The sequence below is a fragment of the Brevibacterium sanguinis genome (assembly GCF_003315415.1).
Lineage (GTDB): Bacteria > Actinomycetota > Actinomycetes > Actinomycetales > Brevibacteriaceae > Brevibacterium > Brevibacterium celere_A.
This window is the reverse complement of record NZ_QNSB01000007.1, coordinates 173,015-224,061: the sequence shown is the minus strand read 5'-3', so window position 1 is coordinate 224,061 and position 51,047 is coordinate 173,015. Positions and strand designations below refer to the sequence as shown.

Here is a 51,047-nt window from a genome sequence, read left to right as displayed (position 1 = left end):
TGCCGGGTCTGTCAATGATGTCGCGACTCATCGGTCAATGATCACGGAGAAAAGTCCTTGTCGGGGCTGTCAACGATGTACTGACTCTGGACACCACATCCGGTACTTGAGTCGGCGAAGGCCGGTGGGTCTCCCACCGGCCTTCGTCGTGTTCGCACTGTGAGCTTCTCGAGCGGGCGACGGGAATCGAACCCGCCTCTCGACCTTGGGAAGGTCACGTTCTACCGATGAACTACGCCCGCGTACCGAACACCATCTGAATATACCCCACCTGCCCCGCCCGGAGGGAACCCGCGGCGGGCGTGTCCGAGAGTCTGCGACGGCGCGCCACCCATGACAACTGTCATCTCCGACCAGTGACCGATGGCAGTTCCGTCCGGGTCCGGAGGCGGCCAGTCTTGAGTCATGTCCACGAAACTCGCAGCCACATCCGCCCCTGACCACGCCACCGACGCACCCGCGCTCGAGGCCGTCGGAGTCCACCGCCGCTTCGGATCCGTGCGCGCCGTCGACGGCGTCGACCTGCGCATCGAGCGCGGCGAGGTCGTCGCCCTCCTCGGTCCCAACGGCGCCGGGAAGACGACGTTCCTCGACATGGCCCTCGGCTTCACGACCCCGTCCTCGGGGCGCATCCGCACCCTGGGCGAGGACCCGGCCCAGGCGGTGCGCCGGGGACGGGCCTCGGCCGTCCTCCAGGTCGGCGGTCTCCTCGACGACCTCACTGTCGCCGAGACCGTGACCATGGTCGCCGCCTGCCATCTGGCTCCCCTGCCCGTCGAGGCGGTGCTCGCCCGCGCCGGCCTCGAGGCCCTGGCCAAGCGCAAGGTCGTCAAGTGCTCCGGCGGTGAGCGCCAGAGGCTGCGCTTCGCCCTGGCGATCCTCACCGAGCCCGACCTGCTGTTCCTCGACGAGCCCACCGCCGGCATGGACGTCCGCGCCCGGGCCGAGTTCTGGGCGACGATGCACGCCGAGGCCGAGCGCGGCCGGACGATCGTCTTCGCCACCCACTACCTCGCCGAGGCGTCCGACTTCGCCGACCGCATCGTGCTCATGCGCTCGGGCCGGATCCACGCCGAGGGCACCGTCGCCGAACTCACCGCCTCCCGCACCCGCACGCTCACCTGCACGTGGACCGGACGACCCGAGCGCACCGGCACCGAGGCGACCTCCGGCTCCCAGCCCACCGGCACTGGCGTGACCGCCGGCACCGAGGCTGCCAGCGGCACCGAGGTGACCGCCGAGGCCTTCGCCCGCGCGCACGGGGCACGACTGCTCGGCGCGAAAGGCAGCGAGCTCACCTTCACGACCGACGACTCGGACGGGCTCGCCCGGGCGATCCTCGCCACCGGAGTCGGACACGACCTGCGCATCACGCGGGCCAGCCTCGACGACGTCTTCCTCGAACTCACCGAACAGGAGCTGTCATGACCACGACGACCACCCCAGCACCGGCATCCGACGCCACCGGAACCCGCTCGGGCGCCGCCCGACTGCTCGGATTCACCGCCTGGGACTTCCTGCGCACCGTGCGGATGTTCTCCGCGACGTTCTTCATCGTCGTCCTGCCGATGGGGATGTACCTCATCTTCGGCGCGAGCGCCGGCCTCGGCGACGAGACCCTGGGCCACGGCAACGGCAGCGCCTACATCATGACCTCGATGGCGGCCTACGGCGCGATCACCGCGATGACGGCGATCGCCGGTTCGGCCGCGGTCGAGCGGCAGCAGGGCTGGGGTCGGCAGCTGGGACTGACCGCCCTGGGCAACGGGATGTACATGACCGGCAAGACGATCGTCGGCCTGCTCATGGCCATCACCCCGGTCATCGGCGTCTTCGTCATCGGTGCGGCGACCGGTGCGGAGTTCGCCGCCGGATGGATCTGGCCCGCGACCGGCGCGCTCGTGCTCCTGGGATCACTGCCCTTCGCCCTCTACGGTCTCGCCGCGGCGCTGCTGTTCCGGTCCGAGGCCGCCGTCTCGGTCGCGAGCGGGCTGCTCGTCCTGCTCGCGTTCTTCGGCAATCTGTTCATGCCCCTGGACGGCACGATGCTCGAGATCGCCCGCTTCACCCCCGTCTACGGGGCGACCTCCCTGGCCAGGTGGCCGCAGATGGAGGGCCAGCCCATTCCCATGGGCGCCGAGGTGCCCGCCGCCGACTCGCTCGCCGCGGTTATCATGAACGTAGTCATCTGGACCGTGATCTTCGCCGCAGTCTGCTGGATGGCGAGCAGGCGCCGGACCTCACGGTGAGCAACGGCATCGCGGCCGGCGGCGAACGCGCTCGGCCGGGGCGCGACCAGCGAGCGGAGGGGCCGCCGATGAAGGATCACACTGCCGCTCCTCGCCTGCGCGCGAATGCGGAGCGCCTGCCGCACGACCGCTCGCCCAGGCCGCGACCCAGCGGCGTCGGCGACTGCTATCCGGATGTGCTCCCGCCCGAGCAGCGCCTCGAGACCCTCCTCATGGCCGGCATCTGGCTGGTTTTCCTGGCCATTCCCGCGTGGTCCCTCGTGGCCGAGCCCGAGCTCACCGTGGCGGCGAAGGCGCTCGGACTCGCGGCTCTCCTCGTCTTCTGCCTCATCTACCTCACCGCCTTCGTCCGCACCCGCCCGGTGACTGCCCTGCCCCGCTGGGCGAACACCCTGCTCTACCAGGTGCTGCTGCTGACCGTCGTCATCGCCGGCGTTCCGTCCATCGGCACCGATGTGGTCCTCACCACTCCGTTCCTCTGCGCCATGTGGCTGTTCTGCCATCCGTGGCCCGTGGGACTGGCGGGTACCGCGGCCGTCGTGCTCGTCAACCTCACCATCGTCTGGTTCTTCGCATCCGCCGAGGACAGGACCTGGTCGCTCATCCCCATCGTCATCTCGGTCGGCTTCATCGTCGCCGTCCGCTACGCCACCGGACGGGAGGAGCGGACCCGCACTCTCAAGGAGCGGCTGGCCCTGGCGGCGCAGCGGGAGGCCTTCGGCCGTGAGGTCCACGACGCCCTCGGCCATTCGCTCACCCTGATGAGCGTCAAGGTCCAGCTGGCCCGGCGGCACATCGCCACCGACCCGGACCGGGCCGAGACCGAGCTCGACGAGGTCCGCGACCTCATCACCGCCGCGATCGCCGAGGCCCGGACCGTCGTGACGAGGGTCGGCGCGGAGGCCGATCAGCTGTCGCTGACCGAGCAGATCTCCGCCGCCGTCCGGGCACTCGGCGCCGCCGGCGTCTCCACCGACGCTCCGGCGCCGGAAGTCCTCGGATCCCTGCCGCCCGCCCAGGACGCGCTCTTCGCCGCGTGCCTGCGCGAGGCGGTGACGAACATCATCCGCCACTCCCGGGCAGAGCACGTGAGCATCGCGGTCGAGCCGGACCGGCTCGTCGTCGTCGACGACGGGGTCGGCGGTGCGGCTGCGGCCCGGGCACGGGCGGCAGCCGCGGACCGAGAGCCGGCCGGACACGGGCTGCCGGGGATGGCCGCGCGGGCGCGGGCCGCCTCGGCGAGGCTGCGCGTGACCGACGCCCGTCCCGGTCATCACCGACCCGGCACCCGCGTGGAGGTCGACTGTGCGCACTGAGGCGATCCGTGTCCTCCTCGCCGACGACCAGGCGCTCATCCGCGGTGGGCTCGCCGCGCTCCTCGACCTCGAGGCCGACATCTCGGTCGTCGCCCAGCTCGACTCGGGCGCCGGCGTCGCCGAGGCGGTGCGCGAGCACGCGATCGACGTCGCGGTCCTCGACATCGAGATGCCCGAGGTCGACGGGCTCACCGCGGCGGAGGAGCTGCGCGCGGCCCGTCCCGACTGCGCCGTGCTCATCGTCACGACCTTCGGCCGGGCGGGCTACCTGAGGCGCGCACTCGAAGCCGGGGTACGCGGCTTCGTCGTCAAGGACACCCCCGCCGAGGAGCTCGCCGAGGCGGTCCGCCGCGTCGCCTCCGGGGCCTCCGCCTTCGATCCCGACCTGCTCGCCGAGTCGCTGTCCGCGGGCCGCAACCCGCTCACCGACCGGGAGCGGCAGGTCCTGCGGGCCGCTCTCGACGGTTCGCCGGTGCGGCAGATCGCGAAGGCGCTGTTCCTCTCCCCCGGCACCGTGCGCAACCATCTGTCGGCGGCGATCGGGAAGGTGCACGCCTCGACCCGCGCCGAAGCCGCGGCCATCGCCCGCGACCGCGGCTGGCTGTGAGGGCCGTCGTCCGCAGCGCCGGCCTTGGGGCCCAGCGGTGAGCGCGAGGCCGAAGCGACGGCGGACTCCGGCGCACCCCGGGAATGGACGAAGGACCGCCCGAGGTCGGCGGTCCTTCGTCGCGACTCCGCCTGCCGGCGGTGCCGCACTCAGCGGGTCGGCTCAGCGCGCCGCACTCAGCGGGTCGGCTGGCGCACGTCCGAGTCGTCCGGGACCCGGGCCGCATCGTCCGCGTCAACCGCGACCGCCTCGGCGGATCCCGGCTCCTCGACCGGGACGTAGCCGTCGATGCGGCGGGCGTGGTAGCGCTCGACGTCGAGGATGCCGTGGCGCTTGGCGACGATCGCCGGCACCAGCGCCTGACCGGAGACGTTGAGGGCGGTGCGTCCCATGTCGACGATCGGCTCGATGGCCAGCAGCAGGCCGACGCCCTCGAGCGGCAGACCCAGGGTCGACAGCGTGAGCGTGAGCATGACTGTCGCACCGGTCGTTCCGGCAGTCGCGGCCGAGCCGATGACCGAGACGAACACGATGAGGAAGTACTGCACGGGTCCGAGGTCGATGCCGAAGAACTGGGCGACGAACACCGCGGCGATGGCCGGGTAGATCGCGGCGCAGCCGTCCATCTTCGTCGTCGCACCGAACGGCACGGCGAACGCGGCGTATCCGGACGGGACCCCGAAGTTGTCGGTGGTGACCTTCTGCGTCACCGGCATCGTCCCGATCGAGGACCGGGAGACGAATCCGAGCTGCGCTGCCGGCCAGATGCCGGAGAAGTACTGCCTGACCGAGAGACCGTTGAGCTTGGCCAGGGTCGGGTAGACGACGAAGAAGACGATCGCGAGGCCGACATAGACGGCGACGACGAACCACATGAGCGATCCCATCGTCGACCAGCCGTAGGAGTTGACGGCGTTGCCGATGAGGCCGAGGGTGCCGATCGGGGCGATCCGCACGATCCACCACACGACCTTCTGCACGACGGCCAGCGCCGCCTCGACGAACTCGAGGAAGGGCTCCGCGGCCTTGCCCACCTTGACGGCGGCGATGCCGATGGCACCGGAGACGATGATGAGCTGGAGGACGTTGAAGTCCACCTCGGAGACGAGGCCGCCGGCCTCATCGGGGCTCGTCGAGACCTCGAGGCCGAGCACGTTCGCGGGGATCAGCCCGGTGAGGAAGGCGATCCAGCTGCCCTCCTGCGACGGCGCCTGCCCGGTCAGGGACGCGGCGTCGGCGTGGGCGCCCGGCTGCATGACGACGCCGAGGATGAGCCCGATGATCACGGCGATGAGCGCCGTGAGGGCGAACCACAGCAGGGTCGAGACCGCCAGCCTGGCGGCATTGGTCACTCGGCGGAGGTTGCCGATGCTCGCGATGATCGCGGTGATGATGAGCGGGACGACCGCGGCCTTGAGCAGGGTGACGTACGACGAGCCGATCGTGTCGAGGGTCTGACCGAGCCAGTTGTCGGTGTCCTCGCTGATCGGGCCCATCGTGCGGGCGATGAGCCCGAGCACGACGCCGGCGATGAGTGCGAGCGTGACCTGCACTCCGAATGACTTGATCCATGTGGGTAGACGCATGAAGTTCCTTTCCTCAACCTCCACAACTGTTGAGCAATCCGAGGAATTCCGCAAGTCGGAGTGAGGAAGATCGCATTCCCGACGACACCGGCGACCGCCTGATTGACGGTCGCCGGTGAGGGGATCGTTCGGCACGGGCCGAGGGTCCGACGGCAGGACGCTCTCAGCGATCCGCTCCGAGTGTTGAGCAGTCGGCGAGCTCGGCCCGCGTGCACCCGAGGTTCAGGCCCGGGGCTCCTCCCTGACGATCGGCACGTCGGAGGTGTCGGGCGATTCGGGGACGATGCCGTATCCGGCCAGGGGATCCTCGTCGTTGTCCGAGTCGTCCTCGTAGGCCGCGGCCACGCCCTTCGCGGCGTCGCCCATCGTGTGGATGCGCAGGGCGTTCGTCGACCCCGGGATCCCGGGAGGCGAACCGGCGACGATGATGCTCTGATCGCCCTCGCGGGCCGTGCCGTCGGCCAGGAGGACGGCGTCGACCTGGCGGGCCATCTGGTCCGTGTGGCGCACCGTCTTGACGAGGTACGGGTGCACTCCCCAGGTCAGGGCCAGCTGGTGGCGGACCTGGGCGTCCGGGGTGAAGCCGAGGATCGGCCACACCGGGCGCAGCCGGGCCATCCTCCGCACCGAGTCACCGGTCTGGGAGAAGGTGCACAGGAGGTCGATGTCGAGCTGTTCGGCGATCCGCACGGCCGCGGCGGTGACGGCGCCGCCCTTGGTGTGGGGGACGGTGCCCAGCGGCGGGATCCGGTCGAGGCCGTGGACCTCGGTCGACTCGATGATCCGGCTCATCGTCCGGATCGCCTCGATCCAGTACTGGCCGACCGAGGTCTCACCGGAGAGCATGAGCGCATCCGCACCGTCGAGGACGGCGTTGGCGCAGTCGCTCGCCTCGGCGCGGGTGGGCCGGGCGGCGTCGATCATCGTCTCGAGCATCTGGGTGGCGACGATGACCGGCTTGGCCTGCCTGCGCGCGAGCTCGACCGCGCGCTTCTGGACGATCGGGACCTGCTCGAGCGGCAGCTCGACGCCGAGGTCGCCGCGGGCGACCATGATCCCGTCGAAGGCGTCGATGATCTCGGCGAGCGCCTCGACCGCCTGCGGCTTCTCGAGCTTGGCGATGACGGGGGCGCTGATGCCGACCTCCCGCATCACGCGATGGACGTCCTCGGCGTCGTCGGGACTGCGGACGAACGACAGCGCCACCCAGTCGAACCCGAGGCGCAGACCCCACTTGAGGTCCTCGACGTCCTTGTCCGACAGGGCGGGCACGGACACGGGGACGCCGGGGAGGTTGATTCCCTTGTTGTTCGAGATCGGTCCGCCGATCTCGACCTCGGTGACGACGTCGGTCTCGGTGACCGCGGTCGCCCGCAGCCGCAGCCGCCCGTCGTCGATGAGCAGCGGATCGCCCACGGAGACGTCGTTCGGCAGGGTCGTCAGGGTCGTGCTGACGATCTCGGACGTGCCCTCGACGTCGCGGCTCGTGATCGTGAACGTCGCACCCTCGACGAGCTCCTCCCGACCGTTGGCGAACCGGCCGACCCGGATCTTCGGGCCCTGGAGGTCGAGGAGGACCGCGACGGCCCGGCCGGTGTCGGCCGCGGCGCGACGGACCCAGGCCAGCTTCTCCTCGTGCTGCTCACGATCGCCGTGGCTGAGGTTGAACCGGGCGACATCCACCCCCTCGTCGACAAGGGCTCGGATCTCCTCGTAGGAGCTCTGGTTCGGACCTAAAGTTGCCACTATCTTCGCACGCCTCATGCACACCACCCTACCTGGACCGCAACTCGGGAGTCAGCGCCGAGAGCGGTCGAACGAAACAGAACTGTCATCCATTATGCGGAAAAGCGTTTCCGCACTGCGATATCTCTGAGTCTAGCACTCGAATGCCGTCGCGGTCGGCTCGACCGGCCGGGGCAGGCGCGTCGACCCCATGAGGTACTCGTCGACCTCCGCGGCCGCGGCTCGGCCCTCGGCGATCGCCCAGACGATGAGCGACTGGCCCCGCCCGGCGTCGCCGGCGACGAACACGCCGGGGGCCGAGGCCGAGTAGTCGGCGGAGCGGACGAACCGGCCGCGGTCGGTGGCGAGCGCGAAGCCCTCGGTCTCCGGGCCGGCGAAGCCCAGGGCCAGCAGGACGAGATCCGCCGGCAGCGTGTGCTCGGTCCCCGGAGTGGGGACGCGCCTGCCGTCGACGAACCGGGTCCGCGCCAGGCGCAGCCCCGTCACCCGGCCCGCGGCGTCGGATTCGAAGCCGATCGTCGAGGACAGGTAGCGCCTCGTCCCGCCCTCCTCGTGGGAGGTCTGGACCTCGAAGATGCGCGGGACCGTCGGCCACGGCTGGTCGGCCGGTCGCTCGGCCGGGGGCTTCGCCCCGATCGCCAGGGTCGTCACGCTCGCGGCCTGCTGCCGCAGGGCCGTGCCCAGGCAGTCGGCTCCGGTGTCCCCGCCGCCGATGATGATGACGTGCTTGCCCGCGGCGGAGATGACGTCGACCTCGTCCCCGGCCTGGGCCCGGTTCGAGGGGACGAGGTAGTCCATGGCGAACTCGATCCCCTGCGCCTGCCTGCCCGGCAGCTCCATGTCCCTGGGCCTCGTCGCACCCGTGCAGAGCAGGACCGCGTCGAAGCGCGCGCTGAGCTCGTCGAGGGTGAGGTCCGCGCCGATGGACACCGAGGTCTCGAACCGCGTCCCCTCGGCCCGCATCTGGGCGAGCCTGCGGTCGATGTGGTGCTTCTCGAGCTTGAAGTCGGGGATCCCGTAGCGCAGCAGCCCGCCGATCCGATCGTCGCGTTCGAACACGACGACGGTGTGCCCGGCCCGGGTGAGCTGCTGGGCGGCGGCGAGCCCGGCCGGTCCGGAGCCGACGACGGCCACGGTGTGGCCGGTGATCCGGTCCGGGATCACCGGCTGGATGAGACCGGCCTCGAACCCCTGGTCGACGATGCTCACCTCGACCTGCTTGATCGTCACGGCCGGCTGATTGATGCCGAGCACGCATGCGTTCTCGCACGGGGCCGGGCAGGCCCGGCCGGTGAACTCGGGGAAGTTGTTCGTCGCGTGGAGCAGTTCGACGGCGCGGGCGAGCTCCCCGCGGTACATCGCATCGTTGAACTCCGGGATGAGGTTGCCCAGCGGGCAGCCCTGATGGCAGAACGGGATGCCGCAGTCCATGCACCGCGAGGCCTGCCGGCGCAGCTGCTCGCCGTCGCCGGCCTCGGAGACCTCGCGGTAGTCGAGGAGGCGGATGGGGACGGGACGCCTGGCGGGAAGCTCCCGCTTCGTCACCTTGAGGAAGCCCTGCGGATCAGCCACGGGTCACCTCCAGGATCCTCGCCCAGGCCTCGTCCCCGTCGGGGGCGCCCCCGGCCGCGGTCGTCTCGGCCTGGATGCCGACCACCTGCGAGTAGGCGACGGGAATGATCGTCGTGAACCGCGACAGGACGTCGTCACCGCGCCGCAGCTCGGCGAGCAGCTCCGCGGCCAGGGGCGAGCCGGTCCGCCGGGCGTGCTCGTCGAGGAGGCGGGTGAGGACGCTCATGTCCTCCCCCGAGACCCCGGTGAACCGGAACACCCCGGCGGCGCGCTCGTCGGGATTGAGGCGGCTGGGATTGAAGTCGAGGACGTAGGCGACGCCTCCGGACATCCCGGCGGCGAAGTTGCGGCCGGTGGGTCCGAGGATGACGGCGACTCCCCCGGTCATGTACTCGAGCCCGTGGTCGCCGATGCCCTCGACGACGGCTTCGGCCCCGGAGTTGCGCACGAGGAAGCGCTCGCCGACCTGGCCGGAGACGAAGAGCCGCCCGGCCGTGGCCCCGTAGCCGAGGACGTTGCCGGCGATGACGCCCAGCTCGGGCCGTCCCCGATTCTCCGGGTGCGGCCGGAGGGTGACGATGCCTCCCGACAGGCCCTTGCCGACGTAGTCGTTGGCGTCGCCGGTCAGGCTCAGGGTGATCCCGGCCGGCAGGAAGGCGCCAAGGGACTGGCCCGCCGTGCCCGCGAGGTCGACGGTGATCGTGTCGTCGGGCAGGCCCGCGTCGGCGTGGGCGAGGGTGAGCCGGTGGCCGAGCAGCGTGCCGACGCTGCGATCGGTGTTGACGATCGCGGCACTCGTGCGCACCGGCATCCCGGCGGCGATGGACTCGCCCACCTCGGTGAGCAGCCGGGCGTCGAGCTCGGCGCTGAAGTCCCTCGGGGGCCGCTCGCCGCTGCGGCGCAGGCCGACGGCGTCGGAGGCGGCCGGACGGGGCGCAGCGAGGATCGGTGAGAGATCGAGCTCGGGGGCCAGCGACCGGGCCCGCTCGGGATCGATCGCGAGGTGCTCGACGGCTCCGATCGCCTCGTCGAGGCTGCGGAAGCCGAGTGCCGCGAGGTGCTCGCGGACCTCGGTGGCGAGGAACGTGAAGTAGGTGACGAGATGCTCGGCCTTGCCGTGGAAGCGCTCCCGCAGGACCGGGTTCTGCGTCGCGACACCGACGGGGCACGTGTCCTTGTGGCACACCCGCATGAGGACACAGCCGGCGACGACGAGCGCCGAGGTGGCGAACCCGTACTCCTCGGCGCCGAGGAGGGCGGCGATGACGATGTCTCGGCCCGTCCGCAGCTGACCGTCGACCTGGACGCTGACCCGGTGGCGGAGCCCGTTGAGGACGAGCGTCTGCTGGGTCTCGGCCAGCCCCAGCTCCCAGGGGGTGCCGGCGTGCTTGAGCGAGTTGAGGGGGCTTGCGCCCGTGCCGCCGTCATGGCCGGACACGAGAACGACGTCGGCGCCCGCCTTGGTCACTCCCGCCGCCACCGTCCCGATCCCGATGCCGGAGACGAGCTTGACGTGGATCCGGGCGGAGGCGTTGGCCCGCCCGAGGTCGTGGATGAGCTGGGCGAGATCCTCGATCGAGTAGATGTCGTGGTGCGGCGGCGGCGAGATGAGGCCGACGCCCGGGGTCGCGTGCCTCGTCCGCGCGATCCAGGGGTAGACCTTCTCCCCCGGCAGCTGACCGCCCTCCCCGGGCTTGGCGCCCTGGGCCATCTTGATCTGGATGTCGTCGGCCGCGGTGAGGTAGTGGCTGGTGACCCCGAAGCGGCCGCTGGCGACCTGCTTGATCGCCGAGCGGCGCTCGGGGTCGAGCAGCCGCTCGGTGTCCTCACCGCCCTCCCCGGTGTTCGACTTGCCCCCGATCCGGTTCATCGCGATCGCCAGGGTCTCGTGCGCCTCCTGGGACAGGGAGCCGTAGCTCATCGCCCCGGTCGAGAACCGCCGCATGATCGCCGAGACGTCCTCGACCTCGTCGAGCGGGATCGGCCCCGAGGACCTGGGGACGAAGCGGAAGAGCCCGCGCAGGGTCATCAGCTCCCGGGACTGCTCGTCGACGGCGCGGGTGTAGCGCTTGAAGATGTCGTAGCGCGCCGAGGCGGTCGCATGCTGGAGGCGGAACACGGTCTCGGGATCGAAGAGGTGGCCCGGCCCCTCCCGACGCCATTGGTACTCCCCGCCGACCTCGAGTTCGCGGTGGGCGGGTCTCGGCCGGTCGTCGCGGTAGGCCGCGGCGTGCCGAGCGAGGACGTCGGCGGCGATCCGCTCGGTGCCGTGGCCGCCGAGCTGGTGCGGGGTGCCGGTGAAGTACCGGTCGATGAAGGCGTCGGACAGACCGAGCACCTCGAACGTCTGCGCGCCCTTGTACGAGCGCACCGTCGAGATGCCCATCTTCGACATGATCTTCATCAGGCCCTTGTTGAGCGCGGCGAGCACGTTGGCGACGGCCTGCTCCTGATCGACGGCCGTGAGGCGTCCGGACCGCGCCAGCGCCTCGGCGGACTCCATCGCCAGGTACGGGTTGATCGCGGATGCGCCGAAGCCGAGCAGGGTCGCGACATGATGGACCTCGCGGACGTCGCCGGCCTCGACGATGATGCTCGCCCGGGTCCGGCAGCGGCGGCGCACGAGGTGGTGGTGGAGGGCGGAGGTGAGCAGCAGCGACGGGATGGGGGCGCGCTCCGAGCTCGAATCGCGGTCGCTGATGACGAGGAACATCGCGCCCGCCTCGAGCGCCGCGTGCGCCTCGGCGCAGATCTCCTCGATGCGCTCCTCCATCGCGGCCTCGCCGCCGCGCACCGGGAAGAGCCCGGAGAGCACCGTCGTGGGACGGTCGATGCCGACGCCGAGGTGGCTGCCCTTGAGGTGGACGATCGCGGCGAGCTCGTCGTTGTCGATGACGGGCCGATCGAGGCGGATGTGCATCGAATCGGGGCGGGTGTGCTCGAGGAGGTTGCCCTCCCGCCCGATCGCCGCGGACATCGAGGTGACCACGGATTCGCGGATCGAGTCGAGCGGCGGGTTCGTCACCTGGGCGAAGTTCTGGGAGAAGTAGTCGAAGAGCAGCCGCGGCCGGGAGCTCAGGGCGGCGATCGGCGTGTCGGTGCCCATCGCGCCCAGGGGTTCGGCACCGGTCTCGGCCATCGGGGAGATGAGCAGGCGCAGCTCCTCCTCGGTGTAGCCGAAGGTCCGCTGCCGCCGGCGCACCGAGGACTGGGGGTGGGTGATGTGCACGCGGGTGGGCAGTTCCCCGAGCTCCTTCGAGGCCTGCTCGACCCATTCGCCGTAGGGGTGCTCGGCGGCGAGCTGGTTCTTGATCTCGGTGTCGGAGACGATCCGCTCCTCGACGGTGTCGACGAGGAACATCCGCCCCGGGGTGAGGCGGCCGCGGGAGACGACCTGCGCCTCGTCGAGGTCGACGACGCCGGACTCGCTGGCGAGCACCACGGTGTCCTCGGTCATCGTGTAGCGGGCCGGGCGCAGTCCGTTGCGGTCGAGCACGGCGCCGGCGATGCGCCCGTCGGTGAAGGCCACGCACGCGGGTCCGTCCCACGGCTCCATGAGCTGGGCGTGGTACTCGTAGAAGGCGCGCCGCTCCTCGCCCATGCCGGGGTTGTTCTCCCAGGCCTCGGGGATCATCATGAGCATCGCCTGCGGCAGGGACCGGCCGGCGGCGACCATGAGCTCGAGCACGGTGTCGAACGACCCGGAGTCCGAGGTGTCGGGCGGGATGATCGGGCTGATCCGCTCGAGGCCGGGGTCGGGCAGGGCGTGGGCGCCGGCCGGCTGGAGCAGTGCGGAGCCGAGTGCGGACTCACGCGCCCGCATCCAGTTGCGGTTGCCGCGGACGGTGTTGATCTCGCCGTTGTGCGCGATGAGGCGGAACGGCTGGGCGAGCTTCCAGGACGGGAACGTGTTCGTCGAGAAGCGGGAGTGGACGAGCGCGATCCGCGAGCAGAATCCCGGGTCGCCGAGGTCGGGGTAGAACGCGCCGAGCTGGGCGGTCGAGAGCATGCCCTTGTACGTCAGGGTCCGGCTCGACAGCGAGGGGAAGTAGAGGCCGTGGTTGCCGATCCGCTTGCGGGCGAGGAAGGCGCGCCGCTCGAGGTCGTCGTCGTCGGTCAGGGGCGACTCGGGGTCCGCACCGAGGAAGATCTGCCGCAGCAGGGGCTGGGTGTCGCGGGCGATCCGTCCGAGGATCGAGGAGTCATGGGGGACGTCGCGCCGGGCGATGATCTCCAGTCCCTCCTCGGCGGCGATGCGGGCGAAGAGGTCCTCCTGCGCCTCGGCGCTGTCGGGGTCGAGGAACGCCGTGCCCACCGCGTAGGCGCCGGCCGCGGGCAGGAGGTGGCCGAGCTCGCGGCGGAAGAAGGAGTCGGGGATCTGGACGGTGATTCCGGCTCCGTCGCCGGTGCCCTCGTCGGAGCCGATGCCCCCGCGGTGCTCGAGCTTGCGCAGCGCCTCGAGGGCCTGGGCGACGATCTCATGGTCGGGTCCGCCGCGGTAGCGCACGATGAGTGCGAGCCCGCAGGCGTCGTGCTCGAGAGCGGGATCGTAGAGTCCCGTGCGGGACGGGGCCACGGGACGCTGGGTCGGAGGTTTCGGGGTCGATGGGTTCACGGACATCGGCTGCCTTCGCGTAGGTGTTCTTCCAGAAGACGTCGTTGTCCTTGACCTGGCTGGAGAGGCGCCGTGAGGAGATCGTCCGACGGCGCAGGAGTGACGTGGTTCTCACTGTCGACTCCTCAACCTACACTGCCGACCCGCCTCTCACCCAGACGGAAAAGGACCGTTTTGCGGACCAAACCGTCTCGGTGGGTGGGAGGAATCAGCCCTGGTTCCGCCGGTCGTCACGGTTCCTCCTCCCGACGTCGGGGATGATCGAGATCGCCGAGGTGACGGCTCCGAAGAAGCCGAAGCCGGGCCTGCGGTCCTCGTCCGGCCTGCCGTCGCCCGTGGGAGTCGCGGGGGTGGGGCCATGCGACTCGGGCCCCGGTGCGGCACCCGACGAGTCCGTCGCGCGCGGGCCGGCACCGGGCGAGTCGCCGGGGCGCTGGTCGTCGTCGCGGTCGCGCAGGGCCCGTGCGCCGGGGAGGTAGATCTCGGTCTCGGGCTCGCGGTGCCTGAGGCGGGAGACGACGAACCAGATGAGACCGGCGGCGAACACGAGGATCGAGGTCCAGATGTTGAGCCGGAGTCCGAGGACGAGCTCCGCGTCGTCGATGCGCAGGGCCTCGATCCACACCCGTCCGAGCGTGTAGTAGCAGATGTAGAGCGCGAACACCTGGCCGTGGCCGAGCCGGAACCGGCGGGCGGCGACGACGAGGATGACGCAGCCGAGGAGGTTCCACAGCGACTCGTAGAGGAACGTCGGGTGGAACAGGGTCGTCGCGGGCAGGTCGGGGTCCGGCCAGTTGGGGTTGAGCACCCCGTTGACGTGCTTGTCGATCTCCAGGCCCCACGGCAGCGTGGTCGGGGCGCCGAAGAGCTCCTGGTTGAACCAGTTCCCCCAGCGCCCGACGGCCTGGGCGAGGATGAGACCGGGGGCGGCGGCGTCGAGGAAGGGCAGGATCCTGATCCCCTGGTGGCGGGCGACGGCCCAGGCCGCGAGCATGCCCAGTGCCACGGCGCCCCAGATGCCGAGTCCCCCGTTCCAGATCTTCAGGGCGTCGATCGGGTTGCCGTCGGGCCCGAAGTAGGGGTCAGGGGTGGAGAAGATGTGGTAGAGGCGCCCGCCGATGATCCCGGCCGGCACCGTGATGATCGCGATGGTCCACAGGTCGTCCTCGTGCCCGCCGCGGGCCTGCCACCGCCGCGACGTCAGCCACAGCGCGAGGACGATCCCGGTGAGGATGCACAGCGCGTAGGCGTGGATGGTCAGCGGTCCGATGTGGAATCCGCTCCAGGACGGAGAGGGGATGGCGGCGAGGAGGTCGCTCATGCACAGCCCTCGGCGAGCTCCTCGGTCAGCGCCGCGAGTTCGGCGACGCCGGTGTCGAGTGCCCGCACGAGCGCGGAGCCGACGATGACCCCGTCGGAGTAGGCGGCGACCTCGGCGGCCTGGTCGCGGGTGGACACGCCGAGTCCGACGCAGGCCCGCCCGGCTCCGGCCTCCTTGAGGCGGGAGACGAGGTCGCGGGCGTGGTCGTCGACCTCCGAGCGGATCCCGGTCACCCCCATCGTCGAGGCGGCGTAGACGAACCCGCGGCTCGCGCCGACGATCCGCGCGATCCGCTCCGGCGTCGAGGAGGGCGCGGCGAGGAAGATCCGGTCGAGGTCGTGGGCGTCGGAGGCCGCGATCCACTCGTCGGCCTCGTCGGGGATGAGGTCGGGGGTGATGATCCCGGCGCCCCCGGCGGAGTCGAGGTCACGGGCGAAGGCCTCGACCCCGTACTGGAGGACGAGGTTCCAATAGCTCATGACGACGGCGGTGCCGCCCGCCTCGGCGATGGCCGAGACCGCCGTGAACACGTCCTTCGTCCGCACTCCCGCCTCGAGCCCGCGCTCGACGGCGCGCTGGATGACCGGGCCGTCCATCCCCGGATCGGAGTAGGGCATGCCGACCTCGACGATGTCCGCGCCGGATCGGACGAGTTCGACCATCGCCTCGATCGAGCCCTCGACGGAGGGGAATCCGACGGGCAGGTAGCCGATCAGCGCGGCCTTGGCCCCGCGCTGTTCGACGGCGTCGAGGGTGGCGCCCGTCCGGGCTCCGCGCGTTGTCATACCTGTACCGCTCCTTCGTCGAAGTAGTCGAACCATTTGGCCGCCGTGGTCATGTCCTTGTCGCCGCGGCCGGAGAGATTGACGAGCAGCACGGCGTCGGGGCCGAGCTCGCGGCCCACACGCATGGCGCCGGCCAGGGCGTGGGCGGACTCGATCGCGGGGATGATGCCCTCGGTGCGGGAGAGCAGCCGGAGGGCCTCCATCGCCTCGTCGTCGACGACGGGTTCGTAGACGACGCGGGCGGTGTCGTGGAGGTGGGAGTGCTCGGGGCCCACGGAGGGGTAGTCGAGGCCCGCGGAGATCGAGTGCGAGGCGCGCGTCTGCCCGTCGGAGTCCTGGAGGATGTACGTCGCCGAGCCGTGGAGGACTCCCGGGCGCCCGCCCGAGAAGCGGGCGGCGTGGCGGCCGGAGTCGACGCCCTCCCCGCCGGCCTCGAAGCCGTAGATCTTCACGTCGGCGTCGCCGAGGAAAGCCGCGAAGATGCCCATCGCGTTCGACCCCCCGCCCACGCAGGCGCACACGGCGTCGGGCAGGCGTCCGACGGCGTCGAGGACCTGGGTCCTGGCCTCGTCGCCGATGACGCGCTGGAAGGATCGGACCATGGCGGGGAACGGATGCGGCCCCGCCACGGTGCCGATGACGTAGTGGGTGCGGGCGACATTGGCGACCCAGTCGCGCATCGCCTCGTTCATCGCGTCCTTGAGCGTGCGGGTGCCGTTCGTCACGGCGTTGACCTTCGCACCGAGCAGGCGCATGCGGGCGACGTTGAGCGCCTGGCGCTGCGTGTCCTCCTCGCCCATGTAGACCTCGCACTCCATGTCGAGGAGGGCCGCGGCGGTGGCGGTGGCGACGCCGTGCTGGCCGGCGCCGGTCTCGGCGATGAGCCGGGACTTGCCCATGCGCTTGGCGAGCAGGGCCTGGGCCAGGGCGTTGTTGATCTTGTGGCTGCCGGTGTGGTTGAGGTCCTCCCGCTTGAGGAACACCCGGGCGCCGCCGCAGTGGGCGGAGAACCGGGTCGCCTCGGTGAGCAGGCTGGGCCGGCCGATGTAGCTGCGCTGGAGCTCGAGCAGCTCCTCGGTGAATCCGGGGTCGACCTGGGATTTGCGCCAGGTCTCCTCGATCTCGTCGAGGGCGGGGATGAGCGCCTCGGGGATGAACCTGCCGCCGAAGGCGCCGAAGTACGGGCCCTGGTCCTGACTGGGGTCGGTCATTGCTGTCCTTCGTTGACGTGGATGGGGCTCACGCGGTGGCCCGGGTGCGGATGTCCGCTCCCGCCGAGGTGAACCGGGCGACCGCGGACTGCGGGTCCCCGTCCCTGACCAGGGCCTCGCCGACGAGCACCGCGTGGGCCCCGGCGTGGGCGTAGGACTCGACGTCGGCGAGTCCGGCCACTCCCGACTCCGCGACGAGGGTGCATCCGGGTGGGGCGAGCTCCGCCAGCGGCGCGAACCGTGAGGTGTCGACGCTGAGGTCCTTGAGGTTGCGGGTGTTGATCCCGATGAGGCGCGCGTCGAGGTCGGCGGCGATCTCGAGCTCCGCCGCGTCATGGGTCTCGACCAGGGCGGTCATGCCGAGTTCGGCGGACAGCGCGAGGTAGTCGCGCAGCTGGACCGGGTCGAGGGCGGCGACGATGAGCAGGACGAGGTCCGCGCCGTGGGCCCGGGCCTCGTGGAACTGGTACTCGTCGACCATGAAGTCCTTGCGCAGCAGGGGGACGTCGACGGCCGCGCGGACCTCGTCGAAGTCGTCGAGGCTGCCGGAGAAGCGCCGGGATTCGGTGAGCACGCTGATCGCCCTGGCCCCGCCTACCGCGTAGAGGCCGGCGAGGCGGCCGGGTTCGGAGATGGGGGCGAGATCGCCGCGCGACGGGGACCGGCGCTTGACCTCGGCGATGACGGAGAAGTCGGCGTCGAGGTCGAAGGCGCGCACCGGCGCGGCCGCCTGGGCCCGCTCGACCATCTCGGTCAGCGGGACCCGGCGCCTGCGGTCCTCGAGGTCCTCGCGGACTCCTGCGACGATGTCGTCGAGAACCGTCATCTCGTCCGCGGGTTGGGCCTGCGCTCGGACGGCTTGCTGCCGAGCCCCATGGCGCGCAGGACGAGTCCGACGATGAGGCCGAGGACGACGATGCCGACGCCGATGTAGGTGATCATCGGCGTGTGGATCGTGAAGCCGACACAGCCGACGGTGATGCCGATGAGCATGATGACCACACCCGTCCAGGCGGCGACCGAGTTGCCATGGCCGGGGTCGGCGATGACGGAGTAGTCGATCGTCGATTTGTCGAGATCGGTGGCGCCGTTGCGGGCGACGGATTGCGACATGGTGCTCCTTCTCAAGCTGTGCCTGTTGTCTTCCCTCTTATTGTGACACGCTTCGATCACGGGTGCCGTATCGACCCGGCCGAGCGCCTCAGGAGTCCCGGTCCCGGTCCGGGCCCGGGTCCCGGCCGCCGTCCCGGTCGTCATCGTCGCCGTCGGCGTCGGGAGCCTCGGGGTCCTTGCCGGGCGTCTCGGGGTCCCCGCCGGGGGCCTCGGGGTCCTCGCCGCGCGAGAGCGCGTCCCAGGTCGCCGTCGAGTCGAACCCGGTCGTGCCCGCGCCGCGGGCGCTGCGGTCGTAGCGGGTCGAGTTCGCCCAGGACGCCGAGGCGACGGCCACCCAGGCGATCACGGCTGCGCTCAGCGCCCCGGCGGCGACGCCCGCGATCGGCCACCGGGTGGCCGCGGGCCCGAGCAGGGCCGCCAGCGCGGTTCCGGCGTAGCCGAGGGCGGCGAGAGCGGAGAGGCCGAGGACGACGAACCGGCCCATGCGGCCGAGCATCGCGGCGAGCAGTCCGCAGACGGCGATGACCGCCACGCAGGCGGTCGCGACCGGGGAGGCCCCGGCGGCGGTCTCGGTGCGGGGCACGGCGACGCCGGTGGGCCCGAGCGTGTCCGGCCCGACCGCGGTCTGCCAGGAGGCGAGGCTGATCGCCCACAGCGCCCCGGCGAGGACGAGGACGAGGAGGACGCCGCGCGAGCGCGTCATCGCTGCTCCTGGCCGAGGTCCTCGACCTGCGCGGTGCCGAGGTCCTCGAGCGCCGCGGCGGCCGCGGCGGCCGCGAGCACGGCCTGGGCCTTGTTCCGCGACTCCTGGTACTCGAGTTCGGGCACCGAGTCCGCGACGATGCCGCCGCCGGCGTAGACGCTCATCACGCCGTCGCGGAGGACTCCGGTGCGGATCGCGATCGCGAGGTCGAGGTCGCCGTTGAACGACATGTAGCCGACGACCCCGCCGTAGAGCCCCCGGCCGACGACCTCGAGCTCGTCGATGATCTGCAGGGCGCGCGGCTTCGGGGCGCCCGACAGGGTGCCGGCGGGGAACGTCGCCCTGAGGACGTCGACGGCCCCGTGTCCAGGGGCCAGCTCACCGCGCACGGTCGAGGAGATGTGCATGATGTGGCTGAAGCGTTCGATCTCCATGAACTCGCTGACGTCGATCGTGCCGGCCCGGCACACCTTCGCGAGGTCGTTGCGGGCGAGGTCGACGAGCATGAGGTGCTCGGCGCGCTCCTTCTCATCGGCGAGCAGCTCGCGGGCGAGCCGGGCATCCTCCTCGGCGCTGCCCCCGCGCGGGCGGGAGCCGGCGATGGGGTGGGTGAGGACGGTGCCCGAGCGGACGGTGACGAGCGCCTCGGGCGAGGAGCCGACGATGCTCACCGGGGCCCCGGTGTCGTCGCGGAGGTTGAGCAGGTACATGAACGGGCTGGGGTTGGTGTGGCGCAGCATCCGGTAGACGGTGAGCGGATCCGCCGCGCAGGCGGCGTCGAAGCGCTGGCCGAGCACGACCTGGAAGATCTCCCCGTCGACGATGTCCTGCTGGGCCCGGCGCACGGCCGCGAGGTAGGAGTCGGGGTCGGTCCGGGTCGCAACCTCGGGGGCGACGGCGCGCGGGGTCGCGATCGCCGGCTGCGCGGTGCGGGTCAGCCTCTCGAGCATCGCCTCGACGCGGGCGGTGCCCGCGGCATGGGCCTCGTCGATCCCGGTGTCCTCGCCGTTGACGTTGAAGACGTTGGCGACGAGGGTGACCATTCCCGTGTAGTGGTCGTAGACGGCGATGTCGCCGGGGATCATCAGCTGCACGGTCGGCAGATGGTGCTCGTCGGGGTTCGCCGCCGCCAGCCGCTCGAACTCGCGCACGATGTCCCAGCCGAAGTAGCCGACGAGGCTGGAGACCATGGGCGGCAGCGACTGCTCGGCGTCGTCGACGGCAAGGAGGTCCAGCGTCGCGCTGACCGCGTCGAGGACGCTGCCGGTGCTCGGCAGGCCCACCGGCGGGGTGCCCTCCCAGCGGAATCCGTCCCCGTCGGAGATCAGCGTCGCCACGGGAGCCGACCCGATGAACGAGTACCGGGCCCAGGCGCCGGAGACGGCGGATTCGAAGAGGAAGCTGCCGGGGCCGCCGTCGGTGAGCTTGCGGTAGAGGCTCAGGGGGGTCTCGGCGTCGGCGAGGACGCTGCGGTGGACGGGCACGAGCCGGTGCTCGGCGCCGAGGGTGCGGAACTCCTCGAGGGAGGGGTGGATGGTGTCGGGGAGGTCAGTCGTCACAGCTCGTCCTTGTCGTCTCCCGGCGCGGCGCTGATCCGCCTGCCGGTGAAGCAGGTGGGGGTCTGGGTGTGGCACGCGGGTCCGGTCTGCTCGACCTCGAGGAGGAGCGCGTCGGCGTCGCAGTCGAGGCTGAGCGCGACGACGGTCTGGATGTGGCCCGACGTCTCGCCCTTGACCCAGTGCTCGGCCCGGGACCGCGACCAGTAGACGGCGCGACCGCTGCTCAGCGTGCGTTCGACGGCCTCGCGGTCCATCCACGCGAGCATGAGCACCTCACGCGTCGTCGTCTCCTGGACGACGGCGGGGATGAGGCCCGCGTCGTTGAACCTGATGAGCTCGCGCCAGTTCTCGGGCGTGGCGTCGATGTCGGTCACCGGACCTCGATCCCCTCTGCGCGCAGCGCGGCCTTGACCTCGGGGATGGTCAGGGTGCCGAAGTGGAACACGCTCGCGGCGAGCAGCGCATCGGCGCCCGCGGCGACCGCCGGGGCGAAGTGCTCGACCCTGCCCGCTCCCCCGGAGGCGATGAGCGGGACGTCGACGGCCTGCCGGGCCGCGGCGATGAGGTCGAGGTCGAAGCCGTCGCGGGTGCCGTCGGCGTCGATTGAGTTGAGCAGGACCTCGCCGACGCCCCGTTCGGCGGCCTCCCGGATCCAGTCGATCGCGCACCGGCCGGTGCCGTCCCGGCCTCCTCGGGTGGTCACCTCGAAGCCGGAGGCGGTGTCCGGGGAGCGTCTCGCGTCGAGGGACAGGACGAGCACCTGGTTGCCGAAGTGGCGGGAGATGTCGCTGATGAGCCTCGGGTCGGCCACCGCCGAGGTGTTGACGGAGACCTTGTCGGCGCCGTCGCGCAGGAGCCGGTCGACGTCGGCGACGCTGCGGACTCCCCCGCCGACCGTCAGCGGGATGAACACCTGCTCGGCGCAGGCGCGGACGATGTCGTGGACGGTCTCACGGTTGCCGCTGCTGGCCGTGACGTCGAGGAAGGTGAGTTCGTCGGCGCCGGACTCACCGTAGGCGGCGGCCAGCGCCACGGGGTCCCCGGCGTCCCGCAGGCCGGTGAAGTTGACGCCCTTGACGACGCGGCCGTCGTCGACGTCGAGGCAGGGGATGATGCGCACGGCGACCATTCAGCTCTCCTTGGCCAGTCCGAGCCCCCGGTACCGATCCATCCGCCGCGCCAGGCGCCGGGCGGAGGGTTCGCGCATGAGGGCGATGAGTTCGTATTCGAGGGTGGCGCCGACCCGGGCGACGAAGTCGAGCGGCTCGTCGCTGGCATCGGGGTGCTCGGCGATGACGCGGTCGACGACGCCGGTGTGGGCGAGCATGGGCGCGTGCACGCCCTGCTGCTGGGCCATCTCGGCGGCCCGGTCGGTGGTCCGGTGGACGATCGCCGAGGCGCCCTCGGGCGGCAGCGGGGACAGCCAGCCGTTCTCCGCGCTGAGCACCCGGTCGGTGGGGATGAGGGCCAGCGCCCCACCGCCGGAGCCCTCGCCCATGATCAGGGACACCGAGGGGGCGTCGAGGTTCGCGAGGTCGGCGAGGCTGCGGGCGATCTCACCGGCCATCCCGCCCTCCTCGGCGGACTTCGACAGGGCGGCGCCGGGGGTGTCGATGATGGTGACGAGCGGCAGGTCGAGTTCGGCGGCCAGTCTCATGCCGCGGCGCGCCTCGCGCAGGGCCGCCGGGCCCAGGGGGGCGCGGGAGTCCTGCCGGAAGCGGTCCTGGCCGAGGACGATGCAGGGGGCGGAGCCGAACTTCGCGAGCGCCAGCAGCAGCCCGGGGTCCTTCTCCCCCTCGCCGGTGCCGTTGAGCGGCAGCACGGTGTTCGCCGCGGTCCGCAGCAGGTCGCGCACGCCGGGACGCTCGGGCCGGCGGGAGCGGGTGATCGCGGCCCAGGCGTCCGAGTCCGGGTCGAGCACCGCCGGCCGGGTGTCGGGGTCGGGCACCTGGCCGGGCACCTCCTTGGCGCCCATGAGGACGTCGAGGACGCGGGCGACGGTGGTGTGGATGCGCTCGGGTCCGATGACGGCGTCGATGATGCCGTGGCGGTGGAGGTTCTCACCGGTCTGGACGTTGTCGGGGAACTTCTCCCCGTAGAGCGCCTCGAACACGCGGGGGCCGAGGAAGCCGATGAGGGATCCCGTCTCCGCGACCGTGACGTGCCCCAGCGACCCCCAGGAGGCGAAGACGCCGCCGGTGGTGGGGTGGCGCAGGTAGACGAGGTAGGGCAGGCCCGCACGCCGGTGGGCGACGACGGCGTTGGTGATCTTGACCATCGAGAGGAACGCGACCGTGCCCTCCTGCATCCGGGTGCCCCCGGAGGCGGGACCGGCGAGCAGCGGCAGCCCTTCGAGGGTGGCGCGTTCGATCGCGTCGACGAGGCGCTGCGCGGCGGCCACGCCGATCGATCCGGCGAGGAACCGGAACTCCCCGACGACGACGGCGACCCGGCGTCCGTGGACGGTGCCCTCACCGGTGATGATCGATTCGTCGACGCCGGACTTCTCCCGGGCGGCGGCGAGCTCGGCCGCGTACTCCGGGGACAGTCCCCCGGCGGGGGTGATCGGGGTCGTGTCCCAGGACCGGAACGATCCCTCGTCGACGACGATGTCGATGAGCTCGTGTGCGTTCAGTCGTGCTGCCACTGCTGTCTCCTCTCGTGCCCTCGCGCGGTCTCAGCTCTCGGAGCCGAGCCAGGCGAGGATGGCGTCGCCGTCCTCGTCGAGCAGCGGCGGGGCGTCGTGGGCGGTCCTCGTCGTCTCGACCTCCGCCTCGCCGTGGGCGTCGAAGAACCGCAGCGGCGGTCCGGGCAGGTCGATGTCGCCGAGGATCGGGTGGTCGACGGAGACCTTGAGGCCCTGTGACAGGGCCTGGTCCCAGGAGTAGACCTCGGCCAGGGTGCGCACGGTCCCGGCGGGGATGCCGGCCTCCTGCAGCTTCTCGAGCAGGGCCGGGGCCTCGTAGGCGGCGAACTTCGACTCGATGAGCTCGATGACGGCCGCTCGGTTGGCGACCCGTCCGGCGTTGTCGGCCATGCCCGGGGTCTGCGGGTCGATGTCGAAGGCGGCGCAGAACCGCTGCCACAGGCTCTCGTTGCCCACGGAGATCTGCACCGCGCCGCCATGGCACTTGAAGAGGCCGTACGGGGACAGCGAGGGATGGTGGTTGCCGCCGGGGAGCGGGTCCTCGCCGGCGACGGTGGCGCGGGTGCCCTGGAAGGCGTGGACGCCGACCATGCCGGCGATGAGCGAGGTGCGCACGACCTTGCCGTGCCCGGTGCGCTCTCGTTCGAGGAGGGCGGCGAGCACTCCGTAGGAGCCGTAGATGCCGGCCAGCAGGTCGGCGATCGGCACGCCCACCCGCTGCATGTCCTCGGGGCCGGAGCCGGTCAGGGACATCAGCCCGGCTTCGCCCTGTGCGATCTGGTCGTAGCCGGCCCGCGCGGCCTCGGGTCCGTCGTGGCCGAATCCGGTGATCGAGAGGATGACGAGCCGGGGGTTGATCTCCATGCACGCGGTGGTGGAGAAGCCGAGCCGGTCGAGGACCCCAGTGCGGAAGTTCTCGATGAGGATGTCGGAGCGTCGGATCAGCTCGCGCAGGGTCGTGCTCCCGGCCTCGGACTTGAGGTCGAGGGCGATCGACTCCTTGTTGCGGTTGCAGGAGAAGAAGTAGGTCGCCTGCTCCTGGCCCTCGGGTCCGACGAACGGGGGTCCCCAGGAGCGGGAGTCATCGCCCTTGGCGGGGTTCTCGACCTTGATCACCCGGGCTCCGAGGTCACCGAGCATCATTCCGGCGTGGGGTCCGGCCAGTGCCCGCGAGAGGTCGATGACCGTGTACCCGGTCAGCGGCCCTGCTGCTGTGTCGTCCGACATTCCTAATCCTCCTTGGAAGGGGTCCATTCATCGATGAGCATGCGCAGTCGCCGGCATTCCTCGTGGGCGCGCGGTCCGTCCGCGTGCTGGATCGCCATCACCGCCCACGTCGTGCCGTCGGCGAGGTCGAGCAGCGGCCAGGGGTCGTCCCCGTCGGGGGCGAAAGAGACCCCGAGGATCTCCCCCCACGCGAAGAACCGGGTGCGCGCCATGTTCCTCACGACCAGCCCCGTCTCGCTCGGCCTGGCCTGGATGTCGGCCAGTCGCCACAGCGCCGCGGCGAAGACGATGCCCAGACCGTTCATCCATATCATGTCGACGGGCTTCCAGGGTTCCCAGTCCACGACCAGCAGGGCCACGGAGAGGGTCGCGAAGCCGAGGAGCACGACGACCGCTCCGATCAGGGAGATGATCCTCACCTGTCGGGGGCGGAAGGTCCGGAACGGATCAGATGCGGCAAGCGCCAATGTTCGTCACCAGAATCGCGCGCGCTCCGACCGCATAGAGGCGGTCCATGACGTTGTTGACCTCGTGGGCGGAGACCATGACCCGCACGGCCACCCAGCCGGTCTCCTGGAGCGGGGACACGGTCGGGGACTCGAGTCCGGGGGTCAGCCCGATCGCCTCGGGGACGAGCCGCTCCTCGATGTTGTAGTCGACGAGCACGTAGCGCCGGGCGACCATGACGGATTCGAGGCGGCGCTTGAGGACCTCGATCTTCTCGGCCGCTCCGTCGCGCTGGACGAGCACGGCCTCGGATTCGAGCAGGGGCTCGCCGAAGGTCTCGAGTCCCGCCGCCCGCAGGGTGGAGCCGGTCTCGACGACGTCGGCGATCGCATCGGCGACGCCGAGCTGGATGGAGACCTCGATCGCGCCGTCGAGCTGCACGGTCCGCGCCTCGATCCCCCGGGCGGCGAGGTCGGCCTCGACGAGGTGGGGGAAGCTCGTGGCGATCCGGGCTCCCGCGAGCTCGTCCGGGTGGGAGTAGGCGCCCTTGACCCCGGCGTAGTAGAACCGGGAGGCGCCGAAGCCGAGCTCGAGGACCTCCTGCGCCTCGGCGCGGGACTCGAGCAGCAGGTCGCGGCCGGTGATCCCGGCGTCGAGGATGCCCGAGCCGACGTAGACGGCGATGTCGCGGGGGCGCAGGTAGAAGAACTCGACGTGGTTGACCTCGTCCTGGTGGACGAGGGTCTTGCTCGTGCGGCGCACGGAGTACCCCGCCTCGCTGAGCATCTCGGTGGCGGCTTCGGACAGTGCGCCCTTGTTCGGTACGGCTACACGCAGCATGGAGTCCCCTTGTTCGCTGATCGTTGGCAGGTGCGAGCGCTCGGCGCTCAGAGGTGGGCGTTGACGTCGTCGGGACCGAGTCCCTTGGCGATCATGAGCACCTGCAGATGGTAGAGCAGCTGGGAGATCTCCTCGGCGAGCTCGCCCGCGGTCTCGTACTCAGCGGCCATCCAGACCTCGGCGGCCTCCTCGACGATCTTCTTCCCGATCGCATGGACTCCCGCGTCCAGCTCGGCAACGGTGCCGGACCCCTCGGGGCGGTCGATGGACTTCTGCAGGAGTTCGGCGTAGAGAGAGTCGAAGGTCTTCACAGTCAAAGCCTAGTACATCGTCGGCCGGCCCGCGTGTGCCGGTCCGGCGCGGCCCGCCCTCGTGCAACGGTCCGCCGCGACCGGCCCGCGGCGCGACCGGGGATCGCGGTGCGCCGCCGGCGCGTCAGTCCTCGTCGTCGCGGGTGACCTCGGTGGCCGGGCGGTGGGGTGCGGCGATCGTCTGCGTCGACCGGCGGGACCAGTCGACGAATCCGACGATGACCATGACGAGGAAGATGAGGTAGACGGCTCCGGAGAAGACGAGTCCGCCGGCGATCGCCAGGGGGATCCCGACGAGGTCGACGGCGAGCCAGACGAACCAGAACTCGACGACCGCCCGGCCCTGCGCGTACATGGCGACGAGGGAGCCGACGAAGATGTAGGCGTCGGGGTACGGGTTCCACGACCAGCCGCCGAGCGCGAGGACGGTGCCGAACGCGGCGGTCCCGACGACGAGCAGGGCGATGAGGACGAGGCGCTCGGTCCACGTCGCCCAGCGCACGACGATCTCGCCCTCCTCGGCGCGGGACTTCCGCCACTGCGTCCAGCCCCAGATCGCGGCGGCGACGATGACGACCTGACGGGAGGCGTTGCCCCCGAGGCCGGCCGAGACGCTGGCGGAGAACAGCAGGATGGAGCCGACGATCTGCACCGGCCAGGAGAGGATGCTGCGGCGCAGGGCGAGGACCACGGTGGCCAGGGCGCAGATGTTGCCGACGAGGTCGGAGTACGGGACGGGTTTGCCGAGCAGCTCGAAGGCCGGGGTGTTGAGCCAGTCGAACAGGTCCATCGCGTGGGGTCCTCCGGTCGTTCTCTCGGGTGGTCGGTGCGGGCGGGGGCGTGGGTTCGGACTCGGGCGGTCAGTGCGTGTGGGCGGTGGCGAGTGCGCGCAGCTCGGCGATCGCCTCGGCGGCGTCCTCGGCCCCGTAGACCGCGGAGCCGGCGACGAGGGAGTCGGCCCCGGCCTCGACGCAGCGGGCGACGGTGTCCCTCGACACTCCCCCGTCGACCTGGAGCTTGATCTCGAGCCCGGCCGCGGAGATCGCCTGCCGCGTGCGGCGGATCTTCGGCAGGCAGACGTCGAGGAACTTCTGCCCCCCGAAGCCGGGTTCGACCGTCATGACGAGGATCTGGTCGAATTCGCCGAGGAGGTCGACGAACGGCTCGATCGGGGTGGCCGGCTTGAGCGCGAGGCTGGCCTTGGCACCGAGCCGGCGGATCTCCCGGGCCAGGCGCACCGGGGCGGCGACCGCCTCGGCGTGGAAGGTCACCGAGGCGCAGCCGAGCTCGGCGTAGACGGGCGCGTTGCGGTCGGCGTCGGTGATCATCAGGTGCGCGTCGAGCGGGATCGGGCTGATCGCCCGGATCCTCTCGACGACGGGGGGTCCGAACGTGAGGTTGGGGACGAAGTGGTTGTCCATGACGTCGATGTGCGCCATGTCAGCGGTGGAGATCTTCGCGAGCTCCCCGCGCAGGTCGGAGAAGTCGGAGTTGAGGATGCTGGGATTGATCTCGATCATCGGTGTGCTTTCCGCAGGAGGGCCAGGAACATGCCGTCGGTGCCGTGGACGTGCGGCCACAGTTGGGCGAAGCGGCCGTCGCCGCGGCTCACCGAGGCGAAGCCGGCGGCGTCGGCGCCCGTGATCCGGGCGAGGACGTCGGGGGCGTCGAGGACCTCGGCCGGGGTGCGGCGCAGGACGTCGTCGACGACGAGGACGGTCTCGGCGTAGTGGGGCGAGCAGGTCGAGTAGGCGACGATACCGCCGGGGGCGCAGGCGTCCAGCGCCGCGGTGAGGATCTCGCGCTGCGGCGCGGCCAGGGCGTTGATGTCGGCGGGCGTCCGGCGGTAGCGGGCCTCGGGGCGCCGGCGCAGCGCGCCGAGCCCGGAGCAGGGGACGTCGACGAGGACCTTCGCGTACGGTCCGGTGGCGTCGCGGGCGTCGCGGACAGCGGTGGTCACGGCGGGCAGCGCCTGCGTCGAGGTGCGGACGAGCTTCGCCCGGTGCCGGCTCGAGTCGAAGGCCTCGAGCCTCGTGCCTTCTCCCCCGGCGACGGCGCCGAGGAGGGCGGCCTTGCCCCCGGGTCCCGCGCAGAGGTCCGCCCAGGTCCCCTCAGGCGCCGAGGCGTGGGCCAGGGCGAGGGCGACGAGGGCCGATCCCTCGTCCTGGACCCGGGCGCGACCCTCGGCGACGGCCGGGATGTGCCCGGGCACCCCGGTGTCGAGAGTGACCGAGACCGGCGACAGGCGGGTGGGCGTCCCGGGCAGTTCGCCGCGCTCGCAGAGCCCGGGCAGGGCGGTGAGCGTCACCTTGGCCGCGGCGTTGTCGGCCTCGAGGAGGTCGACGAGCTCGCCCGCCGAGCGGCCGTGGCCCTTGAGCGCCTGGGTCATCGCGCGGATGATCCATTCCGGGTGGGAGTGCTCGAGCGCCTGCCGGGCGACCTCGGAGGTCCCGGCCGTGACGCGGTCGAGCCAGTCGTCCCGGTCGGTTTCGGAGATCCGGCGGAGGACGGCATTCGTGAAGCCCGCGGCCTTCGGGGCGTTGGCCTTGACGACGGCCACGGTCTCGGACACGGCGGCGTGATCGGGGATGCGCATCGACAGCAGCTGGTGGGCGCCCAGGCGCAGGGCGGCGAGCGGTTCGGGGTCGATCGTGCTCACCTCGCGTCTGGCCGCGCGGGCGATGACCGCGTCGTAGAGCTCCTGCTGCCGCAGTGCTCCGTAGGTCAGCTCCGTGGCCAGCGCCGCGTCCTGGACGCCGAGGTGGGTGCGGGCGAGCTTCGCGGGCAGGAGGAGGTTCGCGTACGAGTCCTTGGTCGCGACGTCGAGGAGCACCTCCCACGCGATCCGACGGGGCAGGTTCTTGGTCGCCATCAGTCTCCTCGGTTCGCGTCGGCGGGTGCGGGATCGTCGCGGTCGGCCGGCTCGGCGGGATCCGGCTCGGCGGTCGCGGCGGGCACGTCGAAGCGGACGTCTCCGTGGCCGCGGAGGAAGTCCGGGGCCGGCATCCGGGACTTGCCGAAGGGCTGGATCTCGGCCACGGACACCCAGCCGTCGCCGCAGCGCAGCACCGCGGTGCCGTTCCACGAGGTGAGGAGGCCGACGTCGGTGTCGTCGGGTCCGGGTGCGGCGGCGAGTCCGAAGAGCTTCGTGCGCTTCCCGTCCAGCTCGGCCCAGGGGCCGGGGCTCGGGGAGACGCCGCGGGAGAGGTCGACGAGGACGGACGCGGGCCGGCGGAGGTCGAGTCGGGCGTCGTCGATGCCGATCTTCTCGGCGTGGCTGGGCGTGCCCGTCTGAGGCTGCGGGTGCGCGGTGCCAGCCTCGAGGTCGTCGAAGACGGCGACGAGCTCGGGCGCCCCGAGCCGGGCGTAGTCGGCCAGGGCCGCGGCGGCGTCCGGGTGGTCGAGCGGGAGTTCGCGGCGGCGGAGCACGGGGCCGGTGTCCATGCCCTCGTCGATGCGGAAGACGCTGACGCCGCTGCTCGGGCGACCGTCGATGAGCGCCCTCTGCACGGGGGCGGCGCCCCGGTAGGCGGGCAGGAGGGAGAAGTGGAGGTTGTACCAGCCGAGGGCGGCGGTGCCCAGCGCCGCGGGTCCGGCGATCGCCCCGTACGCGACGACGGCCACGGCGTCGACGTCGAGGGACCTCAGCTGAGCGATGATGTCCCCGCGCAGTCGGCTCGCCTCGAGGACGGGCAGGCCGAGTTCGAGGGCCCTGGCCTTGACCGGGGAGGGGGTGAGGACCCGCCTGCGCCCGATCGGCGCGTCGGGCCGGGTGAGGACGGCGCGGATGCGGTGTCCGGAGGCGGCGAGGGCGTCGAGGGAGGGCACGGCGACGTCCGGGGTTCCGGCAAAGACGATATCCACGCCCGTCAGTCTACTTCGCGGGCCCGCTCACAGCGACCGGGGGTCGTCGATGCGGATGCGGACCTGCGGCAGCTTCCGCGCCGAGCGCGAGGCGGTGATCGCGGCGAGTTCGGCGCCGATGCGCGGGCCTGCGGCGATCGGGTACGCGGCGACCGCGCGCAGCCCCTCGTCGGCGTCGTCGCGGATGAGCTCCTCGAGTCCGTCGACGGCGGAGAGGACGGCGTCGATGTCGGCTCCGGCACCGGTGAGCTCGACGATCCGGCGGTACGGGGGGAAGCCGAGCTCGCGGCGGTCGGCGAGCTGCCGGGACATGTAGGCGATCGGGTCGAAGGCGACGAGCGCGGCGCGGATCGCCTCGTCGGCCTCGCCGAGGTGGACGGTGCCTCCCTCGTCGCGGGAGCGGACGAGGGAGGCCGCGCGCAGCCGCCGCGACAGGCTCTCGTCGGTCGCGCGCATCCAGGGGCCCGGCCACAGGGAGTCGAGCAGGATCGCGGCCGCGTATCCGCCCACCGCGTAGGGTTCGGCCCCGGTCGTCGCGACGACGATGCGCGGGGTGTCGTCGATCGCGGTGGCGATGTGCTCGCCGCCGGATTCGAGGATCTCGACCCCCGGCAGCGCCCGGCGCAGCTCCTCGACCGTCCGACCGCGTCCGCGCACGATCGAGCGGACCTCGTGCGACCGGCAGCGCGAGCAGGTGAAGGTCTCGCTGCGGTGTCCGCAGGAGCGGCACGCGAAGGGGCCGACCTCGGAGGCGGTGGTGAGGTTCGCCCGGCACTGCGGGCAGCGCGCGACCTCCTGGCAGCGGGCGCAGGCGAACACCGGGTAGTAGCCCGAGCGCGGGACCTGGACGAGGACGGGTCCCGGCCGCGGCGCTTCTGCCGACGGCCCGCTGGTCCCGGGTCGTCGGGAGGACCGGGCGGGGTCGAGCGCGCTGCGCATGAGCTGCCAGGCCCGTGAGGGGATCCGCTGCCAGGCGTCGGGGTCGCGGTCCTCGTCCGGGACGAGGACCAGGGGCGAGCCGGCGCGCCGGTCGGGGCGGGTGGGGCTGATGTCGGTGAGCCAGCCGATCTCGACGAGGCGCTGGACCTCGGGGCTGCGATCCGTGGAGACGAAGAGCAGGCCGGTCGACTCGAGGCTCGACCGCAGCAGGCAGACCTCCCTCGCATGGGGATAGGGCGCATGCTGGTCGAGGTAGTTCTCGTTGGAGTCGTTGAGGCAGATGATGAGGCCGAGGTCCTCGAGCGGGGCGAAGGCCGCCGCCCTCGTCCCGATCAGCAGCCGGGTCCGGCCGAGGCGGCCGCCCAGCCAGTTCGTCCACCTCTCGGCCGGGGACTGCTCGGCGCCGAGCACACCGTGCTCGATGCCCGCGGCGCGCAGCGCGGCCGCCAGCACGTCGAGCTCGCGGTGGTCGGGCACGAGCCAGAGCACGGACTGCCCGGCCGCGAGCGTCCGGGAGGCTGCGGCGAGCCCGGCGGGGATCCACCCGAGGCCGGGGGTCGGCCCCGGGACGATCGTCAGCGCCTCGCGCGGGAGTGGACGCGGAGACGCCGGGGACCCGGGTGCCGCACGCGAGTCCGCGGCGGGATCGGTGACCGCACTCGGGTGCTCCGGCAGCCCCGGGCCAGGGGCGGCGGTCGCGACCACCCAGGCGCCGAGGCGGTCGACGATGTCCGCGGCGGACTCCTCCGCCCCGCCCTCAGCCCGCAGCTGCCCGGCCTCCGCCGCGGCGTGCGGCTCGGTCGACTCGTCGGCCTCCGCCGCGGCGTGCGGCTCGGGGGCCTCGTCTGCCTCCGCCGTGGCGTGCGGTTCGGGGGCCTCGCCCGTCCCTTGCTCGGCGCGGAGCACGGCCTTCTCGGCGCCGGCGTGCCTGGGCGGGATCGCCAGCCGCAGCACGTCGGTGAGGGTGCCGGCGTATCGGGTCGCGACGGCCTCGCAGAGTTCGCGCAGCGTCGGCGGGAGGACCACGAGGGGGCTGGTGATCCGCTCGATCGGGGCGAGCTCGCCGACATGGTCGGTGTGCGCCGTCCGCTCGAGGACGTATCCGTCGCGCAGCCGCCCGGCGAACTTCACCCGGACCCGCACCCCGGGGCGCGCGGTGTCGGCGAAGCGCCTGGGCACGGCGTAGTCGAACACCCTCGCCAGATGCGGCACCGGATGGTCGACGAGCACGTGGGCCACGGGATCGTCCGGCGCCAGGGGCACCTGCCCGAGGGCCGAGGTGCCGGTGTCTATCGGGAGGGGTTCATCCATCAAGCCGACACTGCGCGGCGCAGGTCGTCGGCACGGTCGGTGTACTCCCAGGTGAAGTCGGGCAGGGGTCGCCCGAAGTGGCCGTAGGTCGACGTCTGCGAGTAGATCGGGCGGAGCAGGTTGAGCTCGTCGATGATCATCGCCGGTCGCAGGTCGAAGACCTCCCGGATGGCGGCCGCGATCGCGTTCGGGTCGACCTTCTCGGTGCCGAAGGTCTCGACGTAGAGGCCCATCGGGTCGACGCGGCCGATCGCGTAGGACACCTGGACCTCGGCGCGGTCGGCGAGACCGGCGGCGACGACGTTCTTCGCCACCCAGCGCATCGCGTAGGCCGCGGAGCGGTCGACCTTGGAGGGATCCTTGCCGGAGAACGCTCCCCCGCCGTGGCGGGAGTAGCCGCCGTAGGTGTCGACGATGATCTTGCGTCCGGTCAGCCCGGCGTCACCCATCGGCCCTCCGGTGACGAAGGGCCCGGCCGGGTTGATATGGATCTTCTCCGGACCCCGGTCGAGCCCCGAGGACTCGGCGATGGGATCGATGACGTGCTCCTTGACCTCGGCCTTGAGCCGGTTCTGGTCGATGCCGTCGGCGTGCTGGGTGGACACGACGATGTTCTCGATGGTCACCGCCTCGTTGCCGTCGTAGCCGATCGTCAGCTGCGTCTTGCCGTCGGGTCTCAGGTAGTCGAGCACGCCGAGCTTGCGCACTTCGCTGAGCTTCTCGGCCATCCGCGAGGCGAGGTGGATGGGCAGCGGCATGAGGACGTCGGTCGCGTTGTCGGCGTAGCCGAACATCAGTCCCTGGTCCCCCGCGCCGAGGCTCGAGCCGTGGTCGGTGACCTGGGCGTCACGGAAGTCCAGCGGATCGGTGACGCCCGAGTGGATGTCGCTCGACTGGGAGCCGATGGACACGGAGACTCCGCACGAGTTGCCGTCGAAGCCCTTCTCCGAGGAGTCGTAGCCGATGCCCGTGATGAGGTCCCGGACGATGCCGGCGACGTCCGCGTAGGCGTGGGTGTTGACCTCGCCGGCGACGTGGACGAGGCCCGTGGTGACCATCGTCTCGACGGCGACCTTGGCATGGGGATCCTGGGCCAGCAGGTCGTCGAGCACGGCGTCGCTGATCTGATCGCAGATCTTGTCGGGGTGGCCCTCGGTGACGGACTCGGAGCTGAACAGGCGGAGGTTGGTATTGATCACGGCGTCGATTCTACGTCAGCGCATGTGCTCGCCGATGACGGCGACGACCTTTTGCGACACATCGTCCTTGCTGCCGGAGAACGCTCCCAGCTCGTCGATCCCGGCCTCGGCGGCGGCGAGCACGTGGACCTCCGTGTCGTCGTGGCCGAAGGCGCGGTCGCCGGAGACGTCGTTGAATACGAGGAGGTCGACGCCCTTGCGGACCAGCTTCTCGCGGGCGTAGTCGTACGCGCTGTGCCGGTCGTCACCGGTCTCCGCGGCGAATCCGACGATGGTCTGGTCCCTCTTCCGCGTGCTCACGAGGCCGGCGAGGATGTCGGGATTCTGCACGAGGCTGATCGTCAGCCCCTCGTCCCCCGACTTCTTCATCTTCGCTCCGGCCCGATCGGCGGGGCGGTAGTCGGCGACGGCGGCGGCCATGACGATGACGTCGGCGTCGGGCTGCGCGCGACGCATCGCCTCGGCGAGCTCGAGGGTCGACTCGACCTCGGTGACGTCGACTGTCGCCGGCAGCGTCTGCAGCAGACCGGAGTCGACGTTCGCGGCGACGAGCTCCACGCGGGCCCCGGCGGCATCGGCGGCCCGGGCCAGGGCGATCCCCTGCTTGCCCGAGGAGCGGTTGCCGAGGAAGCGCACGGGGTCGAGGGCCTCCCTGGTCCCGCCGGCGCTGATGACGACGCGGCGTCCGGCCAGGGGCGAGGCGGTCCGGCCCGCGGACGAGGCCCCGGCGGGGGTGTGCTCGGTCGGGGTCTGCTCGGCGGCCGAGCCTGTGCTCCCGACTGCCGCACTCGAGGCGGCGAGGGCGAAGTCGACGATGTCCTCGGGTTCGGGCAGGCGTCCGGGCCCGGAGTCGGGACCGGTGAGACGACCGACGGCGGGGTCGAGGACGTGGACCCCGCGGGCGCGCAGGGTCGCGATGTTGGCGACGGTCGCCGGGTTCTGCCACATCTCGGTGTGCATCGCCGGGGCGACGACCACCTCGGCGGTGGTGGTGAGCACGGTGGCGGTCAGCAGGTCATCGGCGAGACCCGCCGCGATCCGCGCCACGGTGTTCGCGGTGGCCGGGGCGATGACGACGAGGTCGGCCTCCTGCCCGATGCGGACGTGGTTGACCGTGTCGACCTCGTCGAAGAGGTCGCTCGTCACGGTCTCGCCGGACAGGGCCTCGAAAGTGGCGGCACCGACGAACCTCAGCGCCGCCTCGGTGGGGACCACCTTGACGGTGTGCCCGAGCTCGCGCAGCCGCCGGATGACATGGCACGCCTTGTAGGCGGCGATGCCCCCGGCGACACCGAGCACGATCCTCACTGGTCGGTGAAGTCGATCGCGCCGTCGTTGCCTGCCGGGGCCGGTGCCGGGGACTCGTCGACCGCGCCGAAGTCGGCGGGGGTGACCTCGCGGGCGACGATCTTGCCCTCGTTGATCTCACGCAGGGAGATGGACAGGGGCTTCTCGTTGGGGCCCGGGGTGACCAGCGGTCCCACGTTCTCCAGCAGCCCCTCCTGGAGCTGGGCGTAGTACGCGTTGATCTGGCGAGCTCGCTGCGCCGCGATGGACACGAGTTCGTACTTCGAACCGGTGACGGCCAGGAGATCATCAATCGGAGGATTGGTGATGCCTTCAGGATGTGCAGGCAAGGAGGGTTCCAATCTAATCGGAAGCGGATATACCCATCAATTGTATGAGTTCTTGGGCGGCAGTGCGAACGTGGTCGTTGACGACGGTGACGTCGAACTCGGATTCGGCCGCCAGCTCCTGCCGTGCCGTGGTCAGCCGCCGCTCCTGCTCGGCAGGCGTCTCGGTCCCCCGCCCGGTCAGCCGCGACACGAGCTCCTCCCAGCTGGGCGGGGCGAGGAAGACGAACAGGGCGTCGGGCATGCGGTCCTTGACCTGGCGGGCGCCCTGCAGGTCGATCTCGAGCAGCGCGGGAGTGCCCGCCTCGAGCGCCTCCCGCACCGGCGCCGCGGGAGTCCCGTAGCGGTGGCGGCCGTGGACCACGGCGTACTCGAGGAGCTCGCCGGCGGCGATGAGCTCGTCGAACTCGTCGTCGCTGATGAAGTGATAATGGACACCGTCGATCTCACCCGGACGCCGGGGCCGCGTGGTGGCGGAGACGGAGAACCACACCTCCGGATGATGGTCTCTGATATAGGAGCTGATGGTGCCTTTTCCGACAGCGGTGGGTCCCGCCAGTACGGTGAGTCTGTTCTTCACCAGCCTATTGTTTCAGTTCCTTCGAGTATTTCTCCAACAGGGCGCTCTTCTGGTGCACTCCCAAACCCTTGATGCGTCGGGAGGCCGCGATGCCGACCTCCTCCATCGCCGCCTCGGCGCGCCGATCGCCGACCCCCGGCAGCGAGCGCAGCAGGTCGAGCACGCGCATCTTCGCGAGCGCCTCGTCCGCCTCGGCCTTCTTGAGCACGGCGGCGAGATCGGTCCGACCGGTCTTCAGCGCCGTCTTCACCTCGGCACGCGCCTGCCGGGCTTTGAAGGCTTTGTCGAGAGCGGCCGAACGCTGCTGCGGGGTCAAAGGTTCGAGTGCCACATTGTCTCCTCTGTCACCATGAACGGGCAGGTAGGGAAGTTGCTTCAGTCTAAATCAAAAACCCGCGCCGACGACACACCGGTGACGAAGAAAATCAGCCGAGGTCGCGCAGGGCCTCGTTGAGGAACGTCGCCGCCTCCCGGACCCCGTCGGGGCCCGCCCCGAGCACGCCCCGCGAGGTCGTCGCGAGCACCTGGTTCCGGGCCAGCGCCGCGGCGCCGAAGACCGCGACGAGCTCGGCGACCCCGGCCCCCTGCGCCCCGGGGGTCGGGGCGAGGATCGGACCGGCGCACGAGGCGGGGTCGAAGCCGAGCTCGCTCGCGGCGGTCCCGATCGTCGCCCCGACGACGAGGCCGAAGCGGCCCAGCTCGTCACCGCCGCCGCGGGCCGCGGCCTCCGCGGCGTTGTGGGCGGCGACCTTCGCGACGATCGAGCCGGCCACCGAGGTGCCGAAGCCCTCCGTGCCGGCTGCGCCGTGGGCGTGCTGGACCTCCCGGCCCTCGGGGTTCGAGGTCAGGGCGAGGACGAACACGCCCCGGTCGTGGGTCCCGGCCAGCTCGAGGGCCGGGGCGAGGGCGCCGAAGCCGAGGTAGGGCGAGACCGTGATCGAATCCGCGGCGAGCGGCGAGTCGGGACTGAGGTAGGCCCGGGCGTAGGCGCCCATCGTCGACCCGATGTCCCCCCGCTTGACGTCGAGGACGGTGATGAGACCCGCCTCCCGGGCCGCGGCCAGCGTCTCCTCGAGAGCGGCGACGCCCGCCGCCCCGTACTGCTCGAAGAACGCCGACTGCGGTTTGACGGCGGCGACGGTACCCGCGAGCTCGGCGACGGTGCGCAGCGAGAACTCGCGGACCCCGGCCGCGGTGTGCGGCAGCCCCCAGAGGTCGAGGAGATGGTCGTGCGGGTCGATGCCCACGCACACCGGACCGTGCTCGGCCATCGCCTCGGCCAGCCTCGCCCCGAACATCACGAGCTCCAGTCCTGGAGGCTGCGGACGTCGAACCGGCGGTCGCGGACGACCTCGAGGGCGGTCACGGCGGCCGCGAACTCGGCGACCGTGGTGATCAGCGGCACCGAGTGGGCGGTCGCCGCGGCGCGGATCTCGTACCCGTCGGCGCGCTCCTGCCGGCCCGAGGGCACGTTGATGACCATGTCGATCGTGCCCGCGGTGAGGTAGTCGAGGACCGTCGGCTCGGTCTCGTCGGCCTCGAAGTGCTTGTGCACCTGCGAGGTGGTGATCCCGTAACGGGACAGGACCGCGGCGGTGCCGGTCGTCGCGACGACGTCGAAGCCCATGTCGACGAGCTCCTTGACGGGCAGGACCATGGCCCGCTTGTCGCGGTCGGCGACCGAGACGAACACGGTGCCAGAGGTCGGCAGCTTCACCGAGGCGGCGAGCTGGCCCTTGGCGAACGCGGTCGGGAAGTCCCGGTCGATGCCCATGACCTCGCCGGTCGAGCGCATCTCCGGTCCGAGCACCGAGTCGACGACCTTGCCCTCGACGGTGCGGAACCGGCGGAACGGCAGCACGGCCTCCTTGACGGCGATCGGGTGGTCGAGCGGCAGGGTGGACCCGTCGCCGGCGGCCGGCAGCAGGTCCCCGCGCAGATCGGCGATCGTGCGGCCGACGGCGATGAGGGCCGCGGCCTTCGCGAGCTGGGTCGAGGTCGCCTTCGACACGAACGGGACGGTGCGCGAGGCCCGCGGGTTCGCCTCGATGACGTGGAGGACGTCGGCGGCGATCGCGAACTGGATGTTGAGCAGTCCGCGCACGTTGACGCCCTCGGCGATCGCCCGGGTGGCGGCCCGCACCCGGGACAGCACGTCCTCGCCCAGGGTCAGCGAGGGCAGCACGCAGGCCGAGTCGCCGGAGTGGATGCCGGCCTCCTCGATGTGCTCCATGATGCCGCCGATGAAGATGTCCTCACCGTCGTAGAGGGCGTCGACGTCGATCTCGATCGCGTCCTCGAGGAACCGGTCGACGAGGACGGGACGGTTGACCGAGATCTCGGTCGCCGAGGCCATGTAGTCGAGCAGCTGGGTCCGGTCGTAGACGATCTGCATGCCGCGGCCGCCGAGGACGTAGGAGGGCCGCACGAGGACCGGGTAGCCGATCTCGTCGGCGATCGCCGCCGCCTCCGCCGCGGTCACGGCGGTGCCGTGCTTCGGCGCGGTGAGTCCCGCGCGCTCGAGGACGGCGCCGAACTCCCCCCGGTCCTCGGCGAGGTCGATCGCCTCGGGCTGGGTGCCGAGGACGGGAACGCCCGCGGCCTTGAGCTTGTCGGCCAGGCCCAGCGGGGTCTGCCCGCCGAGGGTGCACACGACGCCGAGCACAGGACCGGCGGCCACCTCGGCGTGGTAGACCTCCATGACGTCCTCGAACGTCAGCGGCTCGAAGTAGAGACGGTCGGCGGTGTCGTAGTCGGTCGACACGGTCTCCGGGTTGCAGTTGACCATGATCGTCTCGTAGCCGGCGTCCGAGATCGCCATCGTCGCGTGCACGCACGAGTAGTCGAACTCGATGCCCTGGCCGATCCGGTTGGGGCCGGAGCCGAGGATGATGACGGCCGGCTTCGTCCGCGCGGCGACCTCGGTCTCCTCGTCGTAGCTCGAGTAGTGGTACGGGGTGTGGGCGGCGAACTCCCCGGCGCACGTGTCGACGGTCTTGTAGACGGGGCGGATCCGCAGGGCATGGCGGACCCCGGTGACGACCCCGGTCGTCATGTTCCGCAGGCCGGCGATCTGCTCGTCGGAGAAGCCGTGGTCCTTGGCGAGCCGGAGCAGGTCGGCGTCGAGCTCGTCGGCGTCGCGGATGTGGAAGGCGACCTCGTTGATGAGCTCGATCTGGTCGAGGAACCAGGGGTCGATCTCGCAGGCGGCGAACACCTCGGCGTTCGTCAGTCCCGCGGCGAGCCCGCGCTGCACGGCGTGCAGGCGGTCGGCGGTGGCGTGGGAGATCGATTCGAGGACGGCCTCCCTGACCTCGTCGTCGGCGATGTCGGGCAGGTCGTCCCAGGAGAACGCCGAGCCCTTCTGCTCCATCGAGCGCATCGCCTTCTGCAGCGCCGAGGTGAAGTTGCGGCCGAGCGCCATCACCTCGCCGACGGACTTCATGGTCGTCGTCAGGGTCGGGTCGGCCGCGGGGAACTTCTCGAACGTGAAGCGCGGGATCTTCACGACGACGTAGTCGAGGGTGGGCTCGAAGCTCGCGGGGGTGACCTGGGTGATGTCGTTGGGGATCTCGTCGAGCGAGTAGCCGACGGCGAGCTTGGCCGCGATCTTCGCGATGGGGAAGCCGGTGGCCTTCGAGGCCAGTGCCGAGGAGCGCGAGACGCGGGGGTTCATCTCGATGACGACGATGCGCCCGGTGCGCGGGTCGACGGCGAACTGGATGTTGCAGCCGCCGGTGTCGACGCCGACGGCGCGGATGACGGCGATGCCGATGTCGCGCATCCGCTGGTACTCACGGTCGGTCAGCGTCAGTGACGGCGCCACGGTGATGGAGTCGCCGGTGTGGACGCCGACGGGGTCGACGTTCTCGATCGAGCAGACGACGACGACATTGTCCTTGTGGTCGCGCATGAGCTCGAGCTCGTACTCCTTCCAGCCGAGGATCGACTCCTCGAGGAGCACCTCGTGGGTGATGGAGTCGGACAGGCCGGCGCCGGCGATGCGGCGCAGATCGGACTCGTCGTAGGCCATCCCGGATCCGAGGCCGCCCATCGTGAACGACGGCCGGACGACGACGGGGTAGCTGAGCTCCTCGGCGGCGGCCAGCGCCTCGTCGAGGGTGTGGCAGATGGCCGAGCGGGCCACCTCGGCGCCGCAGTCGACGACGATGTCCTTGAACTTCTGGCGGTCCTCACCGCGCTGGATGGCCTCGACGTCGGCGCCGATGAGCTCGACCCCGTACTTCTCGAGGATGCCGGCGTCGTGGAGGGCGATCGCGGCGTTGAGCGCCGTCTGCCCGCCCAGGGTGGGCAGGATCGCGTCGGGCCGCTCCTTGGCGATGATCGATTCGATGATCTGCGGGTCGATCGGCTCGACGTAGGTGGCGTCGGCGACCTCCGGGTCGGTCATGATCGTCGCCGGGTTGGAGTTGATGAGGATGACGCGCAGGCCCTCGGCACGCAGCACGCGGCAGGCCTGGGTTCCCGAGTAGTCGAACTCGCAGGCCTGGCCGATCACGATGGGACCGGAGCCGATGACGAGAACGGATTCGAGGTCTTGTCTCAGTGGCATGGGTGCTCCTTAGGCCTGGGGCGAGGACGTGGCGGACATGAGGTCGATGAAGCGGTCGAAGAGGTAGCTCGAGTCGTGCGGACCGGCTGCCGCCTCGGGGTGGAACTGGACCGAGAACGCGGGGATGTCGAGACACTGGAGTCCTTCGACGACGTCATCGTTGAGGCACACGTGGGAGACGGTGACCCGCCCGAAGTCCGCGTCGTGCGGCGCCACGGTCTCCCCCTCGAGCGGGGCGTCGACGGCGAAGCCATGGTTCTGCGAGGTGATCTCGACCTTGTCGGTGGTGCGGTCGAGGACGGGCACGTTGATGCCGCGGTGGCCGAACGGCAGCTTGTAGGTGCCGAAGCCGAGCGCGCGGCCGAGCAGCTGGTTGCCGAAGCAGATGCCGAAGAAGGGGATCCGGGCGGCGAGCACCTGCCGGAGCAGGTCGACCTGGGCGTCGGCGGTGGCGGGGTCGCCGGGTCCGTTGGAGAAGAACACTCCGTCGACGCCGAGCTGACTGATCTGCTCGAACGTCGTCGTGGCCGGGAGCACGTGGACGTCGATCCCGCGTTCGCTCAGCCGCTGCGGCGTCATCGACTTGATGCCGAGGTCGACGGCGGCGACGCGGAACCGCGCCTCGCCCTGGGCCGGGACGAGGGTCGGCTCGGTGATCGAGACCTCCTCGGCGAGCCGGGCGCCGGCCATCCGCGGGGAGGCGAGCACCTTGTCCAGCAGCTCGGCCTCGCCGGCGTCGGCGGCCGGTCCGGAGAAGATGCCCATGCGCATCGCCCCCTTGTCCCTCAGGTGGAGGGTGAGAGCGCGGGTGTCGACGCCGGAGATCCCGACGATCCCGGAGTCGGTGAGGCGGGTCTCGAGATCTCCCTGGGAGCGCCAGTTCGAGGAGATGCGGGAGGCGTCGCGGACGACGTAGCCGGCGACCCAGAACCTCACGGATTCGTCGTCGTCGGTGTTGACCCCGGTGTTGCCGATGTGCGGGGCGGTCTGGATGACGATCTGGCGGTGGTAGGACGGGTCGGTCAGCGTCTCCTGGTAGCCGGACATGGCGGTGACGAAGACGGCTTCGCCGAGGGTTTCGCCGATGGCTCCGTAGGCGGAGCCGCGGAAGACGCGGCCGTCTTCGAGGACGAGGACGGCGGGGGTGGAAGGTCTCATTGTGCCTCTTCGATCATTTCGCGGATACGGTGGACGGTGGGGGTGGTGTGGGCGGAGTAGCGGGCGCGGAACCCGGTGTCGACGAGCGTCTGCCCGAGCCTCCAGGTGATGCGCACGATGCCGCCGCGCTCGACGAACTTCCCGATCATCCCGGCCGTCGTGTCGACGGACACGATGTCGCGGCGCGGGATGAGGAAGTCCTCCCGGCCGGCGAGGTCCATGACGACCCCGGCGTCGGTGACGACGAGCTCGCCGGAGGTGCGGATGCCGAGGCCGTGGACGGCGACCCGGTCGAGCGGGTGCCCGGCCAGCGTCGTCGAGACGTAGGAGCCCTCGATCGGATCGGCCACAGGGGTGATGCCCAACGGGGGCCGGCTCGGCTGGGGGACGTCGGCCTGGCCGCGCTTCCTCCTGCTCCAGCCCCAGGTCAGGGCCAGGAGCAGGAGGACGATGACGGCGACGACGATGATGACTGCTACTGGTCGGTCCACGATGCTCCTGCCGGGTGCGGGGTGGTCAGGCGGCCGTCGGCGAGCACCCGGTGGCCGTAGAAGAACGTGTCGGTGACCCGGGTGGAGACCTCGACGCCGGCGAAGGGGTTGTTGCGCCCCTTCGTCGCGTGGTCGTCGGGGGTGATGGTGTGCGCGGCGTCCGGGTCGACGAGGATGAGGTTGGCGCTCGAGCCGATCTCGAGGCTGCCGTGGCCCGAGGCACCGGTGATCCGTGCCGGCGCCTGGGACATCACGCGGGCGACGTCGCCCCAGCCGAAGTCGTGGTCGGCCATCGCCTCGACGACGATCGCCAGCGCCGTCTCCATCCCGACCATGCCCATCGCCGCGGCCGTCCACTCGCTGCACTTGTGCTCGGCCGTGTGCGGGGCGTGGTCGGTGCCGATGACGTCGATCGTGCCGTCGGCCAGCGCCGCGCGCAGGGCCTGGACGTCGGCGTCGGTGCGCAGCGGCGGGTTGACCTTGTAGACCGGGTCGAAGCTGCGGACGAGGTCGTCGGTGAGCATGAGGTGGTGGGGGGTCACCTCGGCGGTGACCTGGACCCCTCGGGCTTTCGCCCAGCGGATGATGTCGACGCTGCCGGCGGTGGAGACGTGGCAGATGTGGAGCCGGGAGCCGACGTGCTCGGCCAGCAGGACGTCGCGGGCGATGATCGACTCCTCGGCGACGGCCGGCCAGCCGGGCAGCCCGAGCTCGGCCGAGACGACGCCCTCGTTCATCTGCGCGCCCTCGGTCAGCCGGGGCTCCTGGGCGTGCTGGGCGATGATCCCGTCGAAGGTCTTGACGTACTCGAGTGCCCGGCGCATGAGCAGCGGGTCGGACACGCAGTGGCCGTCGTCGGAGAACACCCTGACGCGGGCCGCGGAGCGGGCCATCGCGCCGAGTTCGGCGAGCTGGCCGCCGGCGAGGCCGATCGTCACGGCCCCGACGGGCACGACCTCGGTGTACCCGGCCTCGCGGCCCAGCCGGTGGACCTGCTCGACGACGCCGGCCGTGTCGGCGACGGGGGCGGTGTTGGCCATCGCGTGGATGCAGGTGAACCCTCCGGCGGCGGCGGAGCGGGAGCCGGTGAGGACGGTCTCGGCGTCCTCCTTGCCCGGCTCGCGCAGGTGGGTGTGCATGTCGACGAGTCCGGGCAGGGCGATGAGCCCGTCGCTGTCGATGGTCTCGGTCCGGTCCCCGCCGCCGAGGAGCTCGGGGTCGACGATGCGTCCGGCACTGATCGCGATGTCGCCCGGGCCCTGGCCGAGGATGTTCGCGCCGCGGATCAGATATTCACTCATTGTGGTCCTCCTGACCAGTCAGTAGGCGGTACAGGACTGCCATGCGCACGCTCACTCCGTTCTCGACCTGGTCGAGGATGAGGGTGCGCCGGGAGTCCGCGGCGGCCGCCGAGATCTCGAAACCGCGGTTCATCGGCCCCGGGTGCATGATGAAGGTCTCGGCCGGCAGGCGGTCGAGACGGCTCGCGCTCAGCCCCCACAGCCGCGAGTACTCGCGTTCGTTGGGGAAGAACGACTCGTGCATCCGCTCGTGCTGGACGCGCAGCATCATCAGCGCGGCGAAGTCGACCCCGGACAGCGCCTCGTCGAGGTCGTAGTGGAGCGTCACCGGCCAGGTCTCGGCTCCCCACGGCAGCAGGGTCGGGGGGGCGATGAGGTGGACCTCGGCGCCGAGGCGGGCGAGCAGGTGGACGTTCGACCGGGCGACGCGGGAGTGGAGGATGTCGCCGACGATCGCGACCTTCGCCCCGTCGAGTCCCCGCCCGCGGGGTCCGTCCTTGACCGCCCCCGAGGCGGGGAAGCCGCCGAGCGCCCGCCGCAGGGTGAACGCGTCGAGCAGGGCCTGGGTGGGGTGCTCGTGGGTGCCGTCGCCGGCGTTGATGACGGGCACGTCGATCCACCCGGTGTGGGCGAGCCGGTGCGGCGTGCCCGAGCCGGAGTGGCGGACGACGAGCGCATCGGCGCCCATCGCCGAGATCGTCTGCACGGTGTCCTGGAGGCTCTCCCCCTTGGAGACGGAGGAGCCCTTCGCGGAGAAGTTGAGGACGTCGGCGGACAGCCGCTTGGCGGCGGCCTCGAAGGACAGCCGGGTCCGGGTGGAGTCCTCGAAGAACAGGTTGACGACCGTGCGTCCGCGCAGGACCGGCAGCTTCTTCACCTCGCGGGCGGACACGAGCGTCATCTCCTCGGCGATGTCGAGCAGGGAGATCGCCTCGGCGCGGGTCAGGGAGACGGTGTCGAGCAGGTGCCTCATCCGCGGCCCCCCGAGATCGTCACGGCGTCGGACCCGTCGATCTCGGCCAGTGTGACGTTGACGCGTTCGCTGCTCGAGGTGGGGAGGTTCTTGCCGACGTGATCGGCGCGGATCGGCAGTTCGCGGTGGCCGCGGTCGACGAGGACGGCCAGGCGCACCCTGGCGGGGCGGCCGAGGTCGGCGAGGGCGTCGAGGGCGGCGCGGATGGTGCGCCCGGAGTAGAGGACGTCGTCGACGAGGACGACGGTCTTCGCATCGATTCCGGCGGCCGGGATCGTCGTCGGCTCGGGTGCGCGGTAGGTCCCCGATCGCAGGTCGTCGCGGTACATCGTGATGTCGAGGCTGCCGACGAGGTCTCCGGCGCGCTCCGGGTGGCCGTCGATCGCGGCGATCTGCGCGGCCAGCCGCCGGGCCAGTGGGGTGCCGCGGCGGGGGATGCCGAGCAGCACGAGGTCGTCGGTGCCCTTGTTCGACTCGATGATCTCGTGGGCGATGCGGGTCAGCGCGCGCTGGAGGTCAGCGGCGTCGAGCACGGTTCGCTGTGTCATGGGTCCCCTTCTCCGCCTCTCCGGACGGTGGTTAAAGGAGTGTGCAGATTGAATTGTAGCCTCGCGGCGTCGGTGCCGGTCCCCGGTGTCCGGATTCCGGCCCGGGCTCCCTCAGGTCAGGGTGGGCTTGACGTCGAGGATGCGCGAGAGGAGCCCGGAGACGAACTTCGGTGAGTCGTCGGTCGAGTACTGCCGGGCCAGGGACACCGCCTCGTCGATCGCGGCCCGGTCGGGGACCTCGTCGTTGAAGAGGATCTCCCACGTGCCGATCTCGAGCAGGGCGCGGTCGACGGCGGGCATCCGCTCCAGGGTCCAGCCCTGGGAGTAGGTGGAGATGATCTCGTCGATCTCGTCACGCCGGCTCATGATGCCGTCGACGATCTCGACGGCATAGGGCTTCATCGGGTACTCGGGGTCGTCCGATCGCATCGCGACGACCTCGCTGAGGGTGAGTCCGCGCTGCCCGGCCTCGAACAGGAGCTCGAGGGCCCGGCGGCGCGCTCGGGTTCGTGCCCCCACTTACTTGACGCGGCCCAGGTAGTCGCCGGTGCGGGTGTCGACGCGGACCTTGACGCCCTCTTCGAGGAAGAGGGGGACCTGGATCTCGGCGCCGGTCTCCAGCGTGGCCGGCTTGGAGCCGCCGGTGGAGCGGTCGCCCTGCAGTCCCGGCTCGGTGTGGGTGATCGTCAGCTCGACGGAGGCGGGCAGCTCGACCGACAGCGGGGTGCCCTCGTGGAAGGAGATCTGCAGGTCCTGGTTCTCGAGCATGTAGTTCGCGGCGTCGCCGACGAGTTCGGCGGAGACGTTGACCTGCTCGTAGTCCTTGGCGTCCATGAAGACGTAGTCGGTGCCGTCATGGTAGAGGTACTGCATGTCGCGGCGGTCGACGTTGGCGGTCTCGACCTTGGTGCCGGCGTTGAAGGTCTTGTCGATGATCTTGCCCGAGATCACGTGCTTGAGCTTGGTGCGGACGAACGCCGGGCCCTTCCCTGGCTTGACGTGCTGGAATTCCAGTACCTGCCACAGCTGGTTGTCGAGATTCAGCACGAGGCCGTTCTTCAGGTCGTTGGTTGTCGCCACAGATCAAGTCCTTCACGGTTGGGTTCCGCTCGCGTCGAGGGAGCCAGGGCGCGAGCCGGCAGTTTTGCCAATCATCGATTCTATCAAGACCCGGAGGGGCACGCCTACACGAAGCGCGGGCCGCGGGCCGCCGACGTGCGCGATCTCACTTCGCGCGCAGGCCGAGATCCCCGCCCAGCGGCACCCGCGGGGACTCCTCCCCGATCTCCTGGTAGGCGGTGTGGAGGATCGAGACGTCGGGGATCTCGACGGTCGCCGGCTGGGCGATGTCGGCCAGCAGCACCATCCGCAGCATCGATCCGCGGGCCTTCTTGTCCCGGCGCATCGTGTCGAGCAGCTGCGGCCAGACGTCGGCGCGGTAGCCGGTGGGCAGCCCGAGCTTGGACAGCAGCTCCCGGTGGAGGTCGACGACCTCGCTGGGCAGGTTCCGCACCATGGCCGCCACCTCGGCGGCGAAGACCATTCCCACGGACACCGCGGCGCCGTGGCGCCACTGGTAGCGCTCCTTGTGCTCGATCGCGTGGCCCAGGGTGTGGCCGTAGTTGAGGATCTCGCGCCGGCCGGACTCGGTGAAGTCCGCGGACACGACCTCGGCCTTGACGGCGATGGACCGTTCGATGAGCTCGCGGAGCACGGGAGAGTCGACGTCGGCGATCTCGGCCTTCGAGTGCCCGGCGATGAGGTCGAGGATCGCGGGGTCGGCGATGAAGCCGGACTTGACGACCTCGGCGAGGCCCGTGAAAAGCTCGTACTCGGGCAGGGTCCGCAGGGTGTCGAGGTCGACGAGGACCCCGGTCGGGGCGTGGAAGGATCCGACGAGGTTCTTGCCCTCGGCCGTGTTGATGCCGGTCTTGCCGCCGATGGACGCGTCGACCATGCCGAGCACGGTGGTCGGGATGTGGATGACCGAGATGCCCCGCAGCCAGGTCGCGGCGACGAATCCGCCGAGGTCGGACACGGCTCCCCCGCCGACGGTGACGATCGCGTCGGTGCGGGTGAAGTCGGACTGCCCGAGGACCTGCCAGCAGAAGGCGGCGACCTGGACGTGCTTGGCCTCCTCGGCGTCGGGGATCTCGGCGACGATCGCGTCGAGGCCGAGCGCGCGCAGGTCGTCGCGGACGGCCTCCCCCGTCGCCCGCAGCGCGCGGGGGTGGATGACGAGGACCTTCTCGGCCCGCGGGCCGATGAGGTCCGGCAGCTGCCCGAGCAGGCCCTGTCCCACGAGGACGGGATACCTGCCGCCGGCGTCGACGTCGATTCGTGTCACTGTCATTGTCGGCTCTTCCCACTTCGCTGGTCGTCGGTGCGTTGCTTCGCACCGTGCGGTCGGTCGTCAACCGAGTCCCGATTCGGCACCGGGACTCGGTGCCCGGTTCGGCACCGGTTGTTCGCTCGGCGCCTCCGTTCGGCGCCGGCCCTCGTGCCGCCAGCCTAGCGCGGGTCGGTCGGTCGCTGCTGCGGCGGTGTCTGGTACTTCGCGTACTCCTCGGCGCGCTGGAGCTTCGTGAGCACGTCGACGATCCGGTTGACGATCGTCGACGGCGGCGAGTTCGAGGCGTGCACGCGGAACGTCGCGACCTGCTCGTAGAGCGGTTCGCGCTCCTTGACCAGCGCCTTCCAGTTCTCGACCGGCGAGCCCGCCCCGCGCAGCAGAGGCCGGTGCGGGGAGTTCAGTCGAGTGGCCACGGTCTCCGCGTCGATGTCGATGTGGACGACCCTGATCGCCGGGTGCTTGAGCTGGGCTCTCGTGCCCGGGTTGAGGATCGCCCCGCCGCCCAGGGAGACGATGCCGGGTCGGTCGAGCAGCCGCCGCAGCGCCCGGCGCACCACCTCGCGCTCGATCCGGCGGAAGTGGTCCTCGCCGCGTTCGACGAAGATCTCGGCGATGACCCCGTGCTTCTCGACGATCGCGGCGTCGGTGTCGATGAGGGGCAGGCCGAGGCGGTCGGCCAGCAGTCGGCCGATCGTCGACTTGCCCGCCGCCGGGGGGCCCGTGAGCACGATCCGCGAGTGCGCCGCGGGTACGGGTTCGACGGGCGGGACCGGCTTCGGGAGCGGATTGTCCCCGGTCATGGGCCGATGCGCAGGTTCTCCGGGATGGCAGCGAGGAAGCCGTCCAGGTTCCGCTTCGTCTCGGCCACGGAATCGCCGCCGAACTTCTCGAGCACGGCCTCGGCGAGGACGAGGGCGACCATCGCCTCGGCGACGACGCCGGCCGCGGGCACGGCGCAGACGTCGGAGCGCTGGTGGTTGGCGCGCGCCGACTCGCCGGTGGCGACGTCGACGGTCGACAGCGCACGCGGCACCGTGGCGATCGGCTTCATACCCGCACGCACCCGCAGCGGTCCCCCGGTCGACATCCCGCCCTCGGTGCCCCCGGCCCGGTTGCTCATGCGGCGGAAGCCGTCGGGGCCGACCTCGAGCTCGTCATGGGCCTGCGATCCCGGACGGGTGGTGGTGAGGAAGCCGTCGCCCACCTCGACGCCCTTGATCGCCTGGATGCCCATGAGGGCTCCGGCGAGGCGCGAGTCGAGCCGGCGGTCCCAGTGGACGTGGGAGCCCAGGCCCGGAGGCAGCCCGTAGGCGAGGACCTCGACGACTCCGCCGAGCGTGTCGCCGGCCTTCTTCGCCGCGTCGATCGCGGCGACCATCCGACTCGAGAGGTCGGCGTCGAAGCAGCGCACCGGGTCGGCGTCGAGGGCGTCGACGTCCGCGGCGGTCGGCAGGGCGGTGGCCTCGGCGGACTCGACCCCGCCGATGGCCACGGTGTGCGAGACGAGGGTGATGCCGAGCTCACCGAGGAGCTTCGCGGCCACCGTGCCCAGGGCCACGCGCATCGCCGTCTCCCGGGCCGAGGCGCGCTCGAGGACCGGGCGGGCCTCGTCGAAGCCGTACTTCTGCATGCCGACGATGTCGGCATGGCCGGGGCGCGGCCGGGTGAGCGGAGCGTTGCGGGCCATGCCCTCGAGTTCGCCGGCGTCGACGGGGTCGGGGCTCATCACGGTCTCCCACTTGGGCCATTCCGTGTTGCCGACCTCGATCGCCACGGGCGCTCCGAGGGTCGAGCCATGGCGGACGCCGCCGAGGAGCCGGACCTCGTCGGCCTCGAACTTCATCCGCGCACCCCGGCCGTAGCCGAGCCGTCGCCGGGCCAGACTCGCCTGGATGTCCGCCCTGGTGATCGGGACATGGGCGGGCAGCCCCTCAATGATCCCGACCAGCGCCTCGCCGTGGGATTCGCCTGCAGTAAGCCATCTCAACATTCCACCGATTCTACAAAAGGAATCGCGCGCCCATGGACCCGAGCCACATGCCGGAAAGCATCGCGGGGCCGAAGGCGATGACGGTCCCGGCCAGGGCACGGCGGCGCCACGCGGCGAGCAGCGCCGCGGCCGACGCGATGAGCATCATGACGACGAAGACCGCGGCCAGCGCCCACGGCGAATGCGCTCCCGCCACCGCCCCGACGACCACGGCGAGCTTGACGTCGCCGAGCCCCAGGGTCCGCGCATGCAGGAGGCGCCCGACGAGGTGGAGCAGGCCGAGGAGCGCGGCCGCGGCGACCGCGGAGACGAGCGCCGGCACCCAGATCCCCCGGTGTCCGAGCTGCGTGCCGAGGACGAGGACGACTGCGTCGACGGCGATGAGCGGGAGGAGGAGGCGGTCGGGCAGACGGTGGACGAGGACGTCGACGACGAGGAGGAACGGCGTCGCGGCGGCGGCCGTGCCGAGGAGGAGGGGCAGGAGGACGAGGTCGAGGCCGCCGGGCAGGGCGGTGGGCGACAGGGAGGCGGGCGACAGGGCGGGGTGCAGCAGGGCCGCGGCGGCGGCGATGAGCGACCCCGAGGCGACGAGCAGGACCGGGCGGTGATGCCGGGAGGCCGTGACGACCGCGGCATGGTCGTCGTCGGCGATCCACCACCGCGACGTCGCCGCGATGAGCAGTCCGGAGGCGGTGGACACGACGATCGTCAGCACGGCGAACGACCACTGCCCGGTCATCGTTCAGCCCGCGCTCGCACCCGCGGTCCGGGGCGTGCCGTCGGCGACAGCGGTCCGGGCGTCGAGGGCCGCGTGCATCGCGGAGGCGACGGCCGCCCGTTCGGCCGCTGCCGCGTCTGGTGACGCCGTGCCCTCGGGCTCGGGCCTCGCCTCACCCGGCGCGGGTGTCCCGGGATGCTTTCCGCGGCCCTCGTCGCCGCGGGCTGCGGCGAGGAACATGACGAACTGCTCGACGGCCTGCTCGACGAGCATCGCGGTCCCGTCGACGGGTGTCACCCCGCGGCGCGCGGCCCCGGCGAGGAAGGCGGATGCGGTCGCGTAGGCGACGTCGAGGGCGACTCCCCCGCGCACGTCCGCCGGCCATTCGAGATCGGGCACCGCCTCGGCGGGGAGGGTGGAGATGAGGATCTCGGCAGTCGGCAGGACGGTCAGGGGCGCGGTGGCAGCGGTGATCCCGAGCCGGGTGCAGAGGTCGAGGACGCCGCTCGCGCGTGAGGGGTTCCTCACGAGGAGGTCGATCTCGGTGACGCCGAGGCGCGCGCACGCGACGACGGCCGAGCGGGCCGTGGCGCCTGCCCCGAGGATGACCGCCCGCCCGGTGCCCTCACCGGCGAGCCTCTCGCCCACCGGTCCCGCAGCCTCTCCGCGCCGGCGGGCGCGGGCGGCGCGCAGCGGGGAGGAGAGGGCGCCGACGATGCCCTGGACGTCGGTGTTCGCCACGAGCGTCGAGTCGCGACTGCGCACCAGTGTATTGCCCACTCCGGTGAGGTGGGCCGTGTCGTCGAGGACCCAGCCGGCGGTCGCGGCGAGGTCGACGAGGCGCTCCTTGAGCGGCATCGTCAGCGAGAAGCCGGTGAAGTCCGCGTGCGCGGCGAGGAAGGACCCGAGCTCCTCGGCCCCGACGTCGAAGCGCGTGTACTCGCTGTCGTCGAGGCCGAGCGCCGCGAACGCCGCCCGGTGGAGCAGGGGCGACTTCGAGTGGCCGATGGGCCGACCGAGGACCGCGGCCCTGATCGTCGCCATCAGTTCTCACCCCGGTGCTCGCGCAGCCATTCGCGGTAGACCTCGACGTTCTTCCGGTGCTCCTCGTAGGTCTCGGCGAACTTCGTCTCACCCGTGTCGGGGTTCGTCGCGACGAAGAACTGCCACGGCCCGTCGGCGGGGTTGAGCGCGGCGTCGACGGCGCCCGCGCTCGGCGAGTTGATGGGTCCGGGCGGAAGGCCCTTGTGCTTGTACGTGTTGTAGGGGCTGTCGGACTTCCTCTCCTCGGCCGTCGTCGTGAGATCGGCGCGGGCGCCGTGGATGTAGGCGACCGTCGCGTCGGACTGGAGGAGCTGACCGGTCTCCGAGTCCTCGGAGATGCGGTTGAGGAAGACCCGGGCGACCTTCTTGCGCGTCTCCTCGTCGCCCGGCGACTCGATCTCGACGAGGCTGGCCAGGGTGAGGACGCGGTTGGCGTCGTCGAGGGCGATGTCGGCCCCCTCGAGCTCGGCGGCGGTCTTGTCGACCATCTCCGAGACGATCGCCTCGGCGGTCTTC

Annotated in this window: 47 protein-coding genes and 1 tRNA gene (1 of these 48 cut by a window edge); 4 read left to right on the top strand and 44 right to left on the bottom strand. The window is 71.3% G+C overall.

What is annotated here, in order from left to right; genetic code table 11:
* Window positions 1-171: 171 nt before the first annotated feature.
* Window positions 172-242: transfer RNA gene (locus tag DFO65_RS11985), tRNA-Gly, on the bottom strand.
* Window positions 243-405: 163 nt separating this feature from the next.
* On the opposite strand from DFO65_RS11985, the gene DFO65_RS11980 reads away from it, so the two are divergent.
* From DFO65_RS11980 to DFO65_RS11965, 4 genes are all read left to right on the top strand, one after another.
* Entirely contained in the window at window positions 406-1,428 is a 1,023-nt protein-coding gene (locus tag DFO65_RS11980; RefSeq protein ID WP_113904659.1) for an ABC transporter ATP-binding protein, read from the top strand.
* Entirely contained in the window at window positions 1,425-2,249 is an 825-nt protein-coding gene (locus DFO65_RS11975; RefSeq protein ID WP_245940674.1) for an ABC transporter permease, read from the top strand. The genes DFO65_RS11980 and DFO65_RS11975 overlap by 4 nt, the downstream gene beginning before the upstream one ends.
* A gap of 68 nt (window positions 2,250-2,317) precedes the next feature.
* Window positions 2,318-3,565 carry a sensor histidine kinase gene (locus tag DFO65_RS11970; protein ID WP_147233347.1) on the top strand — a complete coding sequence of 416 codons (1,248 nt, stop codon included), beginning with the start codon at window positions 2,318-2,320 and terminating at the stop codon, window positions 3,563-3,565.
* Window positions 3,555-4,172, top strand: a complete 618-nt coding sequence (locus DFO65_RS11965; RefSeq protein WP_113904657.1) for a response regulator transcription factor — start codon at window positions 3,555-3,557, stop codon at window positions 4,170-4,172. Before DFO65_RS11970 ends, DFO65_RS11965 begins: the two co-directional genes overlap by 11 nt.
* A gap of 176 nt (window positions 4,173-4,348) precedes the next feature.
* Here the strand turns inward: DFO65_RS11965 and DFO65_RS11960 are convergent, their stop codons facing one another.
* The 43 genes from DFO65_RS11960 to mltG form a co-directional block, all read right to left on the bottom strand.
* Window positions 4,349-5,758 carry a dicarboxylate/amino acid:cation symporter gene (locus DFO65_RS11960; protein WP_245940673.1) on the bottom strand — a complete coding sequence of 470 codons (1,410 nt, stop codon included), beginning with the start codon at window positions 5,756-5,758 and terminating at the stop codon, window positions 4,349-4,351.
* A gap of 222 nt (window positions 5,759-5,980) precedes the next feature.
* Window positions 5,981-7,522, bottom strand: coding sequence for a pyruvate kinase (pyk, locus tag DFO65_RS11955; RefSeq protein WP_113904656.1), 1,542 nt, complete (start codon window positions 7,520-7,522; stop codon window positions 5,981-5,983).
* Between the two features lie 114 nt (window positions 7,523-7,636).
* Window positions 7,637-9,076 carry a glutamate synthase subunit beta gene (locus DFO65_RS11950; RefSeq protein WP_113904655.1) on the bottom strand — a complete coding sequence of 480 codons (1,440 nt, stop codon included), beginning with the start codon at window positions 9,074-9,076 and terminating at the stop codon, window positions 7,637-7,639.
* The gene (gltB, locus tag DFO65_RS11945; RefSeq protein WP_113904654.1) at window positions 9,069-13,697 is read right to left on the bottom strand and encodes a glutamate synthase large subunit; all 4,629 of its coding nucleotides are present in this window, start codon (window positions 13,695-13,697) and stop codon (window positions 9,069-9,071) included. The genes DFO65_RS11950 and gltB overlap by 8 nt, the downstream gene beginning before the upstream one ends.
* A 202-nt stretch (window positions 13,698-13,899) precedes the next feature.
* A complete protein-coding gene (lgt, locus tag DFO65_RS11940; protein ID WP_113904653.1) occupies window positions 13,900-15,012 on the bottom strand; it encodes a prolipoprotein diacylglyceryl transferase in 1,113 nt (370 codons plus the stop codon).
* The gene (gene trpA / locus DFO65_RS11935) at window positions 15,009-15,797 is read right to left on the bottom strand and encodes a tryptophan synthase subunit alpha (protein ID WP_113904652.1); all 789 of its coding nucleotides are present in this window, start codon (window positions 15,795-15,797) and stop codon (window positions 15,009-15,011) included. Before trpA ends, lgt begins: the two co-directional genes overlap by 4 nt.
* A complete protein-coding gene (gene trpB, locus DFO65_RS11930; protein ID WP_113904651.1) occupies window positions 15,794-17,008 on the bottom strand; it encodes a tryptophan synthase subunit beta in 1,215 nt (404 codons plus the stop codon). Before trpB ends, trpA begins: the two co-directional genes overlap by 4 nt.
* Before the next feature lie 28 nt (window positions 17,009-17,036).
* On the bottom strand, window positions 17,037-17,834 hold the full coding sequence (gene trpC / locus DFO65_RS11925) for an indole-3-glycerol phosphate synthase TrpC (protein WP_113904650.1): 798 nt from the start codon (window positions 17,832-17,834) through the stop codon (window positions 17,037-17,039).
* On the bottom strand, window positions 17,831-18,121 hold the full coding sequence (locus DFO65_RS11920; protein WP_181778711.1) for an HGxxPAAW family protein: 291 nt from the start codon (window positions 18,119-18,121) through the stop codon (window positions 17,831-17,833). Before DFO65_RS11920 ends, trpC begins: the two co-directional genes overlap by 4 nt.
* 88 nt (window positions 18,122-18,209) lie before the next feature.
* On the bottom strand, window positions 18,210-18,824 hold the full coding sequence (locus DFO65_RS11915; RefSeq protein WP_113904649.1) for a Trp biosynthesis-associated membrane protein: 615 nt from the start codon (window positions 18,822-18,824) through the stop codon (window positions 18,210-18,212).
* Window positions 18,821-20,383: an anthranilate synthase component I gene (gene trpE, locus DFO65_RS11910; protein WP_113904648.1), complete on the bottom strand. Its 1,563-nt coding sequence runs from the start codon at window positions 20,381-20,383 to the stop codon at window positions 18,821-18,823. Before trpE ends, DFO65_RS11915 begins: the two co-directional genes overlap by 4 nt.
* Entirely contained in the window at window positions 20,380-20,757 is a 378-nt protein-coding gene (gene hisI, locus DFO65_RS11905) for a phosphoribosyl-AMP cyclohydrolase (RefSeq protein WP_113904647.1), read from the bottom strand. The genes trpE and hisI overlap by 4 nt, the downstream gene beginning before the upstream one ends.
* On the bottom strand, window positions 20,754-21,512 hold the full coding sequence (gene hisF / locus DFO65_RS11900) for an imidazole glycerol phosphate synthase subunit HisF (RefSeq protein WP_113904646.1): 759 nt from the start codon (window positions 21,510-21,512) through the stop codon (window positions 20,754-20,756). Before hisF ends, hisI begins: the two co-directional genes overlap by 4 nt.
* Window positions 21,513-23,030 carry a carboxyl transferase domain-containing protein gene (locus DFO65_RS11895; protein WP_113904645.1) on the bottom strand — a complete coding sequence of 506 codons (1,518 nt, stop codon included), beginning with the start codon at window positions 23,028-23,030 and terminating at the stop codon, window positions 21,513-21,515.
* A gap of 30 nt (window positions 23,031-23,060) precedes the next feature.
* Window positions 23,061-24,257 (bottom strand): CaiB/BaiF CoA transferase family protein, encoded by a 1,197-nt coding sequence (locus DFO65_RS11890; RefSeq protein WP_113904644.1) that lies wholly within the window; start codon window positions 24,255-24,257, stop codon window positions 23,061-23,063.
* 2 nt (window positions 24,258-24,259) lie between these two features.
* Window positions 24,260-24,676, bottom strand: coding sequence for a PH domain-containing protein (locus DFO65_RS11885; RefSeq protein ID WP_245940671.1), 417 nt, complete (start codon window positions 24,674-24,676; stop codon window positions 24,260-24,262).
* A gap of 28 nt (window positions 24,677-24,704) precedes the next feature.
* A complete protein-coding gene (gene hisG / locus DFO65_RS11880; RefSeq protein WP_113904642.1) occupies window positions 24,705-25,544 on the bottom strand; it encodes an ATP phosphoribosyltransferase in 840 nt (279 codons plus the stop codon).
* A 47-nt stretch (window positions 25,545-25,591) separates the two neighbouring features.
* Entirely contained in the window at window positions 25,592-25,855 is a 264-nt protein-coding gene (locus DFO65_RS11875) for a phosphoribosyl-ATP diphosphatase (RefSeq protein ID WP_113904641.1), read from the bottom strand.
* A 124-nt stretch (window positions 25,856-25,979) separates the two neighbouring features.
* On the bottom strand, window positions 25,980-26,645 hold the full coding sequence (locus DFO65_RS11870) for a nicotinamide mononucleotide transporter family protein (RefSeq protein ID WP_113904640.1): 666 nt from the start codon (window positions 26,643-26,645) through the stop codon (window positions 25,980-25,982).
* Window positions 26,646-26,715: 70 nt separating this feature from the next.
* Entirely contained in the window at window positions 26,716-27,375 is a 660-nt protein-coding gene (gene rpe / locus DFO65_RS11865; protein WP_113904639.1) for a ribulose-phosphate 3-epimerase, read from the bottom strand.
* Window positions 27,372-28,727 carry an RsmB/NOP family class I SAM-dependent RNA methyltransferase gene (locus DFO65_RS11860; RefSeq protein ID WP_113904638.1) on the bottom strand — a complete coding sequence of 452 codons (1,356 nt, stop codon included), beginning with the start codon at window positions 28,725-28,727 and terminating at the stop codon, window positions 27,372-27,374. The genes rpe and DFO65_RS11860 overlap by 4 nt, the downstream gene beginning before the upstream one ends.
* Complete coding sequence (locus DFO65_RS11855) at window positions 28,727-29,719, bottom strand: methionyl-tRNA formyltransferase (RefSeq protein ID WP_113904637.1); 993 nt, start codon at window positions 29,717-29,719, stop codon at window positions 28,727-28,729. The genes DFO65_RS11860 and DFO65_RS11855 overlap by 1 nt, the downstream gene beginning before the upstream one ends.
* Before the next feature lie 27 nt (window positions 29,720-29,746).
* A complete protein-coding gene (locus DFO65_RS11850) occupies window positions 29,747-31,969 on the bottom strand; it encodes a primosomal protein N' family DNA-binding protein (RefSeq protein WP_113904636.1) in 2,223 nt (740 codons plus the stop codon).
* The gene (gene metK / locus DFO65_RS11845; protein ID WP_113904635.1) at window positions 31,969-33,168 is read right to left on the bottom strand and encodes a methionine adenosyltransferase; all 1,200 of its coding nucleotides are present in this window, start codon (window positions 33,166-33,168) and stop codon (window positions 31,969-31,971) included. The genes DFO65_RS11850 and metK overlap by 1 nt, the downstream gene beginning before the upstream one ends.
* A 15-nt stretch (window positions 33,169-33,183) precedes the next feature.
* Window positions 33,184-34,476, bottom strand: a complete 1,293-nt coding sequence (locus tag DFO65_RS11840; protein WP_113904634.1) for a bifunctional phosphopantothenoylcysteine decarboxylase/phosphopantothenate synthase — start codon at window positions 34,474-34,476, stop codon at window positions 33,184-33,186.
* A complete protein-coding gene (gene rpoZ / locus DFO65_RS11835) occupies window positions 34,473-34,805 on the bottom strand; it encodes a DNA-directed RNA polymerase subunit omega (RefSeq protein ID WP_113904678.1) in 333 nt (110 codons plus the stop codon). Before rpoZ ends, DFO65_RS11840 begins: the two co-directional genes overlap by 4 nt.
* A 13-nt stretch (window positions 34,806-34,818) precedes the next feature.
* Entirely contained in the window at window positions 34,819-35,382 is a 564-nt protein-coding gene (gmk, locus tag DFO65_RS11830; RefSeq protein ID WP_181778710.1) for a guanylate kinase, read from the bottom strand.
* A 4-nt stretch (window positions 35,383-35,386) separates the two neighbouring features.
* Entirely contained in the window at window positions 35,387-35,713 is a 327-nt protein-coding gene (gene mihF / locus DFO65_RS11825; RefSeq protein ID WP_113904632.1) for an integration host factor, actinobacterial type, read from the bottom strand.
* A gap of 94 nt (window positions 35,714-35,807) precedes the next feature.
* Window positions 35,808-36,680: an orotidine-5'-phosphate decarboxylase gene (gene pyrF, locus DFO65_RS11820; protein WP_113904631.1), complete on the bottom strand. Its 873-nt coding sequence runs from the start codon at window positions 36,678-36,680 to the stop codon at window positions 35,808-35,810.
* Window positions 36,680-39,955 carry a carbamoyl-phosphate synthase large subunit gene (gene carB, locus DFO65_RS11815; protein ID WP_113904630.1) on the bottom strand — a complete coding sequence of 1,092 codons (3,276 nt, stop codon included), beginning with the start codon at window positions 39,953-39,955 and terminating at the stop codon, window positions 36,680-36,682. The genes pyrF and carB overlap by 1 nt, the downstream gene beginning before the upstream one ends.
* A gap of 9 nt (window positions 39,956-39,964) precedes the next feature.
* Window positions 39,965-41,113 (bottom strand): glutamine-hydrolyzing carbamoyl-phosphate synthase small subunit, encoded by a 1,149-nt coding sequence (carA, locus tag DFO65_RS11810; RefSeq protein ID WP_113904629.1) that lies wholly within the window; start codon window positions 41,111-41,113, stop codon window positions 39,965-39,967.
* Window positions 41,110-41,604, bottom strand: coding sequence for a PH-like domain-containing protein (locus tag DFO65_RS11805; RefSeq protein WP_113904628.1), 495 nt, complete (start codon window positions 41,602-41,604; stop codon window positions 41,110-41,112). Before DFO65_RS11805 ends, carA begins: the two co-directional genes overlap by 4 nt.
* Window positions 41,589-42,905, bottom strand: a complete 1,317-nt coding sequence (locus tag DFO65_RS11800) for a dihydroorotase (RefSeq protein WP_113904627.1) — start codon at window positions 42,903-42,905, stop codon at window positions 41,589-41,591. The genes DFO65_RS11805 and DFO65_RS11800 overlap by 16 nt, the downstream gene beginning before the upstream one ends.
* The gene (locus tag DFO65_RS11795; RefSeq protein ID WP_113904626.1) at window positions 42,898-43,878 is read right to left on the bottom strand and encodes an aspartate carbamoyltransferase catalytic subunit; all 981 of its coding nucleotides are present in this window, start codon (window positions 43,876-43,878) and stop codon (window positions 42,898-42,900) included. The genes DFO65_RS11800 and DFO65_RS11795 overlap by 8 nt, the downstream gene beginning before the upstream one ends.
* Window positions 43,875-44,426, bottom strand: a complete 552-nt coding sequence (pyrR, locus tag DFO65_RS11790) for a bifunctional pyr operon transcriptional regulator/uracil phosphoribosyltransferase PyrR (protein ID WP_113904625.1) — start codon at window positions 44,424-44,426, stop codon at window positions 43,875-43,877. The genes DFO65_RS11795 and pyrR overlap by 4 nt, the downstream gene beginning before the upstream one ends.
* 111 nt (window positions 44,427-44,537) lie before the next feature.
* A complete protein-coding gene (gene nusB / locus DFO65_RS11785; protein ID WP_113904624.1) occupies window positions 44,538-44,945 on the bottom strand; it encodes a transcription antitermination factor NusB in 408 nt (135 codons plus the stop codon).
* Complete coding sequence (gene efp, locus DFO65_RS11780) at window positions 44,946-45,506, bottom strand: elongation factor P (protein ID WP_113904623.1); 561 nt, start codon at window positions 45,504-45,506, stop codon at window positions 44,946-44,948.
* A gap of 145 nt (window positions 45,507-45,651) precedes the next feature.
* The gene (gene aroB, locus DFO65_RS11775) at window positions 45,652-46,779 is read right to left on the bottom strand and encodes a 3-dehydroquinate synthase (protein ID WP_113904622.1); all 1,128 of its coding nucleotides are present in this window, start codon (window positions 46,777-46,779) and stop codon (window positions 45,652-45,654) included.
* A 158-nt stretch (window positions 46,780-46,937) separates the two neighbouring features.
* The gene (locus DFO65_RS11770; protein ID WP_113904621.1) at window positions 46,938-47,579 is read right to left on the bottom strand and encodes a shikimate kinase; all 642 of its coding nucleotides are present in this window, start codon (window positions 47,577-47,579) and stop codon (window positions 46,938-46,940) included.
* A complete protein-coding gene (gene aroC / locus DFO65_RS11765) occupies window positions 47,576-48,769 on the bottom strand; it encodes a chorismate synthase (RefSeq protein WP_113904620.1) in 1,194 nt (397 codons plus the stop codon). Before aroC ends, DFO65_RS11770 begins: the two co-directional genes overlap by 4 nt.
* Window positions 48,770-48,779: 10 nt before the next feature.
* The gene (locus DFO65_RS11760; RefSeq protein ID WP_113904619.1) at window positions 48,780-49,508 is read right to left on the bottom strand and encodes a prepilin peptidase; all 729 of its coding nucleotides are present in this window, start codon (window positions 49,506-49,508) and stop codon (window positions 48,780-48,782) included.
* Window positions 49,509-49,511: 3 nt separating this feature from the next.
* A complete protein-coding gene (locus tag DFO65_RS11755) occupies window positions 49,512-50,531 on the bottom strand; it encodes a shikimate dehydrogenase family protein (protein ID WP_113904618.1) in 1,020 nt (339 codons plus the stop codon).
* Window positions 50,531-51,047 carry the 3' portion of an endolytic transglycosylase MltG gene (mltG, locus tag DFO65_RS11750; RefSeq protein ID WP_245940669.1) on the bottom strand. 806 nt of this gene lie beyond the right edge of the window, so the window shows 517 of its 1,323 coding nt (coding positions 807-1,323); its start codon lies off the right edge, out of view — the gene reads right to left on this strand; its stop codon occupies window positions 50,531-50,533. Before mltG ends, DFO65_RS11755 begins: the two co-directional genes overlap by 1 nt.

Coding starts and splice junctions, on each gene's coding strand:
- trpC (WP_113904650.1), bottom strand. CDS start 17,834: ATGACGGTTCTCGACGACATCGTCGCAGGAGTCCGCGAGGACCTCGAG.
- carB (WP_113904630.1), bottom strand. CDS start 39,955: ATGCCACTGAGACAAGACCTCGAATCCGTTCTCGTCATCGGCTCCGGT.
- lgt (WP_113904653.1), bottom strand. CDS start 15,012: ATGAGCGACCTCCTCGCCGCCATCCCCTCTCCGTCCTGGAGCGGATTC.
- aroC (WP_113904620.1), bottom strand. CDS start 48,769: ATGTTGAGATGGCTTACTGCAGGCGAATCCCACGGCGAGGCGCTGGTC.
- pyrF (WP_113904631.1), bottom strand. CDS start 36,680: ATGTTCGGGGCGAGGCTGGCCGAGGCGATGGCCGAGCACGGTCCGGTG.
- DFO65_RS11920 (WP_181778711.1), bottom strand. CDS start 18,121: ATGTCGCAATCCGTCGCCCGCAACGGCGCCACCGATCTCGACAAATCG.
- rpe (WP_113904639.1), bottom strand. CDS start 27,375: ATGATCGAGATCAATCCCAGCATCCTCAACTCCGACTTCTCCGACCTG.
- DFO65_RS11890 (WP_113904644.1), bottom strand. CDS start 24,257: ATGTCGGACGACACAGCAGCAGGGCCGCTGACCGGGTACACGGTCATC.
- gltB (WP_113904654.1), bottom strand. CDS start 13,697: ATGTCCGTGAACCCATCGACCCCGAAACCTCCGACCCAGCGTCCCGTG.
- DFO65_RS11800 (WP_113904627.1), bottom strand. CDS start 42,905: ATGAGTGAATATCTGATCCGCGGCGCGAACATCCTCGGCCAGGGCCCG.
- DFO65_RS11770 (WP_113904621.1), bottom strand. CDS start 47,579: ATGACCGGGGACAATCCGCTCCCGAAGCCGGTCCCGCCCGTCGAACCC.
- DFO65_RS11755 (WP_113904618.1), bottom strand. CDS start 50,531: ATGGCGACGATCAGGGCCGCGGTCCTCGGTCGGCCCATCGGCCACTCG.
- DFO65_RS11970 (WP_147233347.1), top strand. CDS start 2,318: ATGAAGGATCACACTGCCGCTCCTCGCCTGCGCGCGAATGCGGAGCGC.
- DFO65_RS11980 (WP_113904659.1), top strand. CDS start 406: ATGTCCACGAAACTCGCAGCCACATCCGCCCCTGACCACGCCACCGAC.
- DFO65_RS11915 (WP_113904649.1), bottom strand. CDS start 18,824: ATGACGCGCTCGCGCGGCGTCCTCCTCGTCCTCGTCCTCGCCGGGGCG.
- trpA (WP_113904652.1), bottom strand. CDS start 15,797: ATGACAACGCGCGGAGCCCGGACGGGCGCCACCCTCGACGCCGTCGAA.
- pyrR (WP_113904625.1), bottom strand. CDS start 44,426: ATGACACAGCGAACCGTGCTCGACGCCGCTGACCTCCAGCGCGCGCTG.
- trpB (WP_113904651.1), bottom strand. CDS start 17,008: ATGACCGACCCCAGTCAGGACCAGGGCCCGTACTTCGGCGCCTTCGGC.
- carA (WP_113904629.1), bottom strand. CDS start 41,113: ATGAGACCTTCCACCCCCGCCGTCCTCGTCCTCGAAGACGGCCGCGTC.
- DFO65_RS11760 (WP_113904619.1), bottom strand. CDS start 49,508: ATGACCGGGCAGTGGTCGTTCGCCGTGCTGACGATCGTCGTGTCCACC.
- pyk (WP_113904656.1), bottom strand. CDS start 7,522: ATGAGGCGTGCGAAGATAGTGGCAACTTTAGGTCCGAACCAGAGCTCC.
- hisF (WP_113904646.1), bottom strand. CDS start 21,512: ATGGTCGCCGTGCGCATCATCCCCTGCCTCGACGTCGACGACGGCCGC.
- hisG (WP_113904642.1), bottom strand. CDS start 25,544: ATGCTGCGTGTAGCCGTACCGAACAAGGGCGCACTGTCCGAAGCCGCC.
- DFO65_RS11795 (WP_113904626.1), bottom strand. CDS start 43,878: ATGAGGCACCTGCTCGACACCGTCTCCCTGACCCGCGCCGAGGCGATC.
- aroB (WP_113904622.1), bottom strand. CDS start 46,779: ATGACAGTGACACGAATCGACGTCGACGCCGGCGGCAGGTATCCCGTC.
- DFO65_RS11960 (WP_245940673.1), bottom strand. CDS start 5,758: ATGCGTCTACCCACATGGATCAAGTCATTCGGAGTGCAGGTCACGCTC.
- DFO65_RS11850 (WP_113904636.1), bottom strand. CDS start 31,969: ATGGATGAACCCCTCCCGATAGACACCGGCACCTCGGCCCTCGGGCAG.
- DFO65_RS11870 (WP_113904640.1), bottom strand. CDS start 26,645: ATGGACCTGTTCGACTGGCTCAACACCCCGGCCTTCGAGCTGCTCGGC.
- DFO65_RS11975 (WP_245940674.1), top strand. CDS start 1,425: ATGACCACGACGACCACCCCAGCACCGGCATCCGACGCCACCGGAACC.
- DFO65_RS11860 (WP_113904638.1), bottom strand. CDS start 28,727: ATGGCGACCAAGAACCTGCCCCGTCGGATCGCGTGGGAGGTGCTCCTC.